This window comes from Streptomyces sp. MMG1533 (assembly GCF_001279775.1).
Taxonomy (GTDB): domain Bacteria; phylum Actinomycetota; class Actinomycetes; order Streptomycetales; family Streptomycetaceae; genus Streptomyces.
Genome location: NZ_LGDG01000017.1, coordinates 115061 through 156718, shown reverse-complemented (window position 1 = coordinate 156718; position 41658 = coordinate 115061). Strand labels below are relative to the sequence as shown.

At 71.1% G+C, this 41658-nt stretch carries 39 protein-coding genes and 1 riboswitch (1 of these 40 running past the window's edge); of the genes, 15 read left to right on the top strand and 24 right to left on the bottom strand.

Going from position 1 to position 41658, the window contains the following annotated elements; translation table 11 throughout:
* Nucleotides 1–264: 264 nt before the first annotated feature.
* Nucleotides 265–1947 carry a PucR family transcriptional regulator gene (locus tag ADK57_RS04820; protein WP_053748068.1) on the bottom strand — a complete coding sequence of 561 codons (1683 nt, stop codon included), beginning with the start codon at nt 1945–1947 and terminating at the stop codon, nt 265–267.
* Between the two features lie 117 nt (nt 1948–2064).
* A complete protein-coding gene (locus ADK57_RS04815; RefSeq protein ID WP_053748067.1) occupies nt 2065–4191 on the bottom strand; it encodes a hypothetical protein in 2127 nt (708 codons plus the stop codon).
* A 246-nt stretch (nt 4192–4437) separates the two neighbouring features.
* On the opposite strand from ADK57_RS04815, the gene gabT reads away from it, so the two are divergent.
* Both gabT and ADK57_RS04805 read left to right on the top strand, forming a co-directional pair.
* Entirely contained in the window at nt 4438–5787 is a 1350-nt protein-coding gene (gene gabT, locus ADK57_RS04810) for a 4-aminobutyrate--2-oxoglutarate transaminase (RefSeq protein ID WP_053748066.1), read from the top strand.
* Nucleotides 5788–6001: 214 nt separating this feature from the next.
* A complete protein-coding gene (locus tag ADK57_RS04805; protein ID WP_078972948.1) occupies nt 6002–6835 on the top strand; it encodes a phosphatase PAP2 family protein in 834 nt (277 codons plus the stop codon).
* A gap of 151 nt (nt 6836–6986) precedes the next feature.
* Here the strand turns inward: ADK57_RS04805 and ADK57_RS04800 are convergent, their stop codons facing one another.
* The 7 genes from ADK57_RS04800 to ADK57_RS04770 all read right to left on the bottom strand — a co-directional run bounded on the left by ADK57_RS04800 (nt 6987) and on the right by ADK57_RS04770 (nt 14775).
* A complete protein-coding gene (locus ADK57_RS04800) occupies nt 6987–7439 on the bottom strand; it encodes a hypothetical protein (protein ID WP_053748064.1) in 453 nt (150 codons plus the stop codon).
* A gap of 127 nt (nt 7440–7566) precedes the next feature.
* Nucleotides 7567–8985 (bottom strand): NAD(P)/FAD-dependent oxidoreductase, encoded by a 1419-nt coding sequence (locus tag ADK57_RS04795; protein ID WP_053748063.1) that lies wholly within the window; start codon nt 8983–8985, stop codon nt 7567–7569.
* A 29-nt stretch (nt 8986–9014) separates the two neighbouring features.
* Nucleotides 9015–9842, bottom strand: a complete 828-nt coding sequence (locus ADK57_RS04790; RefSeq protein WP_053748062.1) for an ABC transporter permease — start codon at nt 9840–9842, stop codon at nt 9015–9017.
* Nucleotides 9843–10772, bottom strand: a complete 930-nt coding sequence (locus ADK57_RS04785) for an ABC transporter permease (RefSeq protein WP_053748061.1) — start codon at nt 10770–10772, stop codon at nt 9843–9845.
* Nucleotides 10772–11926, bottom strand: a complete 1155-nt coding sequence (locus tag ADK57_RS04780) for an ABC transporter ATP-binding protein (RefSeq protein ID WP_053748078.1) — start codon at nt 11924–11926, stop codon at nt 10772–10774. Before ADK57_RS04780 ends, ADK57_RS04785 begins: the two co-directional genes overlap by 1 nt.
* 5 nt (nt 11927–11931) lie before the next feature.
* Nucleotides 11932–13179, bottom strand: a complete 1248-nt coding sequence (locus tag ADK57_RS04775) for an ABC transporter substrate-binding protein (RefSeq protein WP_053748060.1) — start codon at nt 13177–13179, stop codon at nt 11932–11934.
* A gap of 60 nt (nt 13180–13239) precedes the next feature.
* Nucleotides 13240–14775 (bottom strand): gamma-aminobutyraldehyde dehydrogenase, encoded by a 1536-nt coding sequence (locus ADK57_RS04770; RefSeq protein WP_053748059.1) that lies wholly within the window; start codon nt 14773–14775, stop codon nt 13240–13242.
* Between the two features lie 218 nt (nt 14776–14993).
* On the opposite strand from ADK57_RS04770, the gene ADK57_RS04765 reads away from it, so the two are divergent.
* On the top strand, nt 14994–15560 hold the full coding sequence (locus ADK57_RS04765) for an NADAR family protein (RefSeq protein ID WP_053748058.1): 567 nt from the start codon (nt 14994–14996) through the stop codon (nt 15558–15560).
* A gap of 279 nt (nt 15561–15839) precedes the next feature.
* Here ADK57_RS04765 and ADK57_RS50855 read toward each other — a convergent pair whose 3' ends face one another.
* The gene (locus ADK57_RS50855) at nt 15840–16751 is read right to left on the bottom strand and encodes a DUF4190 domain-containing protein (protein ID WP_234389958.1); all 912 of its coding nucleotides are present in this window, start codon (nt 16749–16751) and stop codon (nt 15840–15842) included.
* 157 nt (nt 16752–16908) lie between these two features.
* Between ADK57_RS50855 and ADK57_RS04755 the strand changes: the two genes are divergently transcribed.
* The 3 genes from ADK57_RS04755 to ADK57_RS04745 all read left to right on the top strand — a co-directional run bounded on the left by ADK57_RS04755 (nt 16909) and on the right by ADK57_RS04745 (nt 19426).
* Nucleotides 16909–17976, top strand: coding sequence for an adenosine deaminase (locus tag ADK57_RS04755; RefSeq protein WP_053748057.1), 1068 nt, complete (start codon nt 16909–16911; stop codon nt 17974–17976).
* An 18-nt stretch (nt 17977–17994) separates the two neighbouring features.
* Complete coding sequence (locus ADK57_RS04750) at nt 17995–18699, top strand: glycerophosphodiester phosphodiesterase (RefSeq protein ID WP_053748056.1); 705 nt, start codon at nt 17995–17997, stop codon at nt 18697–18699.
* Between the two features lie 109 nt (nt 18700–18808).
* A complete protein-coding gene (locus ADK57_RS04745; protein ID WP_053748055.1) occupies nt 18809–19426 on the top strand; it encodes an effector-associated domain 2-containing protein in 618 nt (205 codons plus the stop codon).
* On the opposite strand, the gene ADK57_RS04740 is transcribed toward ADK57_RS04745, so the two are convergent.
* Nucleotides 19423–20037 carry an NADPH-dependent F420 reductase gene (locus tag ADK57_RS04740; protein ID WP_053748054.1) on the bottom strand — a complete coding sequence of 205 codons (615 nt, stop codon included), beginning with the start codon at nt 20035–20037 and terminating at the stop codon, nt 19423–19425. The genes ADK57_RS04745 and ADK57_RS04740 overlap by 4 nt on opposite strands.
* Here ADK57_RS04740 and ADK57_RS04735 point away from each other — a divergent pair.
* Entirely contained in the window at nt 20036–20431 is a 396-nt protein-coding gene (locus ADK57_RS04735) for a winged helix-turn-helix transcriptional regulator (protein WP_053748053.1), read from the top strand. The genes ADK57_RS04740 and ADK57_RS04735 overlap by 2 nt on opposite strands.
* Here ADK57_RS04735 and ADK57_RS04730 read toward each other — a convergent pair.
* A complete protein-coding gene (locus ADK57_RS04730) occupies nt 20413–22068 on the bottom strand; it encodes an RNA polymerase sigma factor (RefSeq protein ID WP_053748076.1) in 1656 nt (551 codons plus the stop codon). The genes ADK57_RS04735 and ADK57_RS04730 overlap by 19 nt on opposite strands.
* Before the next feature lie 298 nt (nt 22069–22366).
* On the opposite strand from ADK57_RS04730, the gene ADK57_RS04725 reads away from it, so the two are divergent.
* Nucleotides 22367–23512 carry a serine hydrolase domain-containing protein gene (locus ADK57_RS04725; RefSeq protein WP_053748052.1) on the top strand — a complete coding sequence of 382 codons (1146 nt, stop codon included), beginning with the start codon at nt 22367–22369 and terminating at the stop codon, nt 23510–23512.
* Here the strand turns inward: ADK57_RS04725 and ADK57_RS04720 are convergent.
* From ADK57_RS04720 to ADK57_RS04685, 8 genes are all read right to left on the bottom strand, one after another.
* On the bottom strand, nt 23502–24038 hold the full coding sequence (locus ADK57_RS04720; RefSeq protein WP_053748051.1) for a hypothetical protein: 537 nt from the start codon (nt 24036–24038) through the stop codon (nt 23502–23504). The two genes, ADK57_RS04725 and ADK57_RS04720, sit on opposite strands and share 11 nt — an antisense overlap.
* Before the next feature lie 85 nt (nt 24039–24123).
* Entirely contained in the window at nt 24124–24606 is a 483-nt protein-coding gene (locus tag ADK57_RS46860) for a hypothetical protein (protein WP_078972947.1), read from the bottom strand.
* A complete protein-coding gene (locus tag ADK57_RS04710) occupies nt 24590–25081 on the bottom strand; it encodes an RNA polymerase sigma factor (protein ID WP_053748049.1) in 492 nt (163 codons plus the stop codon). The genes ADK57_RS46860 and ADK57_RS04710 overlap by 17 nt, the downstream gene beginning before the upstream one ends.
* Nucleotides 25078–25695: a class F sortase gene (locus ADK57_RS04705; protein WP_053748048.1), complete on the bottom strand. Its 618-nt coding sequence runs from the start codon at nt 25693–25695 to the stop codon at nt 25078–25080. Before ADK57_RS04705 ends, ADK57_RS04710 begins: the two co-directional genes overlap by 4 nt.
* Nucleotides 25692–26090, bottom strand: a complete 399-nt coding sequence (locus tag ADK57_RS04700) for a hypothetical protein (RefSeq protein ID WP_053748047.1) — start codon at nt 26088–26090, stop codon at nt 25692–25694. The genes ADK57_RS04705 and ADK57_RS04700 overlap by 4 nt, the downstream gene beginning before the upstream one ends.
* A 125-nt stretch (nt 26091–26215) precedes the next feature.
* A complete protein-coding gene (locus ADK57_RS04695; RefSeq protein WP_053748075.1) occupies nt 26216–27406 on the bottom strand; it encodes a polyamine ABC transporter substrate-binding protein in 1191 nt (396 codons plus the stop codon).
* Between the two features lie 134 nt (nt 27407–27540).
* A complete protein-coding gene (locus ADK57_RS04690; protein ID WP_078972946.1) occupies nt 27541–28545 on the bottom strand; it encodes a sensor histidine kinase in 1005 nt (334 codons plus the stop codon).
* 75 nt (nt 28546–28620) lie between these two features.
* The gene (locus ADK57_RS04685) at nt 28621–30069 is read right to left on the bottom strand and encodes a gamma-aminobutyraldehyde dehydrogenase (RefSeq protein WP_053748046.1); all 1449 of its coding nucleotides are present in this window, start codon (nt 30067–30069) and stop codon (nt 28621–28623) included.
* 179 nt (nt 30070–30248) lie between these two features.
* Between ADK57_RS04685 and ADK57_RS04680 the strand changes: the two genes are divergently transcribed.
* From ADK57_RS04680 to ADK57_RS04650, 7 genes are all read left to right on the top strand, one after another.
* Entirely contained in the window at nt 30249–30764 is a 516-nt protein-coding gene (locus tag ADK57_RS04680) for an Lrp/AsnC family transcriptional regulator (protein WP_053748074.1), read from the top strand.
* On the top strand, nt 30749–32131 hold the full coding sequence (locus ADK57_RS04675) for an aspartate aminotransferase family protein (protein WP_420711840.1): 1383 nt from the start codon (nt 30749–30751) through the stop codon (nt 32129–32131). The genes ADK57_RS04680 and ADK57_RS04675 overlap by 16 nt, the downstream gene beginning before the upstream one ends.
* 182 nt (nt 32132–32313) lie before the next feature.
* Nucleotides 32314–33054: an ABC transporter ATP-binding protein gene (locus ADK57_RS04670; protein ID WP_053748044.1), complete on the top strand. Its 741-nt coding sequence runs from the start codon at nt 32314–32316 to the stop codon at nt 33052–33054.
* The gene (locus ADK57_RS04665) at nt 33036–34472 is read left to right on the top strand and encodes a hypothetical protein (RefSeq protein WP_053748043.1); all 1437 of its coding nucleotides are present in this window, start codon (nt 33036–33038) and stop codon (nt 34470–34472) included. The genes ADK57_RS04670 and ADK57_RS04665 overlap by 19 nt, the downstream gene beginning before the upstream one ends.
* A gap of 93 nt (nt 34473–34565) precedes the next feature.
* A complete protein-coding gene (locus ADK57_RS04660) occupies nt 34566–34982 on the top strand; it encodes a VOC family protein (protein WP_053748042.1) in 417 nt (138 codons plus the stop codon).
* A 24-nt stretch (nt 34983–35006) separates the two neighbouring features.
* A complete protein-coding gene (locus tag ADK57_RS04655; protein WP_053748041.1) occupies nt 35007–36128 on the top strand; it encodes an LOG family protein in 1122 nt (373 codons plus the stop codon).
* A 177-nt stretch (nt 36129–36305) separates the two neighbouring features.
* Entirely contained in the window at nt 36306–36962 is a 657-nt protein-coding gene (locus tag ADK57_RS04650) for an LAETG motif-containing sortase-dependent surface protein (protein ID WP_107091475.1), read from the top strand.
* A 317-nt stretch (nt 36963–37279) separates the two neighbouring features.
* On the opposite strand, the gene ADK57_RS04645 is transcribed toward ADK57_RS04650, so the two are convergent.
* From ADK57_RS04645 to rlmN, 4 genes are all read right to left on the bottom strand, one after another.
* The gene (locus ADK57_RS04645; protein WP_053748039.1) at nt 37280–38302 is read right to left on the bottom strand and encodes an ABC transporter ATP-binding protein; all 1023 of its coding nucleotides are present in this window, start codon (nt 38300–38302) and stop codon (nt 37280–37282) included.
* Complete coding sequence (locus tag ADK57_RS04640; protein ID WP_053748038.1) at nt 38303–39967, bottom strand: ABC transporter permease; 1665 nt, start codon at nt 39965–39967, stop codon at nt 38303–38305. It lies immediately after the preceding gene.
* Nucleotides 39943–41061: a thiamine ABC transporter substrate-binding protein gene (locus ADK57_RS04635; RefSeq protein WP_053748037.1), complete on the bottom strand. Its 1119-nt coding sequence runs from the start codon at nt 41059–41061 to the stop codon at nt 39943–39945. The genes ADK57_RS04640 and ADK57_RS04635 overlap by 25 nt, the downstream gene beginning before the upstream one ends.
* An 88-nt stretch (nt 41062–41149) precedes the next feature.
* Nucleotides 41150–41255: riboswitch (TPP riboswitch) on the bottom strand.
* 24 nt (nt 41256–41279) lie between these two features.
* On the bottom strand, nt 41280–41658 hold the 3' portion of the coding sequence (rlmN, locus tag ADK57_RS04630) for a 23S rRNA (adenine(2503)-C(2))-methyltransferase RlmN (protein WP_053748036.1). Its footprint extends 728 nt past the window's final position; 379 of the gene's 1107 nt are visible here — the last part of the coding sequence; the start codon falls outside the window, past its right edge; it ends in the stop codon at nt 41280–41282.

Genomic DNA, 41658 nt, shown 5'->3' with positions numbered 1-41658 from the left:
AGTCGTAGTGGTGGGGGCTGGGGGTGCGCCGGATTGGCAGGGTGGGTGGGGGTGGGAGCCGGGTCTCTCGCGCCCGCCGCCCCTTCCCGTCCCATCCCCAGGGGGCTACACCCCCTGGACCCCCGGCCTTCGCCCACCCACCGCCCGACTCGGTCGGTCGAGAGGTGCACCACAACGAGGGCCACCTCTCGACCGCGCGAGACGGGTGGGGTCGGTCGGGCGAACGGGGTCTGGGGCCGAGCCCCCTGCACACGCCCCGAGCGGCTACTCCGCCGACGTCGCCTTCAACGCCAGCCACAACTCCATCCGCACATCCGGGTCGTCCAGCGACCGCCCGAGGATCTCCTCCACCCGCCTCATCCGGTACCGGAGCGTGTGCCGGTGGACGCCGAGATCAGCGGCCGCCGCATCCCACTGCCCGTGCCGCGACAACCACGCCCGGAGGGACGCCTCCAGGTCTCCCCGCCCGGTCGCGTCGTGCTCGTACAGCGGCCGCAGCAGCCCGTCCGCGAACGCCTTCACCGCGTCATCGGCCAGCAACGGCAGCACGGACCCCGCCGCCATCTGCTCGTGCTCGACGAACACCCGCCCCCGCCGCCGAGCCACCGACAGCGCCTGCTCGGCCTGCTTGTAGGCGGCCGCCGCGGCGATCGGCCCGACCGGCGCCGACAGTCCCACGACCAGCTCGTCCTCGTCGCTGTCGGCGGCCTGCTCGCGTACCCCCGCCCGCGCGGCCTCCAGCGCCGCCGCGTACTCCCCGCACGCGGCCACCGCGGCACCGCCGTCCGCGGCCAGCACCACCAGCCGCTCCCCCTCGCCGCCCCCGTTCTCCGGCACGACCAGGACGGCCTCGCCGGACCGGGCGGCAGCCGACTCCAGGACCTCGGTGAGCGCACCCAGCGGATCGCCGTTCGTGTCGGCGGCGGCAAGCGTCGCGGCCGTCGGCTTCGCGGGCGCCACGCGCGCGTGGTCGTCGGTCTGCACCCGCGCGGCCGACGCGGCGGAGGCCGCCTCGGCGACGATCATGCGGAAGGGGGCGTCCAGCAGGGCGCCGTACAGATCCCCGGCGACCGTCCGCGCATGGTCCGGCTCCCCGGCGAGCAGCATGCGCAGCACCGCCGCGCCGAGCCGCTGCTCGGCCGCGTGCAGGGAGCGTGACCGTTCCGTCGTGAGGGTCAGCAGGGCGATGGCCGAGTGGACGGCGTACCGCTCGGCCGTGCCGAGGGCCGCGGCCGTCCCCACGGCCAGGGCCGCCCGCGCCCGCCTCCCCGTGCCCAGCGAGTGCAGTTCGACCCGGTCCTCGTGCTCGGGGCCGCCCACGACCGACGAGGCGGGCGCGGGCCGCTCCCGCAGCCGCTCGACGTCCGCCGTGAGCCGTGCGGCCCGTCGCCCCGCCCACTCCGGCGCGGTGGCGACGACGGCGCCCGAGGCGTCGTAGAGCGCCGCCCACCCGTCGACCTGCGAGGCGAGCGCACTCAGCAACCCCTCAGGACCGTCCGTCAGCGCCTGCCTGGTCAGTTCGCGCTGGGCGGCGAAGCCCGCCGTCACCGCCCGGTACTGGTCCGCGGCGATCGCCGCGGACACGGCCTTGCTGATGGCGAGGAAGGGGGTGCGGCGCGGTACCTCCAGCAGGGGCAGCCCTTCCTGCTCGGCCGCGTCGACGAGCGCCTTGGGGGTCTCCTCGTAGTTGACCCCGACGGCGAACCCGAGCCCGACGACCCCCGCCTCGACCAGCCGCTTCACATAGCGCGCCATCTCCTGCGGATCCTCCGCGTCCAGCTTCAGCGCGGTGATCAGCAGCAGTTCCCCGCCCTCCATGTAGGGCACGGGGTCGGCGAGCTCGCTGACGTGCGCCCAGCGGACCGGCACGTCCAGGCGGTCCTCGCCCGCCCGCACGGTCAGCTTCAGCGCGGAGTGGTGGACGAGCGAGGAGAGCGTGGGGGGCATGAGGCCTTCAGGTATACGAGACAGGTATGTGTGACCGTCGTGATCTTTGTGATCTTTTGGCCGCAACGTATGAACGGCCTGTGCCGATTCTGCCTCACCGTACGGTCGCAACTCACCTCAACCGCGCAGATCGACCAGCAGCGGCGGCGCGTGCTCCCCCTTCACGTTCGTCAGTGACAGCACCGCATGCCCCGGCGGCACCCCGTGCGCCAGCTCGGACGCGGACCACCGCTCCCGCTCGACCTGCCGTACGGTCACCGCTCGCGCGGTCGGCGCCTTGCCGGTGATCACCCGCCGCACCGCGTGCAGTGCCTTGCCCGCCGGCGTCTCGGCGATGATCTGCCGGTCGGTCACGTCCCGCGCCTCGATCCACTCCTTGCCCCACACCTCGGCGAAGTCCTGGCCGTCCCACGGCGTGAGCCCGGACAGCGCCATCCGGCATCCGGTGGCCCCGAGCAGCGGCCCGCGCAGCGGCCTCGGTACGTCGTCCAGGGTGCGCAGCGTCAGCACGACCCCGGCGTTGCCCGAGCGCAGCCGCTGAATGCCCCGTACGGCCTCGGGTGTCACCACGCCCGTCGCGTCGTCCAGCACCAGGCAGGCGAACAGCGACCGGTCCTCCCGTACCGCCACGCTCGCCGTGAACTGGGCCAGCACCAGCCGCGCCAGCATCCGCGAGGCGTCGGCGTGCCCACGCTGGGGCAGGTCGACGCGCACCCGCACCGGGTGGTCCAGCGCCTTCAGCGAGAAGGGCCGCGACTGCCCGGACGTGTCGAAGAAGCTCGCGAAGGCCGGCCGGTCGAGCAGCGCCACCCGGTCCGCGAGCACTCCGCCCGCGTCCCCCGGGTGCCCCATCTGCCGCTCCCGCGCGTCCAGTTCGCGCAGCAGCGACTCCTGCCCTGAGTCCTCCAGGCCCTTGCGCAGCGCGGCCAGCGGCGCGGGCGACCCGTCGAGCAGCTGCCGCAGCTCCGGTACGGAGGGGAACCGCCCGTGGACCGCCCGGAACGGCCCGAGGAGCTGGGCCAGGACGGTGGTGGAGCGGCGGGTGTCGCCACCCTGGTGCGGCTCGGCGAGATCGCCGACGAGCGCCTCGGCGAGCACGGCCGCCGCCTCGTCCGGATCCGTCGTCCCGCCGTACAGGTCGAGGTCGTACACCGATTCCGGATTCCCGATGCGTACGACGACGTCGTAGGCATCGGCCGGACCGAGCCCGGCGCCCGCCGCGCCGACCACCACGACGGCGGCCCGCCCGGCGAGCGCGTGCAGGCCCAGCGACTCGGCGATCGGGTTCACCACGGTCCCGGTCTTGCCGGATCCGGGCGGCCCGACGGCGAGGAGGGAGGTGCCGAGCAGGTCGGGGCCGAGGCCGAGGCCGGTGCCGCGGTAGGCGTACGGGTTGCGGGCGTCGTCGGCCGTGGTGCCGAGGCGCACCTGGCCGGTGACCAGGTCGTGCCGGGCGATCCGGGTCGGCAGGTCGCGCTCGCCGGAGGGGTGCAGACAGGCGGCGGCGCCCTCCTGGAGCACGGCGCCGGTGAAGGTGGCGAGGCTGTGCCGGCCGCTGCGCACGCCCTGCCAGGCGCGGTCGATCCGGGCGTGGTCGACGTCCCGCATCAGCCCGGCCCGGGCCTCGGCGGCCAGCCGCTCGGCGGCGTCGACGGCTCCGGCGGCCCGCAGCTGGGGCCACGCGGCGGGGTCCTGCTCGGGGGTGGGCGGCCGTTCGGTCACCGGCGCGGACCGGCGCCAGGCGGGCGGGCCGTAGCGGCGCCAGACCTCGCCCCAGCGCCCGAGACGGCCTACGGCGAGCATGATCGCGAGGGCGATCAGCGTGTAGTAGCTGTACCAGAGGACGGCGTTGCCGACGCGGTCGTTGCTGTGGCGCCAGGAGTCCGGGGTGAACAGTTCGAGGGGCAGGACCCACCAGCCGCCGAGGTAGCCGTTCCACAGGAGCGACCAGATCAGCCAGCCGACGAGGAACGCGATCACCGCGCCGCTGAGCAGCTGCCGCGTCGGGATCTGCTCGGGCTCCTCCTCCGGCCGGGCCTGGTGCCCGAACCGCCACACGCCGGGGGCCGCCTCCGGCCGTGGCGCCCGCAGCCACGCGAGGAAGGCCGACCCGTCCGGCATCGGCGGCACACCCGGGGCCGCGGAGGGCCGCGGCGGCGTCGCCGGGACCTCGGGAGGTCCCGCCGGACGTGGCACCGGGTTCGCATGCGTACCCCGCGTGTCCCGCGTCCCGTCGCTGTCCATCGCCCTCGCCCCTTGACCAGCCGTTCCGTCCATCGTCAGCGAGTCAATCTAACGCCCCCGCCTGGGTAGTTCACCGCTTACGCGGCCGGGCCCGCACCGACCGGGCCGTACACCTCTATGTCCAAGACGGACAAGCGGTGCAGGCGAGAACGCCCACATGGAGCATGCCCACCCCCCGAGCCCCGTCCTAGCCTGCGAGAAAAGAGAAGGCAATTGTCGGCAGAAGCAAAACCCCAGGAGTCCCCCATGACCGCACTTCCGCAGGAGCGCCGCGTCGTCACCGCCATCCCCGGCCCGAAGTCGCAGGAACTGCAGGCCCGCCGTGTCGCCGCGGTCGCGCAGGGGGTGGGCTCCGTGCTGCCCGTGTTCACCGCGCGCGCGGGCGGCGGGATCATCGAGGACGTCGACGGCAACCGCCTGATCGACTTCGGCTCCGGCATCGCGGTCACGTCCGTCGGCGCCTCCGCCGAGGCCGTCGTACGCCGGGCCTCCGCCCAGCTCGCCGACTTCACCCACACCTGTTTCATGGTCACGCCGTACGAGGGCTACGTCGAGGTCGCCGAGGCCCTTGCCGAGCTGACCCCGGGCGACCACGCCAAGAAGTCGGCGCTGTTCAACTCCGGCGCCGAGGCCGTCGAGAACGCCGTGAAGATCGCCCGCGCTTACACCAAGCGCCAGGCCGTCGTCGTCTTCGACCACGGCTACCACGGCCGCACGAACCTGACGATGGCGCTGACCTCGAAGAACATGCCGTACAAGCACGGCTTCGGCCCGTTCGCGCCCGAGGTCTACCGCGTCCCGGTGGCTTACGGCTACCGCTGGCCGACCGGCCCGGAGAACGCGGGCCCGGAGGCCGCCGCGCAGGCCATCGACCAGATCACCAAGCAGGTCGGCCCGGACAACGTGGCCGCGATCATCATCGAGCCGGTGCTCGGCGAGGGCGGCTTCATCGAGCCGGCGAAGGGCTTCCTGCCCGCGCTGAGGAAGTTCGCCTCGGACAACGGCATCGTCTTCGTCGCGGACGAGATCCAGTCCGGCTTCTGCCGTACCGGCCAGTGGTTCGCCTGCGAGGACGAGGGCATCGTCCCCGACCTGATCACCACCGCGAAGGGCATCGCGGGCGGTCTGCCGCTGGCCGCCGTCACGGGCCGTGCCGAGATCATGGACGCCGCGCACGCGGGCGGCCTGGGCGGCACCTACGGCGGCAACCCGGTGGCCTGCGCCGGTGCGCTCGGCTCCATCGAGACGATGAAGGAGCTCGACCTCAACGCCCGGGCGAAGACGATCGAGGCGATCATGAAGGCCCGCCTGTCCGCCATGGCCGAGAAGTTCGCCCACAACGATCGATGCAGCATCGGCGAGGTCCGCGGCCGCGGCGCGATGATCGCCATCGAGCTGGTCAAGGACCGCGCCACCAAGGAGCCGAACCCGGAGGCGACCGCCGCCCTCGCCAAGGCCTGCCACCAGGAGGGCCTGCTGGTCCTGACCTGTGGCACCTACGGCAACGTGCTGCGCTTCCTGCCCCCGCTGGTCATCGGCGAGGACCTGCTGAACGAGGGCCTCGACATCATCGAGCAGGCCTTCGCACGCATCTGACGCCATGGAAGAGAGCCCCTGACGTCACAGGAAACCCACTGGTCGGCCGCCGGGCCACGCCACGGGAGCCCCACCCGCCCCAGCCCCGGAATTCACAGCGGATTCCGGGGCTGGGGCGGCCAGCGGCAGAGCGTGTGAAGAAGGTGTGCGGGGTGCATGGCAGGACTCGATTCCGCCTGTCTTAGACCCATCCCCTGACGTAGGTTCTACCCAGATGAGAGATACACCCCGCCCACAGGGGACTGTGGGCGACATCAGGCCGGGGCCTCCCCAGCTTCGACCTGGTCGTGCCCTCGCGCACACAACCGGTGCCTCCGGCTCCGGATCTCCTCACCGATCGGACAGTCGCCCGCCCCAAACCCCCCGGGGCGCGCGACGATCCGATCTGATCGGCCGCCCCGGAACCACCCCCCCTGTTCCGGGGCGGCCGGCCTCCTTCTTTCTCTTCGGGCTTCCGGCCCTCCTCTTCGCGCTGATCACCTGGCAGGTCGTGGCCGACGGCCCACTGCTGAGCATGGACGAACGCGTCAGCCACACCCTGGTCCATCCGGACCGCTTCTCCGACTTTCTCGCCGACCTGGGTAATTCCCAGGTCGCGGTCCCCGTCCTCGCCGGCGTCCTGGCCTACGTCGCCTGGCGAGCCCGGCACAGTGGTGCAGACCGCTGGTGGCTCCCGCCCACCGCTGCGGCCCTCCTCATGGCCCTGGTGCCGGCGCTGATCATCCCGCTCAAGGAACTCACGGCCCGCCACGGCACCCCCGCCATGCCTCCCGGCATCGGCTACTACCCCTCCGGCCACACCGCCACGGCCGCCGTCGCGTACGGCTCCGCGACCCTGCTCCTCTTCCCGTGGCTGCGCACGGCCTACGCCCGCAGGGAACTCCTGATCGGCTGTGCGGCCGTCAACGTCGGCGTCGGTTTCGGCCTGATCCGCTGCGGCTACCACTGGCCACTGGATGTGGTGGCCAGTTGGTGTCTGTGTGCGGTGCTGCTCTCGTCCTTGTGGCTGTTCCTCGGGCGGATGACGCCGGACGACGAGCCGGAGTAGCCGGTGGGGAAAGGCCTTCCGCGTCGGCCGCACGCGCGCCCGACGAGTCGCCGGAAGCGGTGGACGACCGCCTGATCGTTCCTGGTCGTCCTCGTCTGGTCGTCCTCGTCCGGTCGTTCTCGTCTGGTCGCTCTCGTCTAGTCGTTCTCGTCTAGTCGTTCTCGTGCATCGCCAGACCCGCCGCAGCCTCGTGCATCGCCAGTTCGAGGAGTGCCGGGTCGGTGAGGGTGCCGGAGCCGTCCGGGGGGACCAGCCAGCGGACTCCACGGGCGGCACGGCCCGGGTACGGCACCACGATCCAGGTACCGGCGCCCGCCGTACGGATGCCCGTGCCGAGCCAGCGGGCCGCGGTGCCCGGCGGTACGAAGAAGCCCAGGCGGGCGTCGCCGGAGTCGAGCAGCACCGGTCCCGGCAGGTCGAGGATGCGGGTGAGGACGTCGAGCGTGGGGTAGCCGAGCACACCCGGCACGATCAGTACGTCCCAGGCCTTGCCTGCGGGCAGAAGCGCGATCCCGAGGGGGTTGCGTTCCCACTCCCAGCGGCAGGCCTCGGGATCCGGAGCCACGGATGCGAGCCAGTCGACCGCCGTCTTCGCCCCAGTCATGAGGGACCTCCCTGTTCTGTCGTCGACGCGAGTCGCGTCACGAGAGAGAGGGAGGTCTCCTGGCAGCATTACGCGGGTTTTGGCCCCTCGTCGGAGTGAACCGGATCACATCTCGCCGGATCACGGCTCAGCTGTCGAAGCCGAGCCCCAGCCGGTCCATCGTCCGCAGCCACAGGTTGCGCCGCCCGCCGTGTGCGTCCGCCCGAGCCAGCGACCACTTGGTGAGGGCGATGCCCGTCCACGCGAAGGGCTCCGGCGGGAAGGGCAGCGGCTTCTTGCGGACCATTTCCAGCGAGGTGCGCTCCGTGGTCTCCCCCGCCAGCAGGTCCAGCATCACGTCGGCGCCGAAGCGAGTGGCCCCGACCCCGAGGCCCGTATAGCCCGCCGCGTACGCCACCTTGCCGTGGTGGGCCGTGCCGTAGAACGCCGAGAAGCGCGAGCAGGTGTCGATCGCGCCGCCCCACGCGTGCGTGAAGCGGACGCCCTCCAACTGCGGGAAGCAGGTGAAGAAGTGCCCGGCGAGCTTGGCGTACGTCTCCGGGCGGTCGTCGTACTCGGCGCGCATCCGGCCGCCGTACGGGTAGATCGCGTCGTAGCCGCCCCAGAGGATGCGGTTGTCCGCGGACAGGCGGAAGTAGTGAAACTGGTTGGCGCTGTCCCCCAGCCCCTGTCTGTTCTTCCAGCCGATCGACGCCAGTTGGCCGGCCGTCAGCGGCTCGGTCATCAGCGCGTAGTCGTAGACCGGGACCGTGTAGGCCCGGACGCGCTTGACCAGGTTCGGGAAGATGTTCGTGCCGAGCGCGACCTTGCGGGCGCGGACCGAGCCGTACGGAGTGCGTACGGCCATGCCGGCGCCGTACGGCTTCAGAGTGAGCGCGGGCGTGTGCTCGTGGACGCGGACGCCGAGCCGGACGCACGCCCGCTTCAGGTTCCAGGCGAGCTTCGCCGGGTTGAGCATGGCGACGCCGCGGCGGTCGTGGAGGCCGGCCTGGAAGGTCGGGGACGCCACCTGTTCCCGTACGGCTTCCGCATCCAGGAACTCCACCCCGTCGGCGAGGCCCTCGCGCTCCATCTCCTCGTACCAGTCGCGCAGTTCCCACGCCTGGTACGTCTCGGTGGCCACGTCGATCTCGCCGGTGCGCTCGAAGTCGCAGTCGAGATCGTGCCGGGCGACCGCCTTCTCGATCTCGTCGAGGTTGCGGGCGCCCAGCTCCTGAAGCTTGTGGATCTCGTCCGGCCAGCGGGTGAGCCCGTTGGCCGGACCGTGGGTGATCGAGGCGGCGCAGAAGCCGCCGTTGCGGCCCGAGGCGGCCCAGCCCACCTCGCGGCCTTCCAGCAGGACGACATCCCGCTGCGGATCGCGCTCCTTGGCGATGAGCGCGGTCCACAGTCCGCTGTAGCCGCCGCCGACGACCAGCAGGTCGCAGGTCTCGGCACCGGTGAGGGCGGGCTCGGGACGGGGCTTGCCGGGGTCGTCCAGCCAGTACGGGACCGGCTGGGCGTCGGAAAGAGACTTGGTCCAACGGCTCATGGCGCTCGGGGCCATGATTTCAACTCCCCACAGGATGTTTCCGGTTACGCCTTTTGCTTGGTGCGGCGATTTCCGATGACCATCGAGGTCAGGACGAGCAGTACGGCGACCAGGAACATGGCCGTACCGATGACATTGATCTGAACGGGTGTTCCGCGCTGTGCCGAACCCCAGACGAACATGGGGAAGGTGACGGTCGAGCCCGCGTTGAAATTCGTGATGATGAAATCGTCGAAGGAGAGCGCGAAGGCGAGCAGCGCGCCCGCCGCGATGCCCGGGGCCGCGATCGGCAGGGTGACCCTGACGAACGTCTGGAACGGGCCGGCGTACAGGTCCTGGGCCGCCTGCTCCAGCCGCGGGTCCATCGACATCACGCGCGCCTTGACCGCCGTCACGACGAAGCTGAGGCAGAACATGATGTGGGCGATGAGGATGGTCCAGAAGCCCAGCTGCGCGCCCATGTTGAGGAACAGGGTGAGCAGCGAGGCCGCCATGACGACCTCGGGCATCGCCATCGGCAGGAAGATCAGCGAGTTGACGGCACCCCGCGCGCGGAAGCGGTAGCGGACCAGCGCGAAGGCGATCGCCGTGCCGAGGGCGGTCGCTCCGAGCGTCGCCCAGAAGGCGATCTGGAGGCTGAGCGACAGCGAGCCGCACAGGTCGGAGACCCCGCACGGATCCTTCCAGGCGTCCGTGGAGAACTGCTGCCATTCGTAATTGAAGCGCCCCTTCGGCTTGTTGAAGGAGAACACCGTGACGACGACGTTCGGCAGCAGGAGGTATCCGAGCGTCAGCAGTCCCGCGATGACGACGAGATGGCGCTTGAGCCAGTTGACGCTCGTGCCGAATTTGCGACTCCGTCGCGTGTCCATTTAAACCAGATCCTCCGTGCCGGACTTGCGGATGTAGACCGTGACCATGGCGAGAATCCCGGCCATGAGGATGAAGGAGAGCGCCGCGGCTGTCGGGTAGTCGAGGATGCGCAGGAACTGGCTCTGGATGACGTTTCCGACCATCCGCGTGTCCGTCGAGCCGAGCAGGTCCGCGTTGACGTAGTCGCCGGCCGCGGGGATGAAGGTCAGCAGCGTGCCGGAGACCACGCCCGGCATCGACAGCGGGAAGGTGACCTTGCGGAAGGTGGTCCAGGGCCGCGCGTACAGGTCGCCCGCCGCCTCGTGGAGGCGTCCGTCGATGCGCTCCAGCGAGGTGTACAGCGGCAGGATCATGAACGGCAGGAAGTTGTACGTCAGACCGCAGACGACGGCGAGTGGCGTGGCCAGCACGCGGTCGCCGGAGGTCCAGCCGAGCCAGCTGGTGACGTCCAGGACGTGCAGCGTGTTGAGGGCGCCGACGACCGGGCCGCCGTCCGCGAGGATCGTCTTCCAGGCGAGCGTACGGATCAGGAAGCTGGTGAAGAACGGCGCGATCACCAGGATCATGATCAGGTTCCGCCAGCGGCCCGCGCGGAAGGCGATGAGGTACGCGAGCGGGTAACCGAGCAGCAGACACAGGACGGTCGCGGCGGCGGCGTAGGCGATCGAGCGCAGGAACTGCGGCCAGTACTCGGACAGGGCGTCCCAGTAGGTGGCGAAGTGCCAGGTGACCTTGTAGCCCTCCTCCAGGGAGCCCGTCTGCACGGACGTGGAGGCCTGGTAGATCATCGGCAGCGCGAAGAAGACGATCAGCCAGAGGATCCCGGGCAGCAGCAGCCAGTACGGCACCAGGCGGCCGCGCTTGCGCGGGGGCTTCTTCTCGGGCGCGGTGGGCGCCAGAGGCGGGGGCGCCTCGGTGAGGGTCGACATCAGGCGGCCGCCTCTTCCTCGGTGCCCGCGTCAATGTCCTGGGCGGCGTCGAGACCGAAGGTGTGCGCCGGGCTCCAGTGCAGGACCACGTCGGCGCCGGGTACCAGCCGGGTGTCGCGGTCGACGTTCTGGACGTAGACCTCGAACTCGGGGCAGACGGCGCTGTCGATGACGTACTGCGTGGAGACGCCGATGAAGCTGCCGCCCGCGATCTTGCCGGTGATGCGGTTGCGGCCCTCGGGGATCTCGCCGGCGTCGTCGGCGTGGATGAGGGAGATCTTCTCCGGGCGGACGCCGACCAGTACCTTGCCGCCGGTCTGCGTCGGGGCGGAACACCGCGCCTCGGGGAGCACCAGCTTGCCGCCGCCCGCCTTCAGCACGATGTCGTCGCCGCTCTTGGCGTCGACCTCGGCCTCGATGAGGTTCGAGGTGCCGAGGAAGTTCGCGACGAACGTGGTGTTCGGGTTCTCGTAGAGGTCGGTGGGCGAGCCGAGCTGCTCGACGCGGCCCGCGTTCATCACGGCGACCGTGTCGGCCATGGTCATGGCCTCTTCCTGGTCGTGCGTGACGTGGACGAAGGTGATGCCGACCTCGGTCTGGATGCGCTTGAGCTCCAGCTGCATCTGACGGCGCAGCTTGAGGTCGAGGGCGCCGAGGGGCTCGTCGAGCAGGAGCACCTTGGGGTGGTTGATCAGCGCGCGGGCGACCGCGACGCGCTGCTGCTGGCCACCGGAGAGCTGGTGCGGCTTCTTGCGCGCCTGCTCGCCCAGCTGCACGAGGTCGAGCATGTCCTCGACCTGCTTCTTCACCGACTTGATGCCGCGGCGGCGCAGGCCGAAGGCGACGTTCTCGAAGATGTCGAGGTGCGGGAAGAGGGCGTACGACTGGAAGACCGTGTTCACCGGCCGCTTGTACGGCGGCAGGTTGGTGACCTCCTGGTCGCCGAGGAAGACGGTGCCGGAGGAAGGTTCCTCCAGGCCCGCGATCATGCGCAGGGTGGTGGTCTTGCCGCAGCCGGAGGCGCCGAGCAGGGCGAAGAAGGAGCCCTGCGGGACGGTCAGGTCGAGCGGGTGTACGGCGGTGAAGGAGCCGTAGGTCTTGCTGATGCCCGAGAGGCGGACGTCGCCTCCGTGGTCTGTCTTGTTCGTCGTCACGGTGATCACGCCCCAGTCAGCTTCGCGAACTTCTCTTCAAAGGCCGTCTCTTCCTTCGAGCTCAGTGAGCGGAAGGCGTGGGACTTCTCGGCCATGGCCTTGTCGGGGATGATCAGCGGGTTGTTCGCCGCATCCTTGTCGATCTTCTCCAGTTCGGGCTTCACACCGTCGACGGGACACACGTAGTTGATGTACGCGGCGAGTTCGGCGGCCGGCTTCGGCTCGTAGTAGTAGTCGATGAGCCGTTCGGCGTTCGTCTTGTGACGCGCCTTGTTGGGGACCAGCAGGTTGTCGGTCGACGTCATGTATCCGCTGTCCGGGATCAGGAAGTCGATGTCGGGGCTGTCCGCCTTCAGCTGGACGACGTCACCGGCCCAGGCTATGCAGGCAGCGAAGTCGCCGCTGGTCAGGTCGGACGTGTAGTCGTTGCCGGTGAAGCGACGGATCTGGCCCTTGTCGACGGCCTTCTGGAGGCGGGCGATCGCCGCGTCGTAGTCGTCGGCGGTGAAGTTCGCCGGGTCCTTGCCCATGTCGAGCAGCGTCATGCCGATGCTGTCGCGCATCTCCGACAGGAAGCCGACGCGGCCCTTGAGCTTGGGGTTGTCGAGCAGGTCGGAGACCGACTTCACCTCGACGCCGTCCAGCGCCTTCTTGTTGTAGGCGATGACCGTGGAGATGCCCTGCCAGACGTACGAGTAGGCGCGGCCGGGGTCCCAGTCGGGGTCGCGGAACTGCGCCGACAGGTTGGCGTAGGCGTGCGGGAGGTTGGACGGGTCGAGCTTCTGGACCCAGCCCAGGCGGATCAGGCGGGCAGCCAGCCAGTCGGTGAGGACGATGAGGTCGCGGCCGGTGTCCTGGCCCGCGGCGAGCTGCGGCTTGATCTTGCCGAAGAACTCGTTGTTGTCGTTGATGTCCTCGGTGTACTTGACCTTGATGCCGGTCCGCTCCGTGAACCGGTCGAGCGTGGGGTGGTGCTTCTCGCTGTCGTCCACGTCCATGTACTCGGTCCAGTTGGAGAAGTCGACGGTCTTCTCCTTCGCCGAGAGGTCGTCCGCGGAGACCCCGCCATGCGTCTTGCCCGCCGCGGGAATGCCGCAGGCGCTCAGCGCGCCCATTCCGCCGACCGCGAGCGCGCCGCCCGCGGAGGCGCGCAGCAGTGAACGGCGGGTGAGGGAGGCCCTGCCGTTCCTGAAGCTGCGCCGCACGGCGGCCACCTGGGCCGGGGACAGGCGGTCGGGCTCGTACTGCTCCATGCGCGTGGTGCCCTTTCGGGAGGATGGTGAGCGGCCGCGGGTCAGGCGGCCTGAATACGGCTATCGGTCCCCGAAGATCGTGCGGTGCCAGTCCTTGCGGGGCACCGCCGTGTTGTCGAACATGACGTGCTTGATCTGCGTGTACTCCTCGAACGAGTACGTGGACATGTCCTTGCCGAAGCCGGACGCCTGGTATCCGCCGTGGGGCATCTCGCTGATGATCGGGATGTGGTCGTTGATCCATACGCAGCCCGCCTTGATCTCGCGGGTGGCGCGGTTGGCGCGGTAGACGTCGCGGCTCCAGGCGGAGGCGGCGAGCCCGTACGGGGTGTCGTTGGCCAGCCGGATCCCCTCGTCGTCGCTGTCGAAGGGCAGGACGACGAGCACCGGCCCGAAGAGCTCGGACTGGACGATCTCGCTGTCCTGGGCGGCGTCCGCGACCAGGGTGGGGCGATAGTACGCGCCGTTCTTGAGATCTCCCTGAGGAGCCTCGCCGCCGGTCACCACGCGCGCGTAGGCACGCGCCCGGTCGACGAAAGCGGCGACCCGGTCGCGCTGGACGTGCGAGATGAGCGGCCCGAGATCGGTGCCCGGTGCGAAGGGATCGCCCAGCCGGACGGTCTCCATGAGCGCGGCCGTCTGCTCGACGAACGCCTCGTAGAGGGGCCGCTGTACGTACGCGCGCGTGGCGGCCGTGCAGTCCTGCCCGGTGTTGATGAGCGCGCCCGCGACCGCGCCGTTGACGGCCGCCTCCAGGTCGGCGTCGTCGAAGACCACGAAGGGCGCCTTGCCGCCCAGCTCCAGATGGAGTCGCTTGACGGTCGCGGTGGCGACCTCGGCGACGCGCTTGCCGACGCCGGTGGAGCCGGTGAAGGAGGTCATGGCCACGTCCGGGTGGCCGACGAGGTGCTCGCCGGCCTCCTTGCCCGTGCCGGTGACGATGTTGATGACGCCGTCGGGGATCCCGGCGTCGGTGGCCGCCCGGGCGAAGAGCAGCGAGGTGAGCGGGGTGAGCTCGGCGGGCTTCAGGACGATGGTGTTGCCCGCGGCGATCGCCGGGAGGATCTTCCAGGCGGCCATCTGGAGGGGGTAGTTCCAGGGCGCGATGGAGCCGACGACGCCGATGGGTTCACGGCGTACGTACGAGGTGTGGTCGCCGGAGTACTCGCCGGCCGACTGCCCCTGGAGGTGACGGGCGGCACCCGCGAAGAAGGCGGTGTTGTCGATGGTGCCCGGGACGTCGAACTCTCGGGTCAGCTTGAGCGGCTTGCCGCACTGGAGGGACTCGGCGCGGGCGAAGTCCTCCGCACGCTCGGCGAGCACGGCGGCGAAGCGGTGCAGGGCGTCGGAACGCTCGCCCGGGGTGGCCGAGGACCAGCCCGGGAAGGCCGCGCGGGCGGCGGCGACGGCCGCGTCCACGTCGGCGGCGCCCGCCAGTTCGTACGTGTACACCTCCTCGCCGGTCGACGGGTCGACGACCGCGTGCGTACGGCCGGAGGTGCCCTTGGTCAGGCGCCCCGCGACGAACTGCGCGCCGTCCGCGAAGCGGTCCTGGGCCGGAAATCGTTCCGGGGTGGCATTGCCCGGGTTGTGCATGTCGCTCTCGCTCTCCTCCGCCGTCGCCCCCGCGTTCGTCGGAGGCGGGCGGCGTAGCTCCAGCTCGATTTGAGTGCCGATCCTGACAGAGCAAAGGGCGTCCAACAAGTGATTCCGTTGTTGCCTTTTGGTTACGCGACGGAATCTGTCGACCAGGTGTCGAGTCGCCATGGAAAAGGGGGGACGGAGTGTCAGTGGCGGCTGCCAGACTCGCGTGCATGGAAGGGATCACGGGGAAGATCGACTCACGGGAAGCGCTGGTCAGGGCGGCCCGGGCGGGTGCGAGGATCAAGTATCTGCACTTCTGGGGGCACCGGCCGCGGCCCGACGGACGGGTCGGGGCGAGCTGCCTGAGCCAGTGGTGGCCGTCACCGTTCGTGGTGGACGGCGTGACCTACGCGACCGCCGAGCACTGGATGATGGCGGGCAAGGCGCGGCTTTTCGAAGACGCGGAGGCGGAGCGGCGCGTGCTGGCGGCGGAGCATCCCGCCGAGGCGAAGAAGGCCGGGCGGCTCGTGCGGGGCTTCGACGAGGCGAGATGGGAGCGCGAGCGCTTCGGGATCGTCGTCGAGGGCAGCGTGTGGAAGTTCGCCGCGCACGACGATCTGCGGGAGTTTCTGCTCGGTACCGGCGAGCGGGTGCTGGTGGAGGCGAGCCCGGTGGACCGCGTGTGGGGCATCGGCCTCGCCGCGGACGACGAGGCGGCCCAGGATCCGGAGCGGTGGCGGGGGCCGAATCTGCTGGGGTTCGCGCTGATGGAGGCGCGGGGGCGGTTGCGGGGGTAGGCGGTGAGCGGGTGCGGACTGGCGAGCGGGGGCGGACTGCGGGCGAGTGCCGGCAGTGAGCGGCGGCGGACGGGAGCGGGCGCCGGCAGTGAGGGAGTGCGGACTGCGGGCGGGCGCCGGCGGTGAGCAGGCGCGGACGGGAGCGGGCGCCGGCGGTGAGCGAGTGCGGATGGTGAGCGGGTCCGCCCTCTGACGACGGCCGACCCGCATCCCGTTCGGGCGGCGCTGTTACGCCCCTCCCGGTCGGCCGGCGCTGTCGCCCCTCCCGGTCGGCCGACGCTACGACGCGTAGACCAGCAGCGCGATCATCCCGACGGACAGTGCCAGCCCCACCGAGCCGCAGATGATCCCGGCCAGGGCCTGGCCGGCGTTCGTGGACTCGCCCCGCCGCGCCTTCTGACGGGCGAGCACACCCAGGACCACCGCGAGGATGCCGCCGATGATGGCGATCGGCCACATGCAGAAGCCGACGGCGGAGACGATGCCGATCACCAGCGCGGCCGTGCCCATCCCGTTGTTCGGCGCGGGCGCCATGCCGGGCCAGCCGTAGTAGCCGCCGACGCCGTGGGCCTGCGGACCGTGGGCGCCGTGGCCGGGCGGGGCCGGGTAGCCGTAGCCGCCGGGGTAGCCGTAGGGGGCCTGGCCGGGGCCGCCGGGGGCGATGGGCGGCGGAGGGACCTGCTCCTGCCCGTAGGGCGCGGCCGGGAAGGGGGCGACGGGGCCCGGGGGCGGGAAGGTGCCCGCCGGTCCGGGGTTCACGGGTGCCGTGGGGTTCGGCGCGGCGAAGGGGTTGTCCGAGCCGTCGGCCGGGGCCGACGGGTTCGGCGGCGCGAAGGGCGAGGTCCAGGGCTGGGGCGCCTCGGGGCCGCCGACCGGCGGCTTGCCGTCCACGCCCGGCATCGAGGTGACCGTCTGCTGGTCGTGCACGGAGGAGGACGGTGTGGAGGTCGGCGGTACCGTCGGCCGGGCCGTGGCCCCCGTGTCGGCGATGGTGGCACCGGGCCCGGCGGGGGTGTCCTGCGGCGGCGTCGGCCAGGTCTTCGACCCGGCGGCGGGCCGGTCGTGCCCCTCGTCCGACGGCGCGGCCCACGGGTCGCGGGGAGCGTCGGCCGGCTCACCGGTCCCGCCCGTCGGCCTCGGCCGGCCGGCCCCGTTTTCCTGCGCTTCCGGCGTCTGCGCGTCGTCGGACATGCGCGGGCCCCCCTCCGTTGAACGTGCCGTCATGCTAAGGCCCTGGCCCGTCCCGCGTGACCCCGGCCTACGATGATCCCCGAGTCACCGATCAGCCGATCACCCGCGTCCCGCCGCGCCCTGCACCGGCCGGGTACGCCGTTCCCGGGGAGGAACCTTGACCGAACATCTCGACGCCCTCGAAGCCCCCGCGCCACGCGATCTGCACGCCTTCATCGCGGCGCTGCCCAAGGCCGAACTGCACGTACACCACGTCGGCTCCGCCTCCCCGCGGATCGTGTCCGAACTGGCCGCCCGCCACCCCGACTCCAAGGTGCCCACCGACCCCGAGGCCCTGGCCGACTACTTCACGTTCACGGACTTCGCCCACTTCATCCAGGTGTACCTGTCCGTCGTCGACCTGATCCGGAACCCGGAGGACGTACGGCTGCTGACGTACGAGGTGGCCCGGGACCTGGCCCGGCAACAGGTGCGCTACGCCGAGCTGACCATCACGCCGTTCTCCTCGACCCGGCGCGGGATAGACGAGGGCGCCTTCATGGACGCGATCGAGGACGCCCGCAAGGCGGCCGAGGCCGACTTCGGGACCATGCTGCGCTGGTGCTTCGACATTCCCGGCGAGGCCGGTCTGGAGGCCGCCGAGGAGACGACACGGCTGGCCACCGAGGACCGGGTGCGTCCGGCGGGGCTGGTGTCCTTCGGGCTCGGCGGGCCCGAGATCGGCGTACCCAGGCCGCAGTTCAAGCCGCACTTCGACCGGGCCATCGCGGCCGGGCTGCGGTCGGTGCCGCACGCGGGCGAGACCACCGGTCCCGAGACGGTGTGGGACGCGCTGACCCACCTGCGTGCCGAGCGGATCGGGCACGGCACCAGCTCCGCGCAGGACGAGAAGCTCCTCGCCCACCTCGCCGAGCACCGGATCGCCCTGGAGGTGTGCCCGACCTCGAACATCGCCACCCGCGCGGTGCGCACCCTGGACGAGCACCCGATCAAGGAGTTCGTGAAGGCCGGCGTCCTGGTCACCATCAACTCCGACGACCCGCCGATGTTCGGCACCGACCTCAACAACGAGTACGCGGTCGCCGCCCGGCTGCTGGACCTGGACGAGCGGGGCCTGGCCGACCTCGCCAAGAACGCGGTGGAGGCGTCCTTCCTCGACGCGGCCGGCAAGACCCGCATCAAGGAAGAGATCGACAGCTACACCGCCGCCTGGCTCGCGCCCTGAGCCCAGCACAATGGGCGCATGCAGAAGCTGACCGCCGTGGCACACCGCGGCGACCCCTATCGCGTCCGTGAGAACACGATCGACTCGCTGCGTTCCGCGCTCCACATGGGCGCGGACGCGGTCGAGATCGACGTACGGCTCACCCGGGACGGCGTGCCCGTGCTGCTGCACGACGAGACGCTGAAGCGGCTGTGGGAGCACGACCGGCCGCTGCTGTCGCTGTCGGCCGACGAGGTGCGCGGACTCACGGACGACAAGGTGCCGACGCTGGCCCGGGCGCTCGCCGCGACCGGCGACAGCCGGGTGATGCTCGACCTGCCGGGCACGTCCGACGTGCGGGTGGCGCGCCGGGTCGTGGACGTCGTGCGCGAGTGCGGGGCCGCGGAGCGCGTGTACTACTGCGCGGACGCCACGGCCATGCTCGCCGTGCGCGCCGCCGACCCGGCCGCCGAGATCGCGCTGACCTGGACGACACTTGCGCCGCCGCGGCCCGCGCTGCTGGACGTGATCCGGCCGCGCTGGCTCAACTACCGCTTCGGACTGGTGGACCGCGCCCTCGCCGAACGCGTCCACACCGACGGCTACCTGCTCTCCGTCTGGACCCCGGACACCCGCCGCTCCATGCGCCGCCTCATCGACATCGGCGTCGACTCGATCACCACCAACCGCATCGCCGCGTTGTGTGCCCTGCGGGCGGACCACCAGCCGGGCCCTGCGCAGTGAGGGCCTGATCGAGGTCGCGCCTCCACTTTCGTGCGAAGTCGAGGCTGCAAGGGCTCCTACCGTTTTAGGGTCGGTGTCTGATTGAGGGGCGAAGCGGGGGGCGGGCGCAATGGCCCGCAAAGTGATCATCGCCCTGTCCGATCACTACCTCGCCACCGGCGACATGACCGACGCCGTCCTGGACGCGGCGCTCTCCGACGGCTCGTCCGACTGGCAACGCTTCTTCCCGGTCGTTCTGCTCCCCGGCCCGCAAGGAGCGCTGCCCGGCAGGATCCGGGAGATGTGCGACGTCCACATCGGCGGGCGGGACGAGGAGGCCTCCAGGGAGACCCTTCTCAGGGTCGCCGCCGCGCCGTCCCGGGAGACCCGGCGACGACCCGAATATCCCGGTCTCCCCGGCACGGCCGCGCACCCCGCCTATCCCGGGACGAGCACGCCGGCGGTGCGGGACCTGGTGGATGCGCTGGAGAAGACGATCTCGGTGAGGGAACCGTCGGTCCGCAGTGTCTGGCTCGCCGAGACCAGGCTCGACACGAGTTCTCTGAACCCGTCTCTGCCGACGCGTGTGCTCCTCTTCGAGATCGCCCGGATCTGCCGGCACCAGACCGGCGGCTACGAACGACTCGCCGATGCGCTGGAGAGCATCGAGGCTCACTCCGTGGCTGCTCGCGAGGTACGGCGCGTGGTGACGGGGATGATGCCGCCACCGACGGCAGCCGCCTCCTAGGCCTGGGCACGGACACCGGCGAACTCCACCGGCGGCGCGATCGCCTGTGCGTCGGCCCCCTCCCCCACCCACAGCCCGATCAGCAGCGCGGCCGTCGCCTCCACCAGACCGGCCCGGTCCAGTCCCCCGGCGTTCAGCGGCTCGCAGCCGAGGTCGTGGACGAGTCGTCGTACGACGGAGAGCGCCGACTCGTCGTCCCCGCACAGGGGGACGGCGAGCGGGCGGCCGTCGAAGACCGGCGGGGTCAGGCGCCAGACGTCGACGTGGCAGAGGTTGAAGGCCTTCACCACGTGGGCGGCGGGGGCGGCGTAGGCGACGCGCTCGGCCGCCGAGGGGCCGCCCGCGGTGAGCAGGCCGAAGCCCGGGCCGCCCACCGGATTCGTGCAGTCGACCAACACCCGCCCGCGCAGCACGTCTTCGAGCCCGGCGACGACATGGACCACGGCCTCGTACGGCAGCGCCAGCAGCACCGCGTCCGTCCCGGACTCCGCCGCCTCCCGCAGCCCCGTACCGCCCGACCGGCTTCCGGCGACCACCTCGTGTCCGGCGCGCGCCCACTGAGCGCCGAGCGCGTCCGCCATTCCCCCGTTGCCCAGGATTCCTATACGCATGAGCAGGACTGTAGGAAGCCGTTCGGGCACCATTCGGTACGTGGACCAGACGTTTCTCGCCGACTGCCGTGCCCGGCTCGCCTTCGACCTGCTCGCCAACACCTGGAACGCGGTGGTGCTGTGGGCGCTGCGCCAAGGACCCGTACGCCACGGCGAGTTGAGGGACCGCATCGGGGGCATCAGCCAGAAGGTGCTGACCGAGACGCTGCGGCGGCTGGAGTTCAACGGCCTCGTCGCGCGGCGGGCGTACGGCGGCTCGCCGCCCCGCGTCGAGTACGAACTCACCGCGCTGGGGCGGACCTTGCTCGCCCCCATCGACGCCTTCGGCGCCTGGGCGTTCGAGCACGGCGACGAGGTGATGGAGGCGCAGGAGCGCTACACGCGCGACTCCTGAGGGACGGTCGCGGGGTCGGCCGGGGTCGCGCGGGTGACGTACTGCGGCACGGGGGTGTCGTCCTTGCCGGTGTCGCGGACGAGGCCGTAGCGGATCGCACCCCGGGGAGGGCCTGCCTTGATGTCCTCGGTCGCCTTGTCCCAGGTCGTCGGGAAGACGGTCAGGCCGTAGTCGGCGCCCCGCTCGTTCACGGTGAGGGTGACGCTGCCGTCGACGTAGAAGTACTCGTTCTGCCACATCTGCTGGGTGCCGTCCGGCAGGACCGCGTATCCGATGTCCGGGCCGCCCATGCCGGTGGCCAAGTCGCCCGGGCTGCCCGCCATGGGGTCGTCCATGCGGCGGCCGCCGCCGGACGCGACGTGGAAGAGCTTGCCCTTCAGGCCGGTCCAGGTCGGCATGACCAGGGAGCCGGGCCGTGACTGCGGCGATATCTGCCAGCGGACCAGGACGTAGCCCTGGCCGCTGAGCGTGACGCTGTCGCCCCGGTGCTGCATCACGGCCTGACGGCCGCCGGTGCTGGTGATCCCGGCCTCGGGCCGGTGCGGCAGCGCCCTGGGCTCGGTGTCCGGGTCCGGTGCCCGGTCGACGGCGTCGACGACGGTGCCGTACAGGTCGGCCTTCTTCGTCGGCGACGGTGAGGGGGACGGGGAGGCCGAAACGGGCGGCGGGGCTGAGGCGACCGGCGGGGCGGAGCTGGTGACGGCCGCGCGCGGTGGCGGGGTCGCGTCCGGGGGCTGCGTGACGACGTAGGCGCCGCCCGCGACGATGGTCGCGCCCGCCGTCATGGCGACGGCCGGCTTGGTGAGCGCGCCCAGCACCTTGGCGGACCAGCCGACGGAGGTGCCGGCGACGGTGGCCGCCGCCGCGGTCTTGCCGCCGAAGGCCAGCGAGAGGGTGAAGCCGACGGGGATCGGGACGAGCGCGATCCCGACGAGCAGGCGCTCCGCCGGTACGACCGGCTCGCGGGCGTCGCCGCAGTAGCCGCAGCCCCGCTGGTGCCGGGCCAGGCGCTTGCGCCAGACCGAGTCGGGGCGGCCGTTCCAGCGGGCGGTCAGTTCGCGCAGGTCCGGGCAGGCGCCCTCCAGGGCGCGCACGATGCCGCGCGAGGTCTCCAGGCGTTCCTTCATCCGCTGGACGCGCACGGCGGCGTGCTGCCGGCTGATGCCGACGGCCGCGGCGAGCTCGCGTCGGCTCAGGTCGCCGGCGACCTCCAGCCACCACAGGGACAGCAGCTGGCGGTCCTCGTCGTCGAGCCAGCGCACCGCCTCCGCGACCTCGCGCCGCTGCCCCTCCAACTGGAGTTTGAGAACGGTCAGTTCGGCGAAGTCGGCGGCGTCCTGCGGTGCCGACTCGTCCAGCCGGTCGGGGGTCCTGCGGCGGGCCCGGTCCCGGATCTGCCGCATCGCGATCGCCACCAGCCAGGACCGGAAACTGTCCGGGTCACGCAGCGAACCGAGGTTGTCGACGGCCCGCAGCATCGTCTCCTGGACGACGTCGTCGACGTCGGCATGGCCGTTCAGGGCGCGGCCGACGATGTTGTACACCAGCGGCAGCCAGCCCGCGACGAGCTCGTCCAGCGCCTGCCGGTCGCCTGCCTGCGCGGCGGCGATGGTGGAGCGCCAGTGCTGAGTGTCCACGAGGCCCTTTCGGTGGCTGATGCGACGGCTGAGGTCAGTGGTCTTCTGCACGCACCCTCTCAGGCGGACCGGGGCTGTTGGCTATGTCCGGGATCACAGTGCGGAGACGGTGTGAAGGACGCCCGGATAACACTTTTTTGCCTGCCCTTAAGGGCTCACCCCGACAACACCCTTGCCGCACAAGGCACTTGCTAGGGGTTGCGCCAGGGTCCGGTGCCCTCCTCGCCGACGATCCGGGGGAACGTCGTACGGCCTGAGGATGATCACAGACACATACGTCGACCTCTGGAGCAGACGCATGCGCGCCCGACGCCGTACGACCGTCCTCGCCGCCTCCCTCGTCCTCGCCCTGGGCGCCGCCCCGCTGGCCGCCCCCGCGTTCGCCGCGTCCGGGCCGGCGGCGGCACACACAACGACCACGACCGGCCCGGACACCGAGGCCCTGGAGGCCGCCATCAAGGGCCTCCCGGACCAGGACGCCACCGCGGCCCTGGTGCGGGTGGGCGGCAGGGGGAGCTGGCACGGTGTCGCAGGGGTGCGCGACCTGAGAACCGGGGCGCCCGCGCTGGAGAACGCGCGGTTCCGGGCCGGATCGACGACGAAGATCGTGACCGCGGCGCTCGTGCTGCAACTCGCCGCCGAGGGCCGGATCTCCCTGGACGGCACGGTGCAGCGGTACCTGCCCGGCCTGCTCACCGAGGACTTCGCGCCCATCACCGTCCGGCAGCTGCTGAACTTCACCAGCGGTCTGCAGCCGGGCGCGTCCCTCGGCGAGGACGTCGACGACGGCTATGAACACCGCTTCGAGACGCTGACACCCGAGGAGGTCGTGGCGGCGTCGGTCGCCAAGGGTCCCGACCCCGAATACGCGCCCGGCGCCCGGCAGCGGTACGGCAACATCCACTACACCGTGCTCGGCATGCTGATCGAGAAGGTCACCGGCGACTCGTACGCGCACCAGGCGGCCGCACGGATCTTCCGCCCGCTCGGCATGCGGCACACGTCGTTCCCCGACGGCCCCGACCCCCGTATCCACGGCCCGCACAACCGCGGGTACGACTGGATCGACGGCAAGCTGGTGGACGTGACCGACTGGAACATGTCGGACCGGTTCGCGGCCGGCGACCTGATCTCGACGACGGCCGACCTGGAACAGCTGCTGTTCGCCCTGTTCCGCGGGCAGGTCGTGCCCGAGCCGCAGCTGACGGAGATGTTCACGGTCCCGGACATCGACGGGGCCACGATGGGCGCCGCGCTGCAGAGATTCGAGCTGAACGGCAAGGAGATCTGGGGCAAGACGGGCGCGCGCCCCGGCTACCACACGGTCGTCGCGGCCACCCGCGACCTGTCCCGGACGGTGGTCTACTCCGTCAACTCGACCGACGCGAAGGGCGACGGCCTGCCCATCGCCCAACGCTTCGCCTTCCCCGCGTTCAACCGCTGACGGCGGCACCGGCCGGCGCTGACGGCACCGGAGCCGTCAGCGCCTCCAGCCGCTTGATCTTCTTCCGTACGACATACAGCGGGATCACCCCGAAGACCCCGAACGACATGTCGATCACGCTCCACCAGAAGGGGATCCCCCGGACCGGTCCGCAGATCAGCGCCAGCGGCACGATCCCGGCGCAGGCGATCATCCCGAACTCGACGACCCAGATGTTGCGTACGGGGTCGCGATAGGGGCCGTAGAAGGCGACCGCGATGACGAGATGCGCGAAGGCCAGCCAGTCCGTGCCGTACAGCACGAAGGGGTATTCGGCGTCGACGACGTCGAGCCCCTGCCGGACCCGCTCGATCCAGTCCGTGAGCCCGGGCAGGTACTCCGGCACGGACAGCGCCCGCAACAGGTCCTCGGTCCAGCGCAGTTCGTGGACCAAGGGGAAGGCGGTGGCGCCGCTGAGCACGAGGCAGACGGCGAAGAGGACCAACCATGCGCGGATGCCCCTGAGCAGGGCGGCTCTGTCGCTCATGGGCAGCAGCGTACGCCGCTAATTGAACACGTTCAAAACATAATTCCCGTGTGGTGCGTCACCAGATGTTCCAGCCGGGAGTGATCTACGGCCCGGCACTGCTCGGGGGCGAGCCGGCTGCCCCGTCGCCGATCGCGGCCGACGGCTCGCTGGGCTGCGGGGTCGGAGTGACCGAGGGTGAGCGGTCGGGCTCGGTCGTGGGGGCCGTCGGGGAGGGGCTGGGGGACGCGGGCGTCGGGCCGGGCATGGTGGTGGCGGGCGCGGGCGCCGCCGTCGGGTCGGGCGGGACCGATGGACTGCTGCTCGCGGGCGGCGGGGCGAGGGGGACCGTCGGGGACAGGGGGGCCTCGTGCGCCGCCAGACGGAGCGGCAGCGCGACGAGGGCGGCGACGGCACACGTCGCACCCACCCCGGCCGCGGCGCGCAGCAGTCGGCGGCGGGCCGCGCGGCGGCGAATCACCTCGTAACGGCCGGCGGGCGGGCCGAGGTAGTCGGAGCCGGGCCGCAGGATGACGGCGAGGGGGTCGTCGGGCTCGAACTCCGGAGCATCGTCAGAGTGTGTGATCAAGGCTTCTCCCCAGATGGGCGCGGAGCAGTTCGCGGGCCGCGTGGAGATCGGCCTTGACGGTTCCTTCCTTGCGCCCGGTCAGCACGGACACCTCCCGGATCGGCATGTCAGCGTAGTAGTGCAGCAGGATCGGGACGCGCAGTCGTTCCGGCAGCGACTGCACGAGCAGGCGTACGGAGGGGTCGGCCTGCTCCGCCTGCGGGAGCAGGGCGGCCTCGGCGGTGGCCCGGCGCACGGCCCTGCGTTCGCGTTCCAGCTTGCGCCAGTGGTCCCGGACGAGGTTGGCCGCCGTGACGTAGAGGAACCCCCGGGGCTCGGTGACGGACGTCCAGCGGCCCCAGAGCCGGGTGAAGGCCTCCGAGGCGATCTCGTGGGCCGTCTCGTCGTCGTCGACCAGCCGGCGGCACCAGCCGGCGAGGCGCGGGTAGAGGGCGGCGAACAGCTCGGACGCCGCCCTCTCGCGGGACCGTTTCAACGTTCTCCTGCGGAGCTCGGCGCCGAACTCGACACGGCGAAGACGATCACGTTGTCGCGATAGCCGTCACCGGTACGGGGTCCACCGCAGGTGATGAGACGCAACTCCGGCCGGTTCACGTTCCCGTAGACGGCCTCGGCCGGGAACTCCGCCTTGGCGACCGTCCGTACGTCGGTGACGGCGAACTCGGCCGTCGTGCCGTTCTCCAGGCGCGCCGCGATCCGGTCACCCCGCCGCAGCCGGTCGAGGTGACGGAAGACGCCGTCCCCGTAGTCCCCGACCGTGACATGCCCGAGGATCACCGACGGACCGGTCTGCCCCGGCGTCGGCGAGTGCCGGTACCAGCCCGCCCGGTCGTGCGCCGTGATCGGGGGCACCTGCACGCTGCCGTCCGGGGCCAGCCCCAGCTGCATCACCGGTGTGTCGACCCCGAGAGCCGGGATCCGCAGCCCGACCGGGACCGAACGTCCCGGGGCGTGCACCGTCTTCGCGGAAGCCCGTGAGGCCGATGGCGTGCCGCTGCTCGTGTCCCGACCGGCCGGACGCCCCCCGCAGCTCACGAGCAGGGAGGCCGCCGCCGCGGTGACGAAGGCGCGCCTGGAGAGCGAGGTCATACCCCGGTCGCCCGCCGACGCCGTACGACGAAGAAGGCCGCGCCGCCCGCGGCGGCCGCCGCGGCGGCGCCCCCGCCGATCAGCCCGCCCGAGGGCCCGGACTGCGCCGGCTCCTCGGCGACACCGGTGTCGGGCGCGCCGCTCGGCACGACGGACACCTGGCTGCCCGGGGTGGGCGCCTCGGTCGGCGCGGCACTCGGATCTGTGGTCGGTTCGGCGCTCGGTGCGGCGCTCGGCGGGAGGGTCGCGGACGGCACCGGCGACGGTTCGTCGCCGACGGACGGCTGACTGGTCGGGGCCGCGCTCGGGCTCGTCCCGTCGGCGAACGCGGGCAGCGCGCTCGCCAGCACGGCGGTGCATGCAAGTGCCATGGCGCTCAAGACAGTTCGGCGCATGAATCGCTCTCTCTCGTCGGTCCCCCCGCCCGGTGGCTCGGCGGGGTGGGTTGCAGATCGACGGGAGAGACGAGGCAGTGGGGCAACGGGTTGTAAAGAGATGGCAAAGCCACCCTGGACGGCGGCTAGAGACCCACGATCGCGTTCCAGCGCTTCGCGTACTCCACGCGTTCCTTCGACGTGATGTCGCGCGCGACGGCGAGTCGCTTGCGCATCTCCGTGTCCGGGAAGATCAGCGGGTTCTCCGCCAGGGACGCGGTCTCCTCGTCCTTGGCGGAGGCGAGGACGTCCTGGGCCGCGGGGACCGGGCAGACGTAGTTGACCCAGGCGGCGAGTTCCGCGGCGACCTCGGGGTCGTAGTAGTAGTCGATCAGGCGCTCGGCGTTGGCCTTGTGCAGTGCGCGGTCCGGGATCATCAGGGAGTCGGACCACAGCTCCGCGCCCTCCTCGGGGACGACGAAGCGGATGTCGGGGTTGTCCGCCTGGAGTTGGATCACGTCGCCGGAGTACGCCTGGCAGGCCAGCACGTCACCGCTGACGAGGTCCTTGGTGTAGTCGTTGCCGGTGAAGCGGCGTATCCGGCCGTCGGCCACGTACCTCTCCACCTGGTCGCAGACCTTGTCGAAGTCGGCCGCCCTCCACCGGGTGATGTCGACGCCGTTGCCCTGCATGAGCAGCGCGAAGGCCTCGTCGAGGCCCGACAGCAGGGTCACGCGCCCCTTGAGGTCGCTCGCCCACAGGTCGCAGACGTGGCGTATCTCCCGGCCCAGCCTGCGGCGGTCGTACGCGATGCCGGTGATCCCGGACTGCCACGGCACGGTGGACCTGCGGCCGGGGTCGAAGGCGGGCGAGCGGAGCAGCGGGTCCAGATACTCGGTCACGTTCGGCTGGCTCGCGCGGTCCATCTCCTGGACCCAGCCCAGGCGCACGAACCGCGCGCACATCCAGTCGCTGATGACGATCAGGTCGCGGCCGGTCTGCTGGTGGTTCATCAGCGCCGGGCTGATCTTGCCGAAGAACTCGTCGTTGTCGTTGATCTCCTCGACGTAGTCGACGGAGATGCCCGTGTCCTTCTCGAACGCCTCGAGCGTCGGCCGCTTCGTCGTGTCGTCGTCGTCCGTGTCGATGTACAGCGGCCAGTTCGCCCAGTTCAGCCGCTTGTCGATGGCGGAACGGTCGGCGACGGCCCGGTCGCCGGCCGCCACGTACGCGGCGGGTACACCGCAGCCGGCGACGCCGCCGAGGAATGCGGCGCCACCGAACGCGCGCAGCAGGGAGCGTCGGGAGAACGGGGGCGTCTTCGGTGGGAGGGGCATGGGAGGCAGCATGCCGGTGCTGTCTGTGGGCGGACAACCGACGCCGCGTCGAGCGCAAACGCCTGTACCTGACACCCTGTCGATCGGCAGGCCCCTCGGAAAGGCCGCCCGGACCTTGCCCGATCGGCGGCCCCTCAGCAAGGCCGCCCGGCCGAGGGCAGGCTGACCTCCACGGTCAACCCGCCCTGGGGACGCGTCCGTGCCAGCACCCGTCCCCCGTGTGCGGCCACGACCGCAGCGACGATGGACAGGCCCAGGCCGACGCCGTCCCGCTTCCGCACACGTTCCGGGCCCAGTCGGCAAAACGGCTGGAACAGCCCCGGCGCCTGGTCCGGCGAGATCACCGGCCCGCTGTTCTCGATCCGCAGACCGGGCCGGCCCGTCGGGTCCACCCCCGTCCACACGCGCACCCAACTCCCCTGCCCCTCCGGGAGGTTGTGCCGTACGGCGTTGTCGGCGAGGTTGACCACCAGCCGCTCGATCAGCTGCGGATCGCCGAACACGGGCGCCGGATCCAGCCGGGCCTCCACACGAGGGCCACCGGTCGGCAGCCGATCCCGCACGATCGCCGTGAGATCGACGAACTCCCGCCGCTCCAGCCCGCGTTGGCTGTGGGCCAGAGTCAGCAGCGCGTCGATCAGCCGCTCCTGTTCCTCCCCCGCCGCCCGCGCCCGCAGCAGCGCGGCACGCAGGGTGTCCACGGACGCCTCGGGGTCGGCGGGGGCCACGTCCACGATCGTCTGCTGGAGGGTGAGCGGGGTGCGCAGTTCGTGCGAGGCGTTGGCGACGAAACGCCGCTGCGCCTCGAACGCGCCCTCCAGCCGGGCGAGTACGCCGTCGATGGTGTCCGCCATCGCCTTCAGCTCGTCGTCGGGTCCCGGCACGGCCAGCCGCTCGTGCAGGTTGTCGGCGGAGATACGGCGGGCCCTCGCCGTCATCGTGCGCAGCGGCGCCAGGACCCGCCCCGCCATCAGCCACCCCAGCGCCACCGACACCACGGTCATCACCGCGAGCGCGACCACCGACTCGACCAGGAGGTCGTGCAGTTGCTCGGCACGCAGCACCGACAGGCGCTCCTCGACGTACGAGGTGACGGTCGGCGCGCCCGGAGCGGTGAGGCTGTCGGCCTGACCGGTCACGCGAGGCGTGCTGCGGCCCCGGACGGGAGGTGTCCCGTCCGGGGCGGCGCGGGTGTCCGCCGAACCGCCGGAGCTCTACGCGTCCAGCGACGTCATCACGTGCTTGATCCGCGTGTAGTCGTCGAAGCCGTACGAGGAAAGGTCCTTGCCGTAGCCGGACTTCTTGAAGCCGCCGTGCGGCATCTCGGCGACCAGCGGGATGTGGGTGTTGATCCACACACAGCCGAAGTCGAGCTTCTTGGACATCCGCATCGCGCGGCCGTGGTCCTTGGTCCACACGGAGGAGGCGAGGGCGTACTCGACGCCGTTGGCCCACTCCACGGCCTGGTCCTCGTCGGTGAAGGACTGGACGGTGATGACCGGACCGAAGACCTCCTTCTGGATGATCTCGTCGTCCTGCTTGAGGCCGGAGACGACGGTCGGGGCGTAGAAGTAGCCCTTCTCGCCCACCTGGTGGCCACCGGTCTCGACCTTGGCGTGCGCGGGCAGCCGCTCGATGAAGCCGGAGACCTGCTTGAGCTGGTTCGGGTTGTTGAGCGGGCCGTACAGGACGTCCTCGTCGTCCGGCTGCCCCGTCTTCGTCTCGGCGGCGGCCTTCGCCAGCGCGGCCACGAACTCGTCGTGGATGGCCTCCTGGACGAGGACGCGGGTGGCGGCCGTACAGTCCTGCCCGGCGTTGAAGAAGCCCGCGACCGAGATGTCCTCGACGGCCTTCGCGATTTCGGTGTCGTCGAACACGACGACCGGCGCCTTGCCGCCCAGCTCCAGGTGGACCCGCTTGAGGTCCTTGGACGCGGACTCGGCGACCGACATGCCCGCCCGCACGGAACCGGTGATGGAGGCCATCGCCGGGGTCGGGTGCTCGACCATCAGGCGGCCGGTGTCACGGTCGCCGGTGATGACGTTGAAGACGCCCTTGGGCAGGATCGAGCCGATGATGTCGGCGATCAGGACCGTCGACGCCGGGGTGGTGTCCGACGGCTTCAGCACGACCGTGTTGCCGGCCGCGAGCGCCGGGGCGAACTTCCATACGGCCATCATCATCGGGTAGTTCCACGGCGCGACCTGCGCGCAGACACCGACCGGCTCGCGGCGGACGATCGAGGTCAACCCCTCCATGTACTCGCCGGCACTGCGCCCCTCCAGCATCCGGGCCGCGCCCGCGAAGAAGCGGATCTGGTCGACCATCGGAGGGATCTCCTCGGAGCGGGTCAGCCCGATCGGCTTGCCGGTGTTCTCCACCTCGGCCGCGATGAGCTCCTCGGCCCGCTCCTCGAACGCGTCCGCGATCTTCAGGAGAGCCTTCTGGCGCTCGGCGGGGGTGGTGTCGCGCCAGGCCGGGAAGGCGGCGGCGGCCGCCGCCATGGCGGCGTCCACGTCCGCCTGCCCGGACAGGGGCGCGGTCGCGTACGCCTCGCCCGTCGCGGGGTTGACGACCTCGGTGGTCCGTCCGTCGGCGGCGTCCCGGAACTCACCGGCGATGTAGTTCCGTAGTGTGCGCAGCCCACGCAGCTCGGTGCTCACTGCCGGCCTCCTGTCAGGTTCTTAACCGTTTTGACTGTCCAGTTGCTGAGACACCCACCCTAATCCGCCCGCCCACGTTTTCAACACCCCCGATCGCGCCATCGCTGCGAAATCCGCAGGTCTCAGTCACGTAAACAACGAATTTCATCGCCATGGCCTTGCGGAAGTGTCGAGACGTCGTGCACAGTGACGTCGTGGCCAGTCGAAGCGCAGACCCCAAGGACTCCCGCGAGTCCAGGCACGGCACCCCGCACCTGGATGCCGTCTCCCTCGGCATCATCGAGCAGCTCCAGGAGGACGGCCGACGTCCGTACGCCGCCATCGGCAAGGCCGTCGGCCTCTCCGAGGCGGCCGTGCGCCAGCGCGTGCAGAAGCTGCTCGACCAGGGCGTGATGCAGATCGTCGCCGTCACGGACCCGCTCACCGTGGGCTTCCGTCGGCAGGCAATGGTCGGCATTCACGTGGAAGGCGACGTGGAGTCCGTCGCCGACGCGGTCACCTCAATGTCCGAATGCGAGTACGTGGTGATGACCGCAGGCTCCTTCGACCTGATGGTGGAGGTCGTCTGCGAGGACGACGACCACCTCCTGGAAGTCATCAACAAACGCATCCGAGCCATCCCCGGAGTGCGCTCCACCGAGAGCTTCGTCTACCTCAAGCTCAAGAAGCAGACCTACATGTGGGGAACCCGATAGCCGTGAGCACCAAGGACCTCAGCCAGACCGCGTACGACCACCTGTGGATGCACTTCACCCGCATGTCCTCGTACGAGAACTCCCCCGTCCCGACCATCGTCCGGGGTGAGGGCACCTACATCTACGACGACAAGGGCAGGCGCTACCTCGACGGTCTCGCGGGTCTGTTCGTGGTCCAGGCCGGTCACGGCCGTACGGAACTCGCCGAGACCGCCTTCAAGCAGGCGCAGGAACTGGCGTTCTTCCCGGTGTGGTCCTACGCCCACCCGAAGGCCGTCGAGCTGGCCGAGCGCCTCGCGCACCACGCGCCGGGCGACCTGAACAAGGTCTTCTTCACCACCGGCGGCGGCGAGGCGGTCGAGACCGCCTGGAAGCTCGCCAAGCAGTACTTCAAGCTGACCGGGAAGCCCACCAAGTACAAGGTCATCTCCCGCGCGGTCGCCTACCACGGCACCCCGCAGGGCGCCCTGTCCATCACCGGCCTGCCGGCCCTGAAGGCCCCCTTCGAGCCTCTCGTCCCGGGCGCGCACAAGGTCCCGAACACCAACATCTACCGCGCCCCGCTCTTCGGCGACGACCCCGAGGCCTTCGGCCGCTGGGCCGCCGACCAGATCGAGCAGCAGATCCTCTTCGAGGGCCCGGACACGGTCGCGGCCGTCTTCCTGGAGCCGGTCCAGAACGCCGGCGGCTGCTTCCCGCCGCCGCCCGGCTACTTCCGGCGGGTCCGCGAGATCTGCGACAAGTACGACGTGCTGCTGGTGTCGGACGAGGTCATCTGCGCCTTCGGCCGCCTGGGCACGATGTTCGCCTGCGACAAGTTCGACTACGTCCCGGACATGATCACCTGCGCCAAGGGCATGACCTCGGGCTACTCCCCGATCGGCGCCTGCATCATCTCCGACCGCCTGGCCGAGCCGTTCTACAAGGGCGACAACACCTTCCTGCACGGCTACACCTTCGGCGGCCACCCCGTCTCCGCGGCGGTGGGCATCGCCAACCTCGACCTGTTCGAGCGCGAGAACCTCAACCAGCACGTCCTCGACAACGAGGGCGCCTTCCGCGCGACCCTGGAGAAGCTGCACGACCTGCCGATAGTCGGCGACGTCCGCGGCAACGGCTTCTTCTACGGCATCGAGCTGGTGAAGGACAAGCACACCAAGGAGTCCTTCAACGACGAGGAGACCGAGCGCGTCCTGTACGGCTTCCTCTCCAAGGCCCTCTTCGACAACGGCCTGTACTGCCGTGCCGACGACCGCGGCGACCCGGTCGTCCAGCTCGCCCCGCCGCTGATCTCCAACCAGGAGACGTTCGACGAGATCGAGCAGATCCTGCGCGCGACACTGACGGAGGCGTGGACGAAGCTGTGACCTCCGGCGGCTCAGCGGCCCGGGTGCACCCGTACGAGTGAGAAGGGTGCACCCGGGCCGCGTGCTGTCCTGCCTTTTGGCCCCGGATCCTTAGCGTGCCCTGTAACCGATCGGCCCTGCCTTCGTTCCCCCGCACGGGGGACTGGCAATGGGAATTACGGATCTGAACGAGGTGTACGCCCATGGTGGCCCCGCCGGACAACGACGTGCTCTGGGCACGGTCCCTGCACTTCACGCACCACGACGGCTCGCCCGCACTGGCCGGCGTCTCGCTCGGCGTCCGCGAGGGCGAGATCCTCGCCGTCAGCGGCCCGCGCGGCAGCGGCAAGTCGACCCTGCTGCGGTGTCTGTCCGGCCTCGTGTCCGCGCAGCGCGGCGAGGTCTGGTTCAACAGCGCGCCCGTGCACACCATGGGTCCGACGTCCCGCGAACGCCTGCGCCGCGACCGCTTCGGCTGGATCGACCCGGCCCCGGCCCTCGTCCCCGAGCTGAACGTCTGGGAGAACGCGGCCCTCCCCCTGATGCTGCGCGGCACCGGCCGCCGGCGCGCCAAGACCGCCGCCCTGGAGTGGCTGGAGCGCCTGGACATCGGCGACAGCACCCGCAAACGCCCGCACGAACTGCGCCAGTCCGAACGTCAGCGCGTCTGCATCGCGCGGGCACTGGCCCCCGCCCCCACGGTCCTGTTCGCCGACGAGCCGACGGCACCCCTGCACCGCGCCGACCGCGCCCACGTCCTGCGCACCCTCACCACGGCGGCCCGCTCGCACGGCATCACCGTGGTGCTGGCCACCCACGACGCGGACACGGCCGCCCTCGCGGACCGCACGGTGTCGCTGCTGGACGGACGGCGCGTGAACACCGTGCACCTGCCTCCGGTCACCGAGACGGAAGGCCGGGCCACGTGCTCGCTCTCCGTCTGACCCGCGGCGCCCGCCCGGCCCTCCAACTGCGCCGCATCCTGGTGGCGGCGGCCTCGGCAGGCACGGGCTTCCTCCTGCTCTGCACCCTCGGCTACGCGATGAGCCACCCGGACGAAACCACCGCCTCGCTCCTCCGCCTGGCCTGGTGCGCGACCCCCCTGGCCGCCACGGTCCACTTCGCCGTCGCGGTGGCCCGCACGGACCCCGCCGCCAGACCCCGCCCCGGCCTCTCGGCCATCGGCCTGGGCCCGACCCGCCTGATGGCCGTCGCGGCAACGACAACGGCCCTCTCCTGCACGCTGGGTTCGCTCCTCGCCCTCCTGTTCTTCCTCCACCTGCGAGGCGACCTGACGGGCATGCCCTTCGACGGCGCGGCGGCGGAGTTCCTGGCAGCGAAGGAGCCGATGCCCTTGCCGGCCGCCCTCACCTTGCTGACCCTGACGCCGGCGATCGCGTCGGTGACGGTGGGTTGGGTACTGCGGCCACAGGGCGTCAGGGCGGCATCGACACGCACCACGGCCAGGTCGTACGGCGGCTTCGGCGGGTACGGCAACTCGGCCGCACGGGAGACCTTCGGGGCGTACGGCCGCTTCGGCACCCGCCTGCGAGGTGCGGGCGGCCGACCCACGCAGCCCGCGACCGACCGGGCCACGCAGCCTGCAGCCACTCGTGCCGCCGGGACGGCTCCCGACCCGCTGAGAGGCGGCACCCCGCAAACGCGGGCGAGCGACACCCACCACTTCCCGGCACCGCCCCTGGACACCCCCGCCGCCGACCCGGACCCCGGCACCCTCCCCCCGCCTCCCCAAGAGGCCCCCCGCGGGCTCCCCTGGGGCATCGCCGTACTCGCCGCGGGCCTCGCGGTGGAGGCGTACGCCACCCGCACCGCGACCGGCACCCCTCTCACCATGCCCGGCGGCCTGGCAAGCACCGGCCCCGTCTCCGTCCTCCTCGGCTGGATCCTCACCGCCACCGGCCTCGCCCTCGCCGGCCCCGGCCTCACCCACCTCTGCGGCCACCTCCTCCAGACCGCCCGCCCCGGCGCCCTCCGCCTCCTCGCCGGCCGCGTCCTCATGGCGGAAGCCACCCGCATCGGCCGTCCCCTCGGCGTCGTCTGCGCGGTGGCGTCGGGCGCGTACGCCATGGCGGCGCTGTACGACACGGCGGAACCCTCCTTCGGCCCGCTGACCGCCCTCGGCCTGCTCCTGGTGACCGGCTGCACGGTGGCGACCCTCCTCACCGCCGCCGTCGAGGCCAAGCACGCCCGCGCCGACACCACGGCCGCGCTGCTGCGGCTCGGCGCCCCCGCCACGGTGCTGCGCAGTGCCGCCGCCCTCCGTGCCGGCGCGCTGCTGTCCGTGTTCGGCCCGCTCACGCTGATCGTCGCCGAGCTGGCGGCGCTGCCGCTGGCCCGCTGAACGGCGCACGAGAAAAGTCCCCGTCGGCCGATGAGTTCCGCGGCACCGCACCGTCTACCCCAACGAACACCACGCACCCGACGGGAGAGACCGATGACCTCGACGTACCAGCAGATGATCTTCGTGAACCTGGCCGTGAACGACCTCGACGCCTCGAAGAAGTTCTTCACGGAGCTGGGCTACTCGATCAACCCGCAGTTCAGCGACGACAACGCGGCCTCCGTGGTGATCAGCGACACCATCGTCGCCATGCTGCTCACCAAGCCCTTCTACGCGTCCTTCACCAAGAAGGAGATCGCCGACGCCACGAAGACCAGCGAGGTGCTCGTCGCCCTGAGCGCCGAGAGCCGCGAGAAGGTCGACGAGCTGGTCGAGAAGGCGCTCGCGGCGGGCGGCTCCCCGGCCGGCGAGACCCAGGACCACGGCTTCATGTACGGCCGCTCCTTCGACGACCTCGACGGCCACACCTGGGAGGTCGTGTGGATGGACCCGTCCGCCATCGAGAGCTGAACGCGCTGTGCCTAGCATGGGCGGGTGCAGACGATGCCCGCCCATGCGGCCCACCACAACGACCGTGAGATCGAGAGCCTCGACGAGTTCGACGCGACCGTCTCGGCCCGTGCCACGCTCGCCGGATTCCGGGTACAGGCCGTCGATCTGACGGACCGTACGCGGGAGTTGCTCACGACGGACACGGCGGGTGCGGTCTTTCTCGGCTGCCCCATGCGCCAGGACGCGGCGGCCAAGGTCCGGGCGGACGGCGCGATGGTCTTCCTGCCCGTCCCCGACCTGCCCTTCGATCCGTACCGGGGCCTGCTCTACTCCCCCGACGAGCTGTTCGCGTCCCTGCCGGACGGCTACGAGGCGACGCCCGACGCCCGCGCGTACGCCTGGTTCCAGCAGACCAAGGCCGACGGCGACATATTCGCCTCGATGCTGCGCTCCATCCACGACGACGCCGTCTCGGACGCCCTCGACGAACTCCTGCGCGGGACGCGCGTGGTGGGGGTGATGGGCGGCCACGCGATGGCCCGCGGCACGGAGGAGTACGCCGGCGCCGCGCGGCTCGGCCGGGAGCTGGCCCGCGCCGGCTACACGGTCGCCACCGGAGGCGGCCCGGGCGCGATGGAGGCGGCGAACCTCGGCGCGTACGCCGCCCCGTACGACAACGCGATGCTGACCGAGTCGCTCCGACTCCTCGCCAAGGCGCCGAAGTTCACCCCGTCGATCACCGACTGGGCGTCGGCCGCCTTCGAGGTGCGCACCAGGTGGCCGAAGGGCGGTACCTCCGTCGGCATCCCGACGTGGTTCTACGGCCACGAGCCGCCGAACGCCTTCGCCTCGCACATCGCCAAGTACTTCGCCAACGCCACCCGCGAGGACGGCCTGCTGGCCCGCTCCACCGCGGGTGTGGTCTTCCTGCCGGGCGCGGCCGGGACCGTTCAGGAGATCTTCGACAACGCGACGCCGAACTACTACGAGTCGCGCGGCGAGCCCACGCCGATGGTCCTCGTGGGCCGCGCCCACTGGACGGAGCGACTGCCCACGTGGCCGCTTCTTCAGGCGCTCGCGCGGGAGCGTTCAATGGAGGCCCGAATCGCCCTGGTTGACCGGATCGAGGAGGCGCCGGGGGCACTGAAACGTCTCGGCGGTTAAACAGACGGTAAAGCAAACGCTTGTAACCTGCATATGCGTTGACACTTCTTATGCAGCGCTTATAGACCTGTGAGCCTCCTGGGGATGTTGGTGTCCCAACATCCCATCAGCCCCCCGCAGTTGCTTAACTCGTGAAGGACAAACGTGTCCATAACTCGCCGTACCGTCGCACGTTCCGTGCGCATCCTCGGTGTCGCATCCGCCACGGCCGCGCTCACGCTCGGCGTCGCCGGCAACGCGCTCGCCTGCAACATCAAGGAGTTCTCCGCCGAAGCCAAGTGCGACGGCACCAAGGGCGTCATCACCGTCACCGACGTGGACCCCGGCGGTGTCCCGGCCACCGTCTCCGTGTTCCTCGAGAGCAACGGTGCCGACGTGAAGAAGATCGGCGAACAGGTCGTCAAGGGCTCGCGCGACGGCGTCACGATCACCTTCGAAGAGGACTGGCTGCCGAACGCCCAGTACCGCATCCACGTCAAGGCCGAGACCTACGTCGACGAGGACATCAAGCCCAACCTGAAGACCCCGTCCACGGCCTGCAAGACCGAGGACACGCCGACGCCGACGCCCACCCCGACGCCGTCGGAGTCCGCCTCGACCCCGGCCGAGGAGACCGACACCCCGACCCCGTCGGCGTCGGAGAGCAGCAGCACCGCCCCCGCGGACACCGCGAGCAGCGCTCCGTCGCCCGCGGCCGGTGAGTCCAACCTCGCCGAGACCGGCGCGAACTCCAACACCGGCATCATCGCCGGTATCGCGGCCGCCCTGGTCGCGATCGGTGGCGGCGCCGTGTTCTTCGGCATGCGCCGCCGCGGGGCGAACAGCAGCCGCTGACGCCTCACACACGCCGCCGTGGCCCGTCCCCTCGCACCAGAGGAGACGGGCCACAGCTGTCACTCCCAGCCGCGGTCATTCGTGCCATGCACACACAGCCACGCACAGTCATGCCGCTGGGGCGACACGGGTGCACGGGTGGGCGCAGTCATGCCGCACGCACACAGCTGCGGACAGTCGTGCCGCTGGGGCGGCACGGGTGGGCGCAGCGGCACCCCGCAGCGCGGGCGAGCGACCCAACGCGACCTCAGCCCCAACACCGGGCACCACACAGCCGGCAGACGCGGGGCCCGGGTCAACGCAGGGCGCCCCGCGGATCAGCCGAGCACCACGACATCGCCCGCGTCGAACTCCACCCCGACCACGTCACCGACCTCCGGCGCCACCCGCAGCGCACACGCCGCCTCCAGCCGCGGCGCGTCCTCCTCGGGCTGCAGATGTACGGCGACATGCGTGCCCCTGAACGTCCGCGCGGCCACCACACACCGCAGCCCCTCGTCCGCACCCACCACCCGTACGCCCGCAGGCCGCACCAACAGGGACCGCACCCCCTGAGCAGCCCCCGCAGGGACCGGCAGCTTGCCCCACGGCGTGTCCGCGGCCTCCCCGGCGACCGTGCCCTCGACCACGTTCTCGAAGCCGAGGAAGCGGGCCACGAACTCGTCCGCCGGCCGCTGCCACACCTCAAGGGGCGTGCCCGTCTGGGCGATCCGCCCGTCCCGCATCACCACGACCCGGTCGGCGAGCGCGAAGGCCTCACCCTGATCGTGGGTCACGGCCAGCACGGTGGTGCCCAACCGGCCGAAGAGCTCCCGCAGTTCGACGACGAGCCGCTCCCGCAGCGAGCGGTCGAGCTGCCCGAGCGGCTCGTCCAGCATCAGCAGCCGCGGCCGGGGCGCCAGGGCCCGGGCCAGCGCCACCCGCTGCTGCTCGCCGCCGGAGAGCGAGGCAACGGCCCGGCGGCCAGCCCCCGGCAGCCCGACGAGATCGAGCAACTCCCGCACTCGCTCGCCCTGTTGACCCTTCGACGCCCCGTGCATCCGCAGCCCGAACGCCACGTTCCCGCCCACGTCCCGCTGCGGGAACAGCTGGTGGTCCTGGAACATCAGCCCGACCCCGCGCTTGTGCGCGGGCACGCCCGCCTGGTCGCGTCCGTCGAGCAACACCCTCCCGCCGTCCAGGGGTTGGAGCCCCGCCACCGCCCGCAGCAGCGTCGACTTGCCGCTGCCGCTGGGCCCGAGCACGCACACGATCTCGTGCTCGGCGACGCCGAGGCCGACCTCGTCCAGCACGGCCCGCCCACCGAACCGTACGGTCGCGTCCTCAAGGCTCAGCAGCATCTAGAACTCCCCCATCCGGTCGGTCCGCAGCCGCTCGAGCACCAGCAGCGCCACCGCGCACACGATCATCAGAATCGTCGAAAGGGCCATCGCCTGGCCGTAGTTGAGCGCCCCGGCCCGCCCGAGCAGCCGCGCCACGGCGACCGGCAGGGTCGGGTTGTCGGGCCGCGCGATGAACACCGTCGCCCCGAACTCCCCGAGCGACACCGCGAAGGCGAACCCCGCCGCGATCAGCAGCGCCCGCCGCACCATCGGCAGATCCACCTCGCGCCACACCCGCCACGGCGACGCCCCGAGCACGGCCGCCGCCTCCCGCAGCCGTACGTCCACCGCCCGCAGCACCGGCAGCATGGTCCGTACGACGAAGGGGACGCCGACCAGCGCCTGCGCGAGCGGCACCAGGATCCACGAGGACCGCAGATCCAGCGGCGGCTCGTCCAGCGCGATCAGGAACCCGAACCCGACGGTCACCGCGGACACCCCCAGCGGCAGCATCAGCAGCGCGTCGAACCCGCGCACGAACCGCCCCGCGTCCCGGCGGGTGAGCGCCACCGCGGCCAGACCGCCGATCAGCACGGCGATGACGGTGGCCACGACGGCGTACTGCAGCGAATTGCCGATCGCCTCGATCGGCGGCACCAGGAAGATCCCGCCGTCCTCGCTGGTCAGCGCGCGGTAGTACGCGAAGTCGGGCGCGTCCAGCGACCGCTGCACCAGCACGGCGAGCGGCAGCAGGAGCAGGACGACGACGGAGACGAGGACGCCGCCGAGCAGCGCCCACTGCCCGGCCCCGCGCGGCCGGCGCGCGGTCACGGACGCGTCCACCAGCCGCAGGGCGGTCTCCCGCCGCCGTACGGTCCCCGCGTGCAGGGCGAGGATCGCGCCCACCGCCACGAACTGGATCAGCGTCAGCACGGCGGCCGTGGACAGGTCGAAGATCTCGGACGTCTGCCGGTAGATCTCCACTTCGAGCGTCGAGAAGGTCGGCCCGCCGAGGATCTGCACCACACCGAAGGAGGTGAAGGTGAACAGGAACACCATGAGCGCGGCGGCGGCCACGGCGGGCCCCAGCGCGGGCAGCGTCACCTGCCGCCAGGCCCGCATGCGGGACGCGCCCAGCATCCGCGCGGCCTCCTCCTGCCGCGGGTCGAGCTGGGACCAGAGCCCGCCGACCGTCCGTACGACCACCGCGTAGTTGAAGAAGACGTGCGCCAGCAGGATCGCCCACACGGTCGTGTCGAGGCGTACGCCCCACAGCTCGTCCAACAGCCCGCCGCGCCCGACGAGCGCCAGGAACGCCGTACCCACGACGACCGTCGGCAGCACGAACGGGACGGTGACGACAGCCCGCAGGATCTGCTTGCCGGGGAAGTCGAAGCGGGCGAAGACATACGCGCCGGGCAGCGCGATCAGCAGGGTGAGCACGGTGGAGGCGAGCGCCTGCCAGGTGGTGAACCACAGCACGTGCCGGACGTCGGACTGGGCGAGCACGTCCGCGATCCGGCCGAGGTGCCACTCGCCGTCGATCTTGAGTCCGCGGGCGACGATCGCGGCGACGGGGTAGGCGAAGAAGAGCGCGAAGAACGCGACGGGCACGGTGATGAGGCCGAGCCGCGCCGCGTTCCCCTTGAAGCGCGGGGTCACTTCAGTACGAGCGAGGTCCACGACTTGACCCACTGGTCACGGTGGTCGGCGATCTTGTCCGGGGCCAGGGTCTCGGGGTCCTCGGCCTGCGGACCGTACTCGGTGAACTCGGCCGGCACCCGGGCGCCGTCCCGCACCGGGTACACGAACATGTTCAGCGGCATGTCCTCCTGGAACTCCTTGGTGAGCAGGAAGTCGAGCAGCGCCTTGCCGCCCTTGGCGTTCTTCGCGTTGCTCAGCAGGCCGGCGTACTCGACCTGGCGGAAGCAGGTACCGGTGGCGACGCCGGTGGGAGCCGTCTTCGGCTTCGGGTCGGCGTAGATCACCTCGGCGGGCGGCGAGGACGCGTAGGAGACGACGAGCGGGCGGTCGGCCTTGGCCTGCTTGCCGCCGGCCGAGCCGGAGAACTCCTCGTTGTAGGCCTGCTCCCAGCCGTCGACGACCTTGACGCCGTTGGCCTTGAGCTTCTTCCAGTAGTCCTGCCATCCTCCCCCACTCTCGGCTTCGCTCGAGCGGGAGGTGCCCCCATCGCCGTACTCGGCGGCGGTCCCGAGCAGGAAGCCGAGGCCGGGCGAGGAGGTGGAGGCGTTCTCGGTGACGAGGAGGTTCTTGTACTCCGGCTTGATCAGGTCGTCGAACGAGTTCGGCGGGGTCAGCTTGTGCTCGCTGAAGTACGCCTTGTCGTAGTTGACGCAGATGTCGCCCGTGTCGATCGGCGTGACGCGGTGCTTGTCGCGGTCGGCCCGGTAGTCGGACAGGACCAGCTCGGAGCCCTTCGCCTCGTACGACTGGAAGAGCCCGTTGTCGAGCGCCCTCGACAGCAGGGTGTTGTCGACGCCGAAGAAGACGTCGCCCTGCGGGTTGTCCTTGGTCAGGATCGCCTTGTTCACGGCCTGCCCGGCATCGCCGTCCTTGAGGACCTTGACCTTGTAGCCGGACTGCTTCTCGAAGTCCGCCAGGACGTTCTTCGAGACGGCCCACGAGTCATGGCTGACGAGGGTCACGGTCTTGGAGCCGGAGCCGGAGCTGCCGGCGTCGGACGACGACCCGCACGCGGACAACGTGACGAGACCGAGTCCCACGGCCACAACCGTGGCCTTCTTGGTGATGCTCACTGGATTCCTCCTGGGGGTGACCAGGAAGAGACGCGGCCCTGCCCGGGCGCCTCGGGACATCCGAGGGCTCCCGGGCAGGGCGCAACAGCTCGAGTAGTGACCGAACTTCCTACCCAGAATGACCTGGGCGAGGTTCAGAGGGTCTGCGGCCGGTGCCGCACTCTCAGCGCTGTGGCGCTCCCCTGTCGGAATATGAAGATGTACGTACGGACGTCACACTACCGCTCGGTCGCGGCGAGCTGACCACACGCCCCGTCGATCTCCTGTCCACGGGTGTCCCGGACGGTGACCGGCACCCCATGGGCGGCGATGGCCTCGACGAACGCCTTCTCGTCCTCGGGACGGGAGGCGGTCCACTTCGAACCCGGCGTCGGGTTCAGCGGGATCAGGTTGACGTGCACGGGCTTGCCCCTGAGCAGCCGCCCGAGCCGGTCACCCCGCCATGCCTGGTCGTTGATGTCCCGGATCAGCGCGTACTCGATGGACAGCCGGCGCCCGGATCTCTCCACGTACTCGAAGCCGGCGTCGAGGACCTCACGCACCTTCCACCGCGTGTTCACGGGGACGAGGGTGTCGCGCAGCTCGTCGTCAGGCGCG

Excerpts from the sequence above, each read along its gene's own strand:
- ADK57_RS04740 (WP_053748054.1), bottom strand. The coding sequence starts at position 20,037 with ATGCGTATAGGAATCCTGGGCAACGGGGGAATGGCGGACGCGCTCGGC.
- ADK57_RS04820 (WP_053748068.1), bottom strand. The coding sequence starts at position 1,947 with ATGCCCCCCACGCTCTCCTCGCTCGTCCACCACTCCGCGCTGAAGCTG.
- ADK57_RS04805 (WP_078972948.1), top strand. The coding sequence starts at position 6,002 with ATGAGAGATACACCCCGCCCACAGGGGACTGTGGGCGACATCAGGCCG.
- ADK57_RS04790 (WP_053748062.1), bottom strand. The coding sequence starts at position 9,842 with ATGGACACGCGACGGAGTCGCAAATTCGGCACGAGCGTCAACTGGCTC.
- ADK57_RS04770 (WP_053748059.1), bottom strand. The coding sequence starts at position 14,775 with ATGCACAACCCGGGCAATGCCACCCCGGAACGATTTCCGGCCCAGGAC.
- ADK57_RS04775 (WP_053748060.1), bottom strand. The coding sequence starts at position 13,179 with ATGGAGCAGTACGAGCCCGACCGCCTGTCCCCGGCCCAGGTGGCCGCC.
- ADK57_RS04765 (WP_053748058.1), top strand. The coding sequence starts at position 14,994 with ATGGAAGGGATCACGGGGAAGATCGACTCACGGGAAGCGCTGGTCAGG.
- gabT (WP_053748066.1), top strand. The coding sequence starts at position 4,438 with ATGACCGCACTTCCGCAGGAGCGCCGCGTCGTCACCGCCATCCCCGGC.
- ADK57_RS04815 (WP_053748067.1), bottom strand. The coding sequence starts at position 4,191 with ATGGACAGCGACGGGACGCGGGACACGCGGGGTACGCATGCGAACCCG.
- ADK57_RS04800 (WP_053748064.1), bottom strand. The coding sequence starts at position 7,439 with ATGACTGGGGCGAAGACGGCGGTCGACTGGCTCGCATCCGTGGCTCCG.
- ADK57_RS04700 (WP_053748047.1), bottom strand. The coding sequence starts at position 26,090 with ATGCGCCGAACTGTCTTGAGCGCCATGGCACTTGCATGCACCGCCGTG.
- ADK57_RS04750 (WP_053748056.1), top strand. The coding sequence starts at position 17,995 with ATGCAGAAGCTGACCGCCGTGGCACACCGCGGCGACCCCTATCGCGTC.
- ADK57_RS04785 (WP_053748061.1), bottom strand. The coding sequence starts at position 10,772 with ATGTCGACCCTCACCGAGGCGCCCCCGCCTCTGGCGCCCACCGCGCCC.
- ADK57_RS04725 (WP_053748052.1), top strand. The coding sequence starts at position 22,367 with ATGCGCGCCCGACGCCGTACGACCGTCCTCGCCGCCTCCCTCGTCCTC.
- ADK57_RS04695 (WP_053748075.1), bottom strand. The coding sequence starts at position 27,406 with ATGCCCCTCCCACCGAAGACGCCCCCGTTCTCCCGACGCTCCCTGCTG.
- ADK57_RS04670 (WP_053748044.1), top strand. The coding sequence starts at position 32,314 with ATGGTGGCCCCGCCGGACAACGACGTGCTCTGGGCACGGTCCCTGCAC.
- ADK57_RS04795 (WP_053748063.1), bottom strand. The coding sequence starts at position 8,985 with ATGGCCCCGAGCGCCATGAGCCGTTGGACCAAGTCTCTTTCCGACGCC.
- ADK57_RS04720 (WP_053748051.1), bottom strand. The coding sequence starts at position 24,038 with ATGAGCGACAGAGCCGCCCTGCTCAGGGGCATCCGCGCATGGTTGGTC.
- ADK57_RS04745 (WP_053748055.1), top strand. The coding sequence starts at position 18,809 with ATGGCCCGCAAAGTGATCATCGCCCTGTCCGATCACTACCTCGCCACC.
- ADK57_RS50855 (WP_234389958.1), bottom strand. The coding sequence starts at position 16,751 with ATGTCCGACGACGCGCAGACGCCGGAAGCGCAGGAAAACGGGGCCGGC.
- ADK57_RS04705 (WP_053748048.1), bottom strand. The coding sequence starts at position 25,695 with ATGACCTCGCTCTCCAGGCGCGCCTTCGTCACCGCGGCGGCGGCCTCC.
- ADK57_RS04645 (WP_053748039.1), bottom strand. The coding sequence starts at position 38,302 with ATGCTGCTGAGCCTTGAGGACGCGACCGTACGGTTCGGTGGGCGGGCC.
- ADK57_RS04660 (WP_053748042.1), top strand. The coding sequence starts at position 34,566 with ATGACCTCGACGTACCAGCAGATGATCTTCGTGAACCTGGCCGTGAAC.
- ADK57_RS04735 (WP_053748053.1), top strand. The coding sequence starts at position 20,036 with ATGAGCAGGACTGTAGGAAGCCGTTCGGGCACCATTCGGTACGTGGAC.